Below are 57,671 nucleotides of genomic sequence, written 5' to 3' on the forward strand. Positions count from 1 at the left end.
GAAAAGTTTAAGCTAGTCGCCAATGGTGGCTAGCTTTTTTTTGCTTGGAACATGGGAAAATAGCAACTTACCAAACGACAGGCAAAAAAATAGCCAACCGCAATAATCGCGATTGGCTCTATATATTTGTGAACAAATCATAAGTTCACTAACAACGTCAGTTGGCTAGGTGACCCTCGGCTTAAGAAGGGTCAATGTTTTTAATGCAGTTAGCGTGCCAACTTTTATTCAACGTTTTATAAGCCCTGCATCGCATAAAAACCATGAATTTTTCATGCGAATTGCAAAGTGCATTTGCATAATGCAACCAAGATGCAATATTGATAAGAGATCAGTTTCATCGCTGCTCTTAATGACAAATTACTAAGTGGTTGTTATCTAAATGTTAGGCAAATATTCACTTCAACTTATTGCCTTACAATTAATAGAGTAATAAAAGCCCTTCCCCAAAAGCATATTCATACTTTTTTTACACTAAAGTTTGTATACTGCACAAAATCATCCTCAACTCTATGAAGCAATGAACTACTTAAGTACTTTTTTCAAAGGCATGGCAATGGGCGCAGCAGACGTTGTTCCTGGCGTGTCGGGCGGAACCATCGCATTCATCACTGGTATCTACGATACGCTACTAGAAAGCATTCGCAGAATTAACCCTAGCGTACTTGGCTTATGGAAACGCGAAGGCTTCAAAGCCGCGTTTAATCACATCAATGGTTTCTTCCTCATTTCACTGTTCGCGGGCGTATTCACAAGCATTGCGACATTCGCAAAATTGATTTCTTGGTTATTAGTCACCCACCCTGTTCCACTGTGGTCTTTCTTCTTCGGCCTGATCTTGGTGTCGGTTTTCCATATTCTTAAGCAAGTAGAGAAACGCGATATGATTCGCTTCGTGTTTTTGCTTCTTGGCGTTGCTTTCGCTTATAGCATTACCGTGCTTAAACCGCTGCAAATGGAACCATCCAGCATCAATGTTCTGATTGCGGGTGCGATTGCTATCTGTGCGATGATTTTGCCGGGTATCTCGGGCAGCTTTATTCTGCTCCTGATTGGCATGTATGGCCCCGTGCTTGGCGCCGTTAAATCATTTCAAGTCGATGTACTTGCGCTATTCCTTGCGGGCTGTGTGATCGGACTGCTGACTTTCTCGCACGTACTCTCTTGGTTACTGCGTTCATTCCGCGACTTCACATTGGTATTCTTAACCGGTTTGATGATCGGTACGCTGCCTAAGATCTGGCCTTGGAAAGAGACCATCAGCTGGCGCACAAACTCAAAAGGTGAACAAGTTCCTCTGATTCAAGAAAACCTATCACCGTTTGATTTTGAAGCGGTAACCTCTCAGCCTTCTCAGTTGGCCATGGCGATTGTGATGATGTTTGCTGCGATTGCATTGGTTTTAGGACTGGAAAAGTTCGCAGAGCGTAACGCTGACTAATCATTCAACGTATTTCTGGAACATGTTCAGAATGGATAGAACTTAGAAATACTAAGCTCACATATCTATTAAACAGACAAAAGCGAAGCCAATGGCTTCGCTTTTTTAGTTCTACCATACGCACAAAATTGCTTTTTGATACAAGCACGTATTGAGGGGTATGATAACATCGCCGCTCTTATAAAATTAGATGAGAACACGACATGCACTCTGCATTAAAGGTTGCTGCTGTTGGGATCGCTCTCGTGGCAGGCTTTTATGGGCCGCAAGCAATTCAGCAGTTTAAATCAGCGATGGAGCACTCAACTGCCGACGTCAACTTGGATGATTACTGCATGCTTTCAACCACATCATGTGAGCAAAAAGCGGTGGCGATGACACTCGATAGTGAGACGGCTCAGCCACTCGTTCCAAGTAAAATCAAAGTAGTTTGGGAAGGCGCAGCCTCTGACACATTAATGCTGTCACTCACTGGCTTAGAGATGGAAATGGGCTCGGCACGTTTTCAATTAAAGAATATTGGCGACAATACCTATGAAGGTGACGTGATTTTACCTGTGTGCACCATGGATAAAATGACTTGGCTTGGCGAACTCACCGATGGTGTTGAAACCGTAAACCCTGCAATAAGGATGGCAAGATGAGTAAGAATTGGTCGTTAGCATTAGTGGTAGCGTTTGTACTTGGCTTTGGTGTCAAAAGCTATCTTGATGGGCAAAACGAAGCTCAAGAGCAACACGCTGCAAAACAAGAGTTCTCTGCAACAACTCTTTTCGGCAAAGATAACCAGCCAACCGAAATCTTTGACCAAACCGATGACAGAATTCGTATCGTTTACTTCGGTTTCACACGCTGCCCAGATGTGTGCCCCACTTCTCTAGCGATGTTAGCCGGAGCACTTAACCAGGTTTCTGATGAAGCAAAAGCCAAGATTCGCCCGATGTTTGTCTCTCTTGACCCTGAGCGTGATGCAGCAGAAGCCTCATACGAATACGCACAATACTTCCACCCAATGATGGAAGGACTAAGTGGTCCGTTAGATGTGACAACCACGCTTGCACATAACTACGGTGTTATTTTCAGAAAGACCGAGCTGGAAGGTTCAGAGTTGGAATACACCCTTGACCACAGCTCATATTTCTATTTTTTAAAGCCCGACGGCACCTTGATTACTAAAGTGCCGCATACGTTAACGCCAGCGCCGATTGTTGAGGCCATCAACCAATTGACGCAGTAAAACGTAACAATAAAGAACTTAACCAATAAAGTTCGAACAAAAAAGTCAGGTCCCAGACCAAAACATAAAAATTAAGGACAACAACATGAAGTTAAAAGCACTTGCTCTAGCAGGCTTATTGCTCACTCCCCTTGCTCACGCCAATAGCGATATTATGGTTCATGACGCGTATGCTCGTGCAACACCGCCTTCAGCAGTGAACAGCGCGGTATTCACGACTCTGATGAACCACAGCGATAAAGATCGCGCTATTGTTTCTGCGACAACGCCAGCAGCAGGAAAGGTAGAACTTCATGATGTTATCGTTGACGGCGACGTAATGAAGATGCGCCAAGTTCAAGAGATCACAATCCCAGCGAATGGTGAAGCGGTACTTAAACCTGGCAGCCTACACATCATGCTGTTCGACCTAAAAAGCAGCCTAAAAGAGGGTGAGCAAATTGAGATGACGCTGACCTTCGCCAACGGTGAAACGCAGACCTTCGACGCACCAGTGAAGAAAGTAATGAGTGGCATGAAAAAGATGAACCACGACCATCATTAATCGTATTCACAATTGATAAAATAATTTAAGCCACGATGACTTCTCGCCATCGTGGCTTTTTGTTAAACTGAGCTCGCTTTTTATTCAAAGCCTGACACATTAATAAACCAAGGAGAATAGAAGATGATTGTAATGAACACACTAAAACTGGCAGTAAAAGTAACGCGTTAATTTGTTTGGTTAATCAAACTTAAACACCGATCTACCAACTTATCGTCACTCTTTGACGACCGCACACTTTTACCCGGTTTACTGTTGATCGTAAGTGATCAATATCTGCATGCCTGTAAAGCATGACTCAATCCGGGGTCCTATCTATTTTGAATTCGACCCAAGCTCAAACATTTTTGACGTCTCGACGCTTTTTGATCTGACTAACGCTTTTCGATCTCATCAACAATCTGGGGTCTTAACAAGAGGTTAATGCTCTCATAAGAAAAGAAAGCTCGCACGTCTGGGTAAATAGACATGAATTCACAAAACGCATTTTCTCATCCAATGTCACTTCAACAACTTGGATGGCAACCTGTATTCCAACAACAACTGACACTCGAAGACTATGACCATTCCGTCATTGCTCGTATCGTCGCACATCATCGTAGTGGCTATACCTTAGCGTCAGAGCAAGGTGAAATTGTTCTACCCATCCACCAAAACCAACCGGCAATGACCGTTGGCGACTGGGTGATTTTGAACTCTGATCTGCAATTCGACCGTTTACTAGACCGTCAATCGCTCTTCCGCCGTAAAGCAGCAGGCAGTCGCGTAGCTGAACAATATATTTCAGCCAATATCGACACGGTTTTTATCGTGGTTTCGTTAAATAACGACTTTAATCTAAGCCGCATCGAGCGTTATCTCGCTCTCGCTAATGAAGCGCAAGTTGAAGCCATTATCGTACTGACCAAGAAAGACTTGTGTGACGACTACCAAGACAAAGTACAACAAGTGCAAAGCCTAGATCCAATGCTGATGATCGAAGCCGTTAATAGCCTAGACCAAGACTCGACTCAAGTATTGTCACCTTGGTGTAAAACGGGCAAAACGGTGGCTTTAATGGGGTCGTCTGGTGTTGGGAAATCTACACTGGTCAACTCGCTGCTTGGGGAGGCTCAGCAAGCCACGGGTGGCATTCGTGAAGACGACAGCAAAGGCCGACATACAACCACGTCGCGCTCACTGCATTTACTGACATCGGGCGGCTTATTGCTTGATACGCCAGGAATGCGAGAGTTGCAACTTGCAGACTGCGCCGAAGGGGTAAGCGAAACCTTTTCTGATGTCGAAGAGTTAGCTATGCACTGTCGTTTCTCTGATTGCCATCATGAATCAGAACCTGGATGCAAAATACGCAAAGCCATTGAGAGTGGAGAGTTGTCTGAAAGACGATTTAATAACTATCAAAAGCTATTGCGAGAGCAAGCCAGAAATGGTGCCTCATTGGCAGAGCAACGTGCTAACAGTAAGCAGCTTTCGAAGATGTACAAAACCGTTCAATCAGAAAGTCGAAATCTTAAAAAAGCTTCTGACTAAACCTTTAAGTTAACGACTATAAGCTATATTTGAGACAAGCTTAGCCCCATAGTGTTAAACACGTGGGGCTTTTTGTTTCAATTTGGTCTTAGTGTGACTATTTATGCACACAATGTTCTTACCAATAGCCGTTTACATTTTCAAATTTACAGTATATTGAGTCTATTAAATGTCATTCTGCAGATTTATAGCTCAATCAAAACACATTTGATTAACATTTAGCTCTAAAAACACCACGTAGCGCAAACAATCACCCTAAAAGTAAACTATTCCTAGACACCCTCTTAGATCCCGCTAATATGACCGCCCATTCCACTAGTGTATAGTCGGATTTGGTACAACTTTATAAAAAGATACATCACTATAATAAATTAACAATTGCAGGTATTTTATGCAAAATCACAACATGCTCGCCCGCATCGCTCGTGGAAATCTCGTTCTACAGATCCTTGCTGGTATTGTTTTCGGTGTCGTTCTCGCCATGGTTTCTCCTTCAGCAGCTCAAGATGCAGGCCTACTAGGTAGTCTGTTTGTTGGTGCTCTGAAAGCTGTTGCCCCAATTTTAGTATTCATTCTTGTTGCAGCTTCTATCGCAAACCAAAAGAAAGGTCAGCATACTCATATGCGTCCAATCATTGTGCTTTACCTGATTGGTACGTTCTCTGCTGCACTGACTGCTGTAGTACTGAGCTTCATGTTCCCAACCACTTTGACACTGGTTGCTGGCGCTGAAGGTGCTAACCCTCCTCAAGGTATCGCGGAAGTTCTTCATACCCTTCTATTCAAGCTTGTAGATAACCCAGTTAGTGCGCTAATGAACGCGAACTACATCGGTATTCTTGCTTGGGCAATCGGTCTTGGTCTTGCACTGCACCACGCATCTGCAACAACCAAAGCGGTTTTCGAAGACCTTAGCCACAGTGTTTCACACATTGTTCGCTTCATTATCCGTCTTGCGCCATTTGGTATCTTCGGTCTTGTTTCGACAACATTCGCAACAACGGGCTTCGATGCACTAGCAAGCTACGGTCAACTGCTAGCGGTTCTACTAAGCTCAATGCTGATCATTGCACTTGTGGTTAACCCACTGCTTGTATTTGCAAAAACAAAACAGAACCCATACCCACTTGTACTGCAATGTATTCGTGAATCTGGTGTAACGGCATTCTTCACTCGTTCAAGTGCTGCAAACATCCCTGTGAACATGAACCTTTGTAAGAAGCTAAACCTAGACGAAGATACTTACTCTGTATCTATCCCACTAGGTGCAACGATCAACATGGCGGGTGCTGCAATCACTATCACTGTGTTAACACTTGCTGCTGTCCACACAATGGGTATTGAGATTGATATCTTCACTGCGATTCTATTAAGCCTTGTTGCTGCAATTTCAGCATGTGGCGCATCGGGTGTTGCTGGCGGTTCACTACTGCTTATCCCACTAGCGTGTGGTCTATTCGGTATTTCTAACGATGTAGCGATGCAGGTTGTAGCGGTTGGTTTCATTATCGGTGTGATTCAAGATTCAGCTGAAACAGCGCTTAACAGTTCAACAGACGTCGTGTTCACTGCGGCTGTATGTAAAGCTGAGCAAAACAAAGCTTAATAAGCTCTTAGGTATTCGGCTTTCGCTCTAAGCTCTAAGCTCTAAGCTCTAAGCTCTAAAAGCAAATAGCACATAAATAAAAAGGGAAGCGTCAGCTTCCCTTTTTGTTGTCTTGAGTTTCTCGATTAGAGCTAAACGACCTATCAACCGTACACAACCAATGGGTGCAACTTACTGGTTTCTGTTCCAGTTAGACTCAACAGCGGACTGACTGAAATCTAGAGGGTTACTATTTGGGGTCGCTTGTCCCTCTGTTGATGCTTGTTCGCTGTTAGGTTGCTGGCTGTAATCAACATTCGTATCTTGAGCACTCGCCGATTGAGTATCTAAATGGCTCGCATCTACATTTAGCGCCTCACCTTCTTCATCAGACGCTTCTTTCACTTTCTTCGGAATCGGTATATTACGCTTGTAGAGCTTGTTGAGCGCTTTAATGATTGAGTGCTTCGTGATTGCTTCTTGGGTCAGCTTAGTCATTATCGGCTTAGTCAGAGCTTGTAAGCCCACGACTGCATCCACACCAAGCTCTCCACCTACTTTATCTCTCAAATGTTTGGCTTCTGAGTAACCAAAATGAGCTGATAGGAATAACCAGATATAAGCGATAGCGTTGCCGTGTTCACCATGGTCGATCCAAGCTTCGCCTGCTCTAAACATCGCTTCTGCACTGTTCTTTTCCGCAGCCGTCTCAAACCAGTAAACAGCCTCACCATGGTTAGGCTCAACACCCACACCGTTCAAGTAACTCATACCGAGTTTGATCTTGCCGTCTAGGTTGTTTTTTTCAGCGGCCTTTTGGTACCACTCGACAGAACTCTCAGCTGAGTAGTCTGGGTTTTCTTTATCGAGACACCAGTCACCGATAAACAGCATCGCTTCGGTATTACCACCAGCCGCTGACTCTTCAATATAGGTATAGCCCTTAGGGATGTTCTTATCGGTTCCGCGACCAAAGACGAGCGCTTTGCCCATCTCGAATTTCGCCGATACGTCATTGTCTAAAGCAGAGATTGCTAGCTGCCAAAAGTTGGCTTTCTCTCTTAAGATGAGGTCTTCTTTGCGCTTCATGCTTAGGCGTACAATGCCGTACATGCCATTGACATTATCGAGTTGCGCCGCTTTGTCGTACCAATACAGAGCTTCCTTAATATTGTTACGTTCCGCTTCTTTTGCCAAATACAGAATCGACGGTACATGACCGGTTTCGGCTTTGAAGTGACGCTCTTTTTGCTCTTGTATGCGCGCTTTTTCAATCGCTTTTCGGTAAGCGACAGCACGAGCCTTGCGTTCTTGTTCCAAGCGCTGCTTTCTTAGCGATAAAGAGATCAACCACACGGCGACAAGTATTAACGAAAGAGCCGTCGCACCAATTGCGATTCCCATTGTACTCATAAAATATTTTAACCTAACTCGGCTGATATCAGCCTCGGTGTCGAGGAGTTATCAACCTATAGTGAATGTTTCGAATTACAGGGAAAAGCGCCGTTATTAAAACGTTCCGCCCTAAAATGAACTCAGTTCAGTATCTCAGGAATACATAACGATAAAAAGTCTACTTAGACCTATCCGTACGCACTCCATAAATGATGTGATCTTGCTTCAATATCGTTTACTTATGAAGACCACCTTTCATTAGGAAATCACTAGGGCGTGTTGACCTTTCGTGGTTAAATTTTGTTCGAGATAAAAGCGTTTTAATCGCGGCGAGGGGGAAGTAGCCTAGTCACTCTAAGCAAATCTCCCTCAACAAAGAGTAAAACGCTTTTAGCCGAACCCTTCGGGCAGCGTTTGCTAGTCATTTCTACTACGTTATCGGCTTCTCATGTAGTCTAGCTACACATCAAAGCCTCTGCCTTGTATAAATACCCAGCAACTCGCTGCAAAAACCAGCTCGAAAGATCAACACGCCCTAGTAAAGGGAATGATTTTCCACTCTCTATCTCTTACATTTATGGTTAGGTAAGCTGCCCATAAATGTATGCCAACTCAGCGACCGTTTTCGCAGAAAACTTCTTCATCAAACTCGCTCGGTGTACTTCCACAGTTCTCATTGCAATGCACAATTCATCGGCTATTTTCTGGTTACGCTTACCGTCGATAATTTGTTTGAGGATGTCTATCTCACGCTCGGTTAACGACGCGTACGCTTGGCGATACACGTTCATGTGTAAGTGCTTTTCAGAAGCGTCCAAACCTTGTTTGATCGCCTCAGCTAACTCATTACCTTTAACAGGCTTTTGAAAGAAATTCACCGCGCCGGCTTGTAAGGCTTCAACCGCCATTGGCACATCACCGTGACCCGTCAGATAAATCACCGACAGTGGGCTCTGCGCTTTCACCATCAACTCATGAACTTGCTGCCCTCTCATCTCTGGCATTCGGCTGTCTAAAACCACACAACCCGGCGCACTCAAATCCACTGAGTCCAAAAAACTCGGGCCATCTTCAAAAGCTGACACAGTGAAATCATGCTCTTCTAATAGGAACACCAACGAGTCGCGCATCGACTCATCGTCATCAACCACATAGACAGGAAGCCTTTGATGAAGTTCAGACATAACAAGATTCCTTATGAATCATTTGAAAGAGAGAAAGGCAGTGTCACCGCAACATGGCATCCATGTGGGGTGAGTGACGTGATCGTCATTTGACCACTGTGATCTTCAATAACATCTTGGCAAATCGCGAGCCCAAGCCCCAAGCCATTTTCTTTGTTACTCACAAAGGCTTGAGTCACTTCTTGTTCAGTGAAATCTAAGCCCGTTCCGTTATCGATAATCGACAACATCATTTTATCCGGTTGATACTCGGTAATCACTTTAATTGTCGCCGGCTCACTATTTTTGTTATCAATATCAGACGCAGCGCTTTGTTCGCGATGCTGTTGTGCATTACACGCGTCCGTTGCATTGTTGATCAGGTTTACAATCACCTGTTGCAAACCCACAGAGTCAACATTTAGTTTGATAGGCTTACCTACGGCATAGCGTTCAATGGTTATCTTGTGCTTGTGTAATCGGAATTGCAGTAACTCAATGGTGTCTGTAAGCAGCTGCTCGATATCGGTCTGAGACTTCTCTGATGAGCGTTTTTTGATCATGTTTCTCAAGCGCTGGATGATGGCGTCAGCACGATCCACTTGCGACTGAATCTTCTCAAATACAGGCTCTATATCTGTCAGCGGTTTGTTCTTCGAAATCCGCAGTAAACCACCTTCGCTATAGTTACGAATCGCCGCCAAAGGCTGATTGATCTCGTGTGCTAAGCTGCTTCCAAGTTCACCAACCACAGCTATGCGCTGTGAATGTTCTAGCTGTTCACTCTTGCTTTTCAGCTTGTGCAACGTGGCTTCTAACTGTTTTTTGCTGCGGCTGAATTTGTATTCCAACCAAAAGTGGTAAGCATTCAATAGCACCACCAGAATAAAGAACGCCCATGCCCACTGCTGATTGTACTTGAGCCAGATTAACGCCTCTTTCCACCAAGGTTGTTGCAGTGGGTGCATGTCGAGTTGTTGATAAAGCTTGTCTATCGAGAGCAAACTTGTCGGTGACGTCCACCCCGATGCATTCGCTGCAATGGCCGGTGCACTACTCTTAGGCATCGCAAATAACACCTGACTCATCTGTTTAGCCAGTGCCGAAGAAGCCCGCTCTGTCTTGGCGAACGACCAGTTGGGGTACAACGGCGTAGACACTTGGCATCGGAACCCTTCTGGCGCTTGATTCTCGATAATTCGATATTGCCCCGCCACCAGCAAACCTTCACTGATCATGTTCTCAACTAAACAGCTTGGTACGACAGCCGCTTCAATGTGCCCTTCACGCAGTTGATACAAGCTGGCGTCGATCGGGAAACCTAAAAATTGGGTGTTAGAGAAAAAGTGGTTGGGATTAAGCCCTTGCTGCATCACTTGATAACGCATTGTTAGATAGCCACCGAATGCATTTTCAGATACTGCCGCAATCGGCTTACCGCTCAATTGTTCTAGAGAGATATAAGGTGACATTCTTCTCACCACCAAGGCAGAGCCAATACTTCGGGTATTGCTGATGCTTCGATCTTCGAAGTTATGGCTGGTCATAGTCGCCATCCAAGAGAGGTCATATTGACGCCCTAATCGAACCGCCTGACCCGGGTTGGTGATGACAAAGTCGACCTCAACACCTTTTACCGCATCAGCCATCTCTTCCAAGTTGAAAGGCTTGAGAACAAAGTGTTTGCCGGGAATGCGCTCCGACAACCAATCCATCGTCGGCTGCCAGCGCTGCTGCGCGGAAAGCTTGCCTCGGATAGCCAGCACACCGACCTCAATAACCTGCTCCGACTCAACAGTGCTTGTCGCTGTAATCTCTTGCTCCGTTTGAGCGGCTAAACACATTCCTGCAGTTAGGCTCAACCAACAAAGGCTAACGATTGATATTAGGTTTCGGATTGTCACTAAAATCTCTTTCTCCACACTGACGGCATGTTCACACTCAACTAACGCATCGAAGACACGTTAAATAGAGCTTTTAAACAAAGCATAACAGCTAGATTGGTAAAACCACATTTGTTCTAGATCAACTTTGATCTGGGTATGTGGAAATCCACAATACCCCGCGTACGCCCAAAATCTGACAATGAGCCCAACAGATAGAATAGTCATTTATAGGTACCAACATGGACTCATTGAAAAGACGGTTTCTCAGCCAATTCGGCAAGGTTTCCGCTGGTGCTGCGCTCATTCCCATCACCGGAATCAACACCGCAGTCGCAAGCACAGCCATTCGCAATAACAACCAACCTGACCGCAAAGGCGAAGTAGGTAAACGCTACGCCATGGCGGTTGATTTACGTAAATGCGTTGGCTGTCAGGCGTGCACCGTTGGCTGTAGCGTTGAAAACCAAGCGCCAATTGGCCAGTTCAGAACCACCGTAAAACAGTATGAAGTCTCCCTTGATGATGGTTCGACGGCTCAACAAGACGTGAAGTCATTCATGTTGCCTCGTCTGTGTAACCACTGCGACGATGCTCCGTGCATCAAGGTTTGTCCTGTTCAAGCGACCTTCCAACGTGAAGATGGCATTGTAATGGTCGACAACGAACGCTGCGTAGCTTGTGCTTACTGTGTTCAAGCCTGCCCTTACGACGCTCGTTTCATCAATAACGACACCCTTACTGCAGACAAATGTACCTTCTGTGCACACCGCCTTGAAGATGGCTTGCTGCCCGCTTGTGTCGAAACCTGTGTTGGTGGTGCGCGCGTTATTGGTGACCTCAAAGATCCAAACAGCGAGATCAACCGCCTGCTTAATGAAAACCAAAACGACATCAAGGTGCTCAAGCCAGAGCAAAATACCAACCCACATGTTTTCTATATCGGCATGAACGAACGTTTCGTTAGTCATATCGAAGGTCAGCCTGCGATTTATGATCCAGCCGCCATTGATAACTCATCCTCTAGCGAACAAGCATTGGCAATCGCGACACAAGGCAAACAAGGAGAGACAGCATGAATATCACTGAAGTGTTAGTTCCCGCTCAAGATATCGCTTGGCTACCGTGGGCAGTTCAGTATTTCTTCTACATAGGTTCGGCTTACGCGGCGGCGATTCTGTTTTTGATTGCCCTGATATTTAAAAATTCAACCAGTCATCAATTTCGTGCAGCCCTTGTGCTTGTGATGGCAATCGGCGCGATTGTTGGGCCATTAGCGCTTACTGGTGACTTGCATCAACCCGGACGTGCGTGGCATTTCTATGCTCACATCACACCTTGGTCATGGATGTCATTGGGCTCTCTGTTTCTACCTTTGTTTTCTGGTCTGGCTGTTACGACTGCTTGGGTTTACCTGCGTGATGACATCGCACAGCTCAAAGAGAGTGAAAATCCGCTTTTAAAACGCTTGTCTTGGTTAACACTGGGGCAATGGCAGGTATCGACAAAAGTGATGATTGCGTTAGCCGCTGCAACTGCATTATCAGGTCTAAGCATCGCGCTTTATACAGGTGCAGAGATTGCGATTTTGGCGAGCCGACCGCTTTGGCATCAACCGGCTTCTCCGTTGCTTTGGTTCACAACGGCATTCTTTGCTGCAACCGGTTTAACCCTATTAATTTGGGCTCTACTGCCTTCAAGCAAGCCAAGCTTAAAACCAACAGATCTCGCTCTAGTACAAAGAACCATTACCTTAACGGGTGGCCTTGCCATCATTCTTACGTCGATTTGGGCATCTAACCATGGTCATTTCAACCTGTATGAGAACGACGCTTGGGGTATCAACCTAGGCATCATGACTACTAGTATTTTACTTTGCATGATCTTGGTTCTTCCGCTGCAGCGTCTATCGCAAAGCAAACTAGGAATTATCTGTGTAGCGCTTGCGACCATCGTTTCAGCATGGGCAGTACGTTGGGTCACCATGATGGAAGTTCAAACCATTCCACGCTTTGATGTGGGCGCATTCCCTTATGAATTGCCAATGGGTAGCTCAGGTTTACTTGGCATTGTTGGTATGTGTGGCCTGTGGCTAGCACTTGCGTTGTTCGCCTCTGAGATCGTGTCAACTCGATCTACACCTAAGACAATATTGAAGCCAAACCACAATACATCATCGTCACCACTTAACCGCTCACATAGCTTGTAGTCTGAGGAATCATCATGGATAACAAACGTCGTCAATTTTTGAAAACAGGCCTTGCTGCCGGTGGTGTTGGAGCTTTTTCTGCAGGTTATGCGACAACCACAAAGCACATGGTTCACGGTGCTATCGATGGCACCGCGGGTAAGAAAACCAACCACATCCACCACGGTAATTCGTTAGAGACGGAATACAGTGTCGACGAGCAGGGTAAGATCTCGCCAAATCCAAACCAACGCGTGGCACCATCAATGTGTTTTGGTTGCTGGACATTGTGTGGCTTGCGTGTACGTATCGATAACCGCAATGACGAGATCTTACGTATCTCAGGCAACCCGTACCACCCGCTATCAAGTGATCAGCAAATCCCTTTCAAAACACCAGTAAAAGACGCCTACATTGGCTTGTCTGGTGAATCTGGTATCAATAACCGCTCGACTGCCTGCGCCCGTGGTAATGGTATGTTAGAGATTCAAAACAGCCCTTACCGAATCACTCAACCGCTCAAACGTGTCGGTAAGCGTGGTGAAGGCAAGTGGGAACCGATCAGCTACGAACAACTTATCTCTGAGATCACCGAAGGTGGTGACTTGTTCGGTGAAGGCGAAGTAGAAGGCTTACGTTCGATTCGTGATATCGAAACCCCACTCGATCCGAACAACCCTGAATACGGACCAAAAGCGAACCAGTTATTGGTGACTAATGCCGGAAATGAAGGCCGTGACGACATCTTGAAGCGCTTTGCATTTAACAGCTACGGCACACGCAACTTTGGTCACCACGGCTCTTACTGTGGTTACGCATTCCGTGCAGGTTCAGGCGCGATCATGAACGATCTAGACAAGTTCTCGCACTTAAAGCCCGACTTCAACAACGCAGAGTTCATTCTTTTCATCGGTATGTCTCCGGCTCAAGCGGGTAACCCATTTAAGCGTCAAGCAAGACAGCTGGCTGAGGCTCGTACCAACGGAAAACTCAGCTACACCATTGTCACTCCAAGCCTTCCAGCAGGATCGTCAAGCCTTGCAGCGGGCGATCGCAACAACTGGCTGCCGATCAAACCGGGCACTGACTCAGCATTAGTTCTGGGTATGATCCAGTGGATCATCGAAAACCAGCGCTACAATCACAACTTCTTGTCTCGCCCAAGTGCGCAAGCGATGAAGAAAGCAGGCACCACACACTGGTGTAACGCATCTCACCTCGTGATCAGTGACGAATCGCACCCACAAAATGGGCGTATGCTTCGTGCATCGGATATGGGGTTGCTCGAAGCTGGCGAACCGATGTCTGACGATGACGGATTTATTGCACTAGATGTGACAACGTCACTGCCATCATCACATATTCAGGTGAATGAAGCGGCTCTGTTCGTCGATCAAGATGTAGAAATCGATGGTCAGACTGTTCGCGTTAAATCTTCTCTACAAAGATTGAAAGAAGAAGCCTTCAAATATGACCTTGCTTACTACAGCGAGCAGTGTGAAATCCCACAAGACCAGATTATTGCGCTAGCGAAACGCTTTACCAGCTACGGTACAAAAGCAGTCGTGGATACTCACGGTGGCAACATGCACACCAACGGCTTCTACAACTCGTTCTCTATTCTGATGCTGAACGCGCTGATCGGTAACATCAACGCGAAAGGCGGTGCGATGGCGAAAGCGGGTGGCTACCCGACTTCGGTTGCAGGTCCTCGTTACGACTTTACTAAGTTTAAAGATAAGACTAAGCCTCAAGGTGTATTCTTGTCCCGCAGCAAGTTCCCGTACCAAAAAACCAGCGAATACAAACGTCGCGTTGCCGCAGGCGAGTCACCTTACCCGACACGCGCGCCGTGGTACCCAATCTCAGCACCGCTTTTAACTGAGCACTTATCAGCTGCGATTGATGGCTACCCTTACCGAGCAAAGGCATGGATCAACCACATGGCGAACCCACTTTATGGTGTTCCGGGTTTAGACAACTTGCTGGGTGAAAAGCTTAAGGATCCAAAACAGCTTGGTTTGATCGTGTCTATCGATGCCTTCATCAATGAGACCACAGCATTATCGGATTACCTCGTGCCAGACACAGTGACCTACGAAAGCTGGGGCATGGCAACACCTTGGCATGGCGTCGCGACTAAAGCGATCACCGCTCGTTGGCCGATTGTCGAACCTAAAACCTCACGCACTCAAGACGGACGTGCCATCAACCTAGAGAACTTCTTTATTGATCTAGCGAAAACGCTTGGCCTAGGTGGCTTCGGCGACAACGTAATCAAAGACAATCAAGGTAACTGGCACGGTATTCATAGCGCTGAAGACTTCTACCTGCGCTCGGCTGCTAACTTAGCGTTCGTAAAAGGTGGCGTGCCGAATGTCGATGCGGAAGATATTGTTTGGTCTGGTCTAGAACGCCTAGTGCCTGTGATGAACAAAACGCTCAAGCCTGAAGAGATGCTCAAAGTAGCGTATATCTTTGCTCGTGGCGGCCGTTTTGAAGATGCCACCAATGCCTACACCAATGAAACCATGAAGTACAAATGGACCAAACCACTGGCTATTTGGAATGAAAAGCTCGGTACTTCTCGCAACACCATCAGTGGTGAGCAGTACATGGGTTGCCCGACATGGTATCCACAAAAACTTGCAGACGGCACACCTTTGGCAGAGCAGTTCCCAGCAAAAGAATGGCCATTTACGCTAACCAACTTTAAGTCCAATATTCACAGTGCGGTCTCTAACTTGTCACCACGATTAGAATCCATTAAGGGAGTAAATCCAGTTTACATCCACCCGCAAGACGCCTCTTCTGCGGGTATCAAAACCGGTGACGTGTTTGCTATTGAAACACCGAGCTCAACCACACATGCGTTGGCGATGGTGATTGATGGCATCAAACCGGGAACATTAGGCTTTGAACACGGCTTTGGTCATAAAGAACTCGGTGAGCGTGCCCACTGGATCGATGACACACAACAACCTGTGAAGATGAAGTCGAACGATGGCGTTAACATCAATGATATAGGCTTGATCGACCCGACCAGAGAAGGCAAAGGCGTGATGTTGGATTGGGTTGTAGGCGCAGCAGCAAGACAAGCGCTTCCGGCTAAAATCCACAAAGTCTAGACGTTCAAACCTCCCCTATTTCAGTCAAATCAAGACTGAGCACAGTAGAGCAACTTCGTCATTCGAGGTTGCTCTTCTTTTTCTAACCTATTCAACGCCAAAGCATCAATTCTTCACATCACTTCCCTGCAAGTTTCTCACCTAGCCCCATCAAGCGTCTATGTTTATACAATCGGTGCCATAAAGAGCCTTAACAAGCAGTTACACCGAGGCGAACATGGCAGTTCCCTTGCACTTAGTTAACGGCAGTTGGATTCGCCTATTGAAATCCACATCAATACCATCATGGTGACTGAGGTTATTAATGTGAGACTTACCTCAAGTTCCAAGTGAATTAATGTGGAAATCCACAATAGCGCGAACAACCAATTATATCGAAAATGCGTGCATTACAACCAATAGCGACGCCTCATGATTAAGCTGAACATAAAAACTCAAACTCTAACGCTTTGCATCGCTGCTCTGGGAAGCCTTTCTTTATCCGGTTTTGCACAAGCAGCACCTAATCCAATGCCAGAAGCCGCAGAAACCTGCAGTGGCTGCCACCAAGCCGACGGGAAAGGTATGCCCAACATCGCCCCTATGCTTGCAGGGCTCAATGCTGACTATCTAGAGCATCAACTGGTTCTGTTCTCAAGTGGTGAGCGTCAAAGCGCGATTATGAAAGGGATGGCGGATGGTGTGTCTGATCCTGCGATTCGTCGGGAAGTTGCTGAATACTTCGCTTCACTGCCTTCATACGAATTTACCGATTTAGAGCAGCGCGGCTCACAGGCTGATATCGATAACCCCTATCGTAAACTTGTATTTCAAGGTGATTGGGATCGAAACATTCCAGCTTGTGCAACCTGTCATGGGCCAAGTGGTATGGGTGTCGACAAATTCCCTCGCCTAGCGAGTCAGCACGCCGACTACATTCAGACTCAGCTCAACGCTTGGAAAAACGGCACTCGTAAGGGTGATGATTTAAACATGATGGGTAATATCGCCGGCAAGTTGACCGACGATGAGATCAAAAATCTCTCTTACTACTTCGCATCTTTCCGATACTAAAGGGCTCGCATGAAAACATTACTTCTAATTACCGCAACCCTTGCCTCTGGAATCGCTTATGCCGAAGCTGAGTTGCCCGATCGCCAAACCGAACTACCCGCCGTTGAAAAACCACAAGATAATAAATATCTGGTGCCACGCGACTTGGTTGATATTCCTGATGGGGAATTTGGCGACAAAGTAAAACTGGGCTATTCCCTGTTTGTCGATTCACAACAGATGCGTGGTACGTTCGTCGGCAACGAGCAAAACTGTGTAAATTGCCACATGCAAGCGGGCATGAAGCCTAACGCTGCCCCTCTTTGGGGTGCGTACATGGCCTACCCTGCGTATCGTTCTAAAAACGACAAGGTAAACAGCTACGCAGAGCGTATCCAAGGTTGCTTCACCTACTCAATGAATGGTCTGCCACCGGCTGAGGGGTCAAAAGAGATGGTCGCACTGACGGCGTATTCATACTGGCTGGCGATGGGCGGAATCTTAGATAAGAACGGCATGCAAGACACGCCTGTTCCTGAGATCAGCGATGCTGACTTACAAGTAGGTGGTAAAGCTGAAAGCTTCCCTCTTCCTGAAGAGCTGTTAAGCAAATACCCAATCGATGACCGCAGTAAACTGGCCGGCCGTGGTTACCCTAAGATTGATAACCCTGAACAAGAGCCATCAATAGCGCGTGGTGAAAAGGTTTACCAAACCAGCTGCCAAACCTGTCATGGTCAAAATGGTGAGGGTATTAAAGGATCAGACGGCCGTTCATACTTCCCACCACTGTGGGGCGAAAACGCCTATAACTGGGGTGCGGGTATGCACCGCGTGAACACCGCTGCCTACTTTATCTATGAAAACATGCCGCTTGGAAAGAGCCAGCAGCTTTCGATTCAAGATGCTTGGGATGTGGCTGCATTTGTGAATAGTCATGAACGCCCACAAGACCCTAGATACAAGGGTGATGTTGCTGGCAATGCTAAGCGTTACCACAACCACCAAGGCTACTATGGCAAAGAAGTTGATGGTCATGTATTAGGTACCAAAGCTTATCCGAGTGGTAAAGAAGTGATTCATGAGCATTGATGGGGATTAGTGCGCATGAGCCGCTCGCGCCAGCTATAGCTAAGCTTTACATTGTAAATTAGCTATAGCCGGAGGAATAAAAAGGAGCCAGATCGTTCGACGATCTGGCTCCTTTTTTATGTTTGAACGATTAGAAATCCAGCTAACCTTGCTGCATCTTCTCCCAAATCGTCGGAGAGCCAATATAGTCTTGAACCGTAGTAATGAACTCTTTAACTAGTTTGGTCTGCTTACGGTGCGGATACACAGCGTAGATTGCGGTATCAATCGTCGAAATCGGGTAATCAGGAAGTAAAGTGACTAAGCCGAGCTCTTTCATTGAGGCATACAGGTTTGATTGATCAAGGAAGCCATATCCTAAGCCATCTTTCACACAAGAGACCATGGTGCGAACATCACTCACTTTATAGTTGCCACGAATAGTCAGGCTCTGGAAAGTGTCGCCATGCGGCTCTTCACTGATACGGAGATGATCAACCGTCATATCGCCATTGGTATAAATCACAGCAGGTAGCGCGAGTAAATCTTGTGGCGTTTTCGGTTCACCGTGCTCCTTCACAAAATCGTTCGATGCGACCAACATGAAGTTACTGTCGGCAATCTTCTTCGCAATCAAATTCGATTCAACAAGCTTACTGAAGCGAAACGCGATATCAAACTGCCCTGCAATGATGTTGGCGATCTTATCGTCTAGTGAGAGTACAATCTGAACATCCGGGTACTTTCTCATGAACTGAGTGATGATAGGTTGCAGATATTGCTGACCAAAATAGATCGGTGAGGTAATTCGTAGCACACCTTTTGGCTCTGACTGGTATGAATCTGCAATGCCTTGGATCTGATTGATGGTGTCTTTCAGCACATAGGTTTGTGCGAGAATATCTTCTCCTGCCGACGTCAACGAAAACGAGCGTGTAGAACGGTTAAGCAGCTGAACACCTAAATCTTGCTCGAGCTTTTTGATCTGTTTAGAGAGCGATGAGTTGTCCATATCGTGCAAGGTTGCCGCTTTGGTAAACGACCCTTGTTGAACCACATCTAAGAACAATAACAACTGATTGGTATTTGGCACTGCGCCTCTCCTCAAATAAAACTCGACTAGCGTTCGTCTTTAGGGGTATCCATCACAACCATAGTCGTAATAGATTGCACCTGAGCACATTCCCCAAGCACATCGGCATGAAACTTCTTATAGCCCGGTAGGTCTTTGGTTTCTACCCTTAGCAAGTACTCGTTGGCTCCAGTAATGTTGTGGCACTCCACCACCTCTTTTTCCATACTGACGTGTTGTTCAAACTCCAGTTGAGCCGCTTTGCTATGGCTTGATAAACCAATCGAAACATAAGCAATAAAACCGACCCCCATCAGCCCATTATCCAGAACCGCGCGGTAACCTTGAATGATGCCTTTACGCTCAAGATCTTGTACTCGCCTTAAGGTCGCAGAAGCCGACAAGCCAATCCGTTCTGAAAGCTCAATATTGGAGATTCTGCCGTCCAATTTAAGCTCTTGCAATATCCTTTCGTCAAATCTATCCATAAGTACTTATTATTGTGCATTAAGTGATAATAGAGGAAATAAAAGCACATAATTGCCTCACTTTCCACCTACTATGCTTCTCAACACGTGAAAGTCATGACCGGTCAGTCACTTCGTTCATTTTTTTGCTGGAGAACCATAATGCCTTTAGAACAACTTAGCGCACTTGCCTTGTTTGCGTTCGTCTCGACCTTCACGCCAGGTCCAAATAACATCATGCTCATGACTTCTGGTGCGAATGTTGGCTTTGCGCGTACCATTCCGCACATGCTCGGCATAGCTCTAGGGTTTGCAGCCATGCTGCTATTAGTTGGCTTCGGTTTAATGGGTATTTTCAACGCTTATCCGGTTACGCACCAAATATTGAAATACCTAAGCCTTGCTTACCTCGTATACCTTGCAATTAAGATAGCATTGAGCGGCAAAGCCAAAAGCTCCGAGGCTTATAAGCCAATGACCTTCATCGGTGCGGCAAGTTTTCAGTGGGTGAACCCTAAAGGTTGGTCGATGGCGCTGACGGCGATTTCAGTCTACAGCAGCGGCAGTTCATGGTGGGAGCTTGCGATCATCGCAGGTATCTTCACGCTAGCGAACTTACCTTCAGTGACATTCTGGACAGCTGCAGGCAAGCAACTGCAACACTGGTTAACCACACCCGTTCGCATCAAAAGCTTCAACTACGGTATGGCGGGCTTACTGCTCGCATCGACAATTCCGATGTTGTAACCAGATAGCTTCCGTAAGATGGTTAGTAAGTGATTACTAGCCATCAATTTCATTACAAGTATCCAATAACCTCGCTAAGCCAACGCCCAAACGTCGCCTGCCCGCTCGGGGTCAGCGTCCACACAAACGCCGCAACATTCATTGCCACTGTCAGCCAATAAATAGATCTGAACGGCTGCTTTTGCGTTTTATGACGCAACTTATCTTGAGCGATCAACGCCCCTAGCCAGCCACCAGCAACAGAAAAGATGTGCAGGGTTTTCTCTGGCACGCGCCAATTACCATTAATCGCGGCTCGCTTGTCCTTCGCGTACACAAAAAACGTTACTACCCCGATAGTCAAATACCACACCAACAGTGCTTTAGAGCTTTCTACAATCAACACAGACACCGCCACCAGAACCAAATAGGTGATAGCGATTTGAATAGATGAAGACAACATCAACTCCTTTTGGGTAACAGCTCACATACTGTGGCAGTTACGCCCTGTAAATTTTGATAAGGATGAGTAAGGCGTATTGCAATTCGGTTAGCCTGCAAAAAATAAACAAGCCCTTTCATCCCTACATAACATGATGGAAGTTAAAGGAATTATAAATATGTACAACCAAAAGTACGCCATCTACCAAGTTTTTACGCGTTTATTTGGCAATAAAAACACCCAACATGTTCCATGGGGCACAATCGAGCAAAATGGCGTCGGTAAGTTCAGTGATTTTACCGACAAAGCGCTGTCTGAAATTCGCAAACTTGGAATGACTCACATTTGGTATACCGGCGTTCCCCACCACGCGTTAATCAATGATTACAAGCACCTTGGTATTTCAGACGATCACCCGAGCGTGGTAAAAGGCCGTGCTGGCTCACCTTATGCAGTTAAAGATTACTACTCGGTAAATCCTGACCTCGCTGAGAATCCTGATCGCCGTTTGGAAGAGTTCGAGGCACTAATCAAAAGAAGTCATGACAATGGTTTAAAGGTGATCATCGATATCGTACCGAATCACGTTGCGCGTCATTATAAAGGCTTAAATAACCCGCAAGGCGTCAGTGACTTCGGCGCTCAAGATGACACAACGCTGGAATACCACAGAGACAATAACTTCTACTATATCCTCAACAGCACCTTTGAATTGCCAGACATAGAGCCCGCCTTTACGCCGCTAGGTGGTGAACAGCACCCTAGCCTAAGCTCCCCGTTTATCGAAACGCCAGCCAAATGGACGGGCAATGGATCACGCTTAGCTAAACCTAATTTCGACGATTGGTATGAAACCGTGAAGATCAATTACGGTGTGCGCCCTGACGGTTCAAAAGATTTCCCTGTGCTCCCCAAAGACTATGCCCAACGCGATTACCGAGAGCATCACCAATTCTGGGAATCGGTCGCTGTACCTAGCTCTTGGATTAAATTCAGAGATATCGCTTTGTTCTGGTTAGACAAAGGTGTTAATGGATTTCGCTACGACATGGTTGAAATGGTGCCTGTTGAGTTTTGGAGCTACCTAAACTCATCAATAAAGATGAAAAACCAAGATGCCTTTCTGATGGCAGAGGTGTATCAGCCGGACTTGTACCGCGAATACATTCACTTAGGCAAAATGGACTATCTATACGACAAAGTTGACCTATACGATGGTCTCAAAGCCATCATGCAAGGCAAGGCTTCAACGGCAATCATCCCTGAAATCCAACATCAAATGATGGATATTGAACATCACATGCTGCACTTCTTGGACAATCACGATGAGCAACGCATCGCTTCTCCCGAGTTCGTTGGCAATCCACATGTCGCAAAGCCTGCGATGCTAGTCAGCGCGTTATTGAGTAGTTCTCCAACCATGATCTACTTTGGGCAAGAAGTCGGAGAACCCGGTGCAGAGAATGCAGGCTTTGGACAGCCCTCACGAACTTCCATATTTGACTACATTGGCGTCCCACAACACCAAAAGTGGATGAATAATGGTGCGTTCGATGGTGAGTTACTAACCAATAAAGAAAAGCAACTGCGTCACTTCTATCAAAAGGTAATGAACTTTTCGCTAGAGCACTCGTCGATGACAGGTGATTACCAAGACTTACACCAGTGCAGTAACTTGAGTGATTCAGTCTACGCATTTCTGCGCTATGACCACCAAGAGCTAACCATTGTTGCTGCTAATTTCAGCCAACATACCACCGAAAGTATTCACCTAGAGATTTCACATGACGTCATTCAAAAACTCAAATTAGTTGATGGTCGTTACATACTCAATGAACATATTGAAGGCATAGCACAACAAGTGCTCGACATTGAGAACAGTGTTGGCAACTTTAATATTGAATTGAAACCGCTAGCGTCTTTGGTTTGGGTGTTATCCTTTAATGGATAATATATCTATCAATATTAATTACCGAACAACTCCCTTTAAATTAATTGATAAATAACTTAATTCCCATATAAAATTAACACTCTCTCAATTCGATATATTACTCACATTAATAAGGATGAGCTCTCATCCTTATTAACTACGCCTAGCTTCTACGCCCTACATTATTGATATTAAACAAATGAGTCATTGATCCAATTAATTTAACAACAACCAAATACAAAGCGTGATATTGACGCTAGGTTTCCTATATTTACGAATTAAAAATAACTTTATACATTGCCATCACAAATAGTTGACCTTGGTTAAAGCTAGGATGTTTATCTTCATAAAAAGTGAAATATGGATATCAAAACGTGAACAACATAAATATTAATAAAATTATCTCTCTACGAAATACCTTCAATGTGACCAAAAAGAGAAGCTTCAAGCGCTCGACTTTGGCCAAAGCGATTTTACCGCTATTCACCGCTACTTTGATCGCAGGTTGTGGCAGTGATAGCGACAATGACATCGACGCAGGCAATGATGGCTTATACAAAGCAGGCGAAAACGAAGTTGTTGTTTATTACAAACGTGATGTTGCAGCCGCAAGCACTTCAGGCTCTACTTACGACGGTTGGGGACTTCACCTGTGGAATGGCGAAGGCTGTACTAGCACAGACTTAGTCGGCATGGGGTTGAGTGAAACCGGAACCGATTGGAACAGCCCTTACGAGTACGATGGTATCAGCGATACTTACGGTGCCTACTATGTGTTGAAAGTCGATCCTGATGCTTCTGACCCACATAAATGCATGAACTTCATCTTACATAATGGTGACGAAAAAGCGTTTGGCAGTGCCAATTCTAAAATCGAGCTAACTAAGCTTGGCGATTCACAAGGTGTATTCGGGTTCCATGGCAGCAGCGAGTTATATTACGACCCAATTTCAGAGCGCCCAGTCAATATTGATGGTCAAAAAGCACATTGGTTAGATGCGACCACCATTGCTTGGGAAGCCGCTAGCAATGCCGACTCTGTGAAACTGTTCTACGCACTCGATAACAGTATCACGATGAACGACGACAAAGAGATTGTCGGTGGCACTGCAATTGAACTGAGCAAAGATGGAGAGCTTTCTACTGAATTGAAAGAGCGTTTCCGCCACCTTGCAAGCTTACCTGCCCTAGCTATCGATGTTGACGACAGCACACTTCGCACTATCTTAAAATCTCAGATAATTTTTGTTGCCTACAATACTAATGGCGATGTTATCTCTTCAACTGAGGTTCAAAAACCTGGTGTACTTGATGCGGTATTTGCTAGCGAAGATGCTGGTAATGCGATGAGTGAAGAACTAGGCGCGATTGTTGAAGGCAGCGCAGCGACCTTCAAGCTTTGGGCACCAACAGCGCAAGATGTAGAACTCGTGCTTTACAGCGAAGATCTTCAAAGTTCACAAGTGTTCCCAATGACGGAAAACACTGAGACAGGTATTTGGGCGACTGACGCGGTGTCTAATGCAGTCAACAGTTACTATCGTTACCAAGTGAAGGTCTACCACCCAACCACAGGCAACATCGAAACTCGCCTTGTAACGGACCCTTACTCACTCAGTTTGTCGAAGAACTCCGCGTACTCTCAAGTGATTGACCTGAATGATTCAACCTTGAAACCAGCGAACTGGGACAACTACCAACGACCAACCGTAGAGAAAGACGAAGACCATGTACTTTACGAATCACACCTACGTGACTTTAGTTTCAGCGATAAGCTAGGCACAGCTAACCTAAATGGAAAATACCTCGCTCTCACAGAAGCAGATCGTGAGTCGGTCAAACACCTACAAGCTCTGCAAGAAGCAGGTTTAACTACGCTGCATATCTTACCAGCATTTGATATCGCTACCGTTGATGAAGATGAAGCGAGCCGTGTCGATATTACTGACACCGTTGGTAAGCTATGTGATGTAAAACCGACTGCTGCCTTATGTGGAAGCGAAGACGAAAACAAAGTCATCGAAGATGTACTCGATGGTTATGACCCTTCAACGGGTGACGCACAAGCATTAATGAATGACCTTCGTATGCTTGATAGCTTCAACTGGGGCTACGACCCATTCCATTACACGGTGCCAGAGGGAAGTTACGCGACCAATCCTAACGGTTCTCAGCGTATTCTCGAATTCCGTCAGATGGTCAAAGCTACGCACGACATGGATCTTAAGCTGATCATGGACGTGGTATACAACCACACCAATGCGTCTGGTGTGAATGATAAGTCGGTACTGGATAAGATTGTCCCTGGGTACTACCACCGTCTTAACGTCAACACTGGTGGCGTCGAAAACTCGACTTGTTGTGACAACACTGCGACTGAAAACCTAATGATGGGTAAATTAATGGTCGACTCACTTAAGGTGTGGGCTGACGATTATAAAGTGGATGGTTTCCGTTTTGACTTAATGGGCCACCAGCCGAAAGACGTAATGGTAGAAGCTCTTGCTGAAGTACGTAAAATCGATGCAAACACCCTATTCTACGGCGAAGGTTGGGACTTTGGCGAAGTAGCGGATAACGCACGCTTCGATCAAGCAAACCAAATCAACATGGCGGGCACAGAAATCGGGACCTTCTCAGACCGTTTACGTGACGCAGTTCGTGGCGGTAGCCCGTTCGACGGTGGTGTCGACTCAGAAGGGAATCACCCGCTTCGCTTTAACCAAGGCTTTGGTAATGCTGCGATTGCCAATGAAGAAACCAAGACAGATCAAGATTCGATCAATGGTCGTTTACATAACCAAGACCTTGTTCGTTTAGGTATGGCAGGTAACCTCGCAGAATACGTACTGATTGATTACAAAGGTGATACCAAACTGGGTAAAAATGTTGATTACAACGGTGCGCCCGCTGGTTACACCAAGATGCCTTCAGAGAACATATCTTACGTGTCGAAACATGATAACCAAACGCTTTGGGATAACAACGCTTACAAGATCGCCACTGGTACTAGCTCTGCAGAGCGTGCGCGTATGCAGTCTGTATCGCTTTCTACCGTGATGCTAGGCCAAGGCATACCATTCATCCATATGGGTTCTGAACTGCTACGATCTAAGTCTATGCAGCGCGATTCTTACGATTCTGGTGACTGGTACAACCGCGTAATGTTTGATGGTACGGATAACAACTGGAACGTCGGCTTACCTCGTGAAGACAAAGATGGTGCGAACTGGGATCTGATCAAAACCATCATTGCTGACCCAACGGCGAAACCAGACGAAGAAGACATTAATCTGACTAAGCAGCAATTCCTAGAGCTATTAAAAATCCGTAGCTCAAGCGAACTGTTCCGCTTAGACACAGCAGACGAAGTCATGAAGCGTGTCGACTTCCGCAATGTTGGTGAAGATCAAATCGAAGGCCTGATTGTCATGTCTATCGATGATGGTGTGTCTGCGGGCGACGATCTTGACCCTGCAAATGATGCGATTGTGGCAGTTGTAAACTCAACTAATGAATCTCAATCGTTCAAAATCACAGGAGCGACAGGCTTTACACTTCATGACGTTCAACAAAACTCGGCTGACGATACAGTGAAAAGTTCAAGCTTTGCCGCTGAAACCTTCACAGTACCTGCATTAACCACCGCTGTATTTGTACAAGTTCAAGGTGATTCACAAGGTGCCGGCCTGCCGGTTGATAACACAGACAAGGATGTATCTAGCATTCCGCCATACGGCCAAACAACAGTTTACGTTAAAGGTGACATGAATGGATGGGGCGCAACGGATGATTGGGCAATGAGCTTTGTCGCTAATGGTGTTTATTCTGTGACAGGCAACTTGGAAGCGGGTAACTATGGCTTCAAGTTTGCTGATGCTGATTGGGTATCACCTAACTTTGGTTGTGATTCCGTTGAACTTGCTGATGGATCAATCGACCTAGGTACTGATGGTAACTGCCAACTAAGCGTAACAGAAGCTGGTAGCTATACATTCACTCTGAATGCGATTCACGAGCTGGATGACGACGTAGATGGCCCAGTTGTATCAGTAACCAAGAACTAAGTCTTAAAGCTTGGAATTCTAATAAAAAGATAATAAAACCAGCGAAAGCTAGCCTTTGGGAGACGTCAGTCTCCCTTTTTTTATCCTCAATAAACTCCAATCCCCATGCACCACACCATTGCTTTGCTTCCATCGATAAATACTCACTATTAAGTGACAGATGAACCAGTTAACCCTTAGTCCTTAGTCCTTAGTCCTTAGTCCTTAGTCCTTAGTCCTTAGTCCTTAGTAGAAAGGATAACAACCTCAAGTGAACTGTTAGTTTAATCGAGAGGAGATATCATGAATATAATTTAGAAGCAGTTAATGGAGCAGCAGGTAATCTATAGGATTCATATCTAGTTACTCGAGAACAATAAGAGGGGGGAGCGTATTTTATGTCAAAACCTAGTCATTCAAAGCTATAAATAGCCGGAAACTTCCACTTATATTGGTTATTTATAATTATGCGTAAGTCAGTGGTCACTTTAATTTCAACAATTAGGTGAATATATACTTTTTCATTTATCTCAAACAAAAAAAAGGCTCCCAACTAGGAGCCCTTATCTTTATATCAATCAGTATTTACGAACTATTCGACTACTTTTTATTGACGGCTTTTACAAAGACTTCTTGTGCGCCTTCAATACCCAATGCTTTTGCTTCATCTAATAAGCTAAGTGCTTTAGGAATATTGTCTTCACTTACTGCTGTTTGAATTGCATTATGGTAATAAGTTTGTGTTTCTGGTTGAATTGTCTCAACCTTAGCTGCTGCCGCTGGTTTAGCGTTAGATTCACTGTTTGATGAACCAATTGAGAAGAAGCTCGCTTTATCGATTGTAACTTCTATTTTACCAACGTTAGCATTTGGAAGCGGAATATCTTTCACTTCAGGTAAATAATTACCGCGGCCTTCCGCATCTAAACGTGCAGGGTGAATGACATCAGTAAAACCACCAAGATCTTCTTGATCTGTATAGATAACTAAATAAACTGATTTTGCTGTTGTCGGTGGGTAAAAATCGTTCTCAGCAACGAGACGGTTCCCCAAGTGTAGTCTTGGTTTAGCGTACTCGAAACTCTCTTTACCGTAACGCTCTAGCTCACTACCGTTTTCGTCATAGATAACCGCATTAGGAACAAACGCAGTATCGCCGATAATGCTCGTGATATTAATCGAGTACTCACCGCGATCTGCAGGCAGTTCAATCGCTACTACAGGGCTGTTTATTCCTTGATAGTTTAATACTTGGCTATTTGGTGTCACATCAAAAATTGTCGAGCTTGGAAGCTTCATCGGGGCAAATTGAAGACCAGCAATAGAATTAACTTGTTCAGCCTGTGCCACTTGCACTTGCTCGACTACTTGTGCAGATTGGCAACCGGCCAATGCAACACAGCCACTCAACATCAGAGCTTTAAAATACATAACCCTTCCTTCTTGTTATTTTTTTAAGAAATTTACTAACTTTAATTACCACAAAGAGAACTATTCACCTAGGGAACGATCAACTTAATCGTACATTCCTTAAAAAAATAGCCGACGCAAGCCGGCTATGAATTAGGACAGTTTAGGATTTTAAGCTAAGTGGCTTACCACCAAGCTTCAACTTGGATACCAACAACGAAGTCGTTGTCTGCGCCTTGACCAGTAACAACACCGTTTTCATCTTTAACTTCACCGAATGAATCCTTTTCTAGATCCATCAAGTAGCTACCGTATACTCGGATTTCAGGACGAGCCCAGAAGCTGTCACCCATTGCCCATGCTTGAGCAACAGTAAATTTAGCGCCACCGAAGTCAACGTTGTCTACTTCACCAGCGTTGTAGCCTGCTTCGAAGATAGTACGCATTGTGTCGTTCCACTTATACATTGGACGAGCCACGATAGAGTATTGGCTTGAATCATGCTTATCAACACCTAGGTCTGAACCTGCTAGGTATGCAAGTTGGTGACCCATTTCCCATGATTCGCCTAGGTTCATTACACCCCAGTTAAGGATACGGTAGCCAAAACCATCATTTTGATCACCAGAGCGATCATAGTATGCACCAGAACCCCAGAAGTTAGCCATTTGAACGCCGTAACCAGCAGTACCTAGCTGAACAACTGTTTGGTTAAAACCATTGCTCATATTTTGGTGGATAATACCTGTAGCAAGTAGGCCGTCATCACCATCGTATTTGCCATTCTTATTTTCAGTACCGAAGTTGTAAACAACGCCAAGCTCTAAACTAGCATCTTCCCATAGACCGATATTCGCTAGGCGAGCATCAGCCATGTAACCAGCGCCGTTCTCATCTTCGCCATCTTGAATAATTGCTAAAGAAAGCTTTTGGTTACCAACTGAAATGTTTTCGATACCACCACCAGTACCCGATGTATTTAGGAAGTAGAAGTCAGTAATGTGGATGTCTTTACGTTGGTAATATGTTTTACCAGCCCAAAGAGTCGCTTCTTCATCGAAAGATAGAACGCCTTTTGCTTTAACAGCGAACTGAGCAACGTTAAAGTCACCGTCTTCCCAACCATTCGCGCCATCAACACCAGAAGCAATCATTGACTCTAAACGCCAAGTTTGCTCACCAGTTTTTAGTTCTTCAGCCAAGCCAAACTCAGAGTAGTTGTCGTTTTCATTACCTAGACGGCCAATACCATTCTTCATGAATGAAACGTCACCACCATCATTTCCGCTAATACCAGTACCAGCACGCATGTAGCCATTAAAATCTACAGCGAACGCAGAGCCAGCAGCTAATGTAGTTGCCACTGCAGCAGCAATCAAACTTACTTTTTTCATTCTTAACTCCATTAAGGACGATTTATTTTAGGTTTTTATATTTTTGCTCTCTTGCGGCAACCAAAGGCAGTAATGGTAGTCGTAAGATAGAGAGGTTTAGGGTTTCCCCTGATTCGTTTCAACGGGGTCAATATTAAGAGGGGATGACAAGTTTGACTTCCTCCACCCCTAACTAAATTAAGGGGGACTAGAGGGGAGTAGAAAATATACAGAACGGTATTTTAAAGAGGTAGATCACTTAATCTAGGAGGAGTAGACAGCACACAGATCTAATTATTCACCTTAAGTGAGATCTACTTCAAATATATAATTTGAACCTAATCGGTAAATTATTTTTTTAACAATAATTATTCTGTGAAGTTGCTTGACCTTACTGTGACAAAGCTTTTTACTTATAGTTCACTGATGTCGATAAACGAACAAGAAATCAAGCAATGACTAGAACGCTCGCTCGCCCTTATCCACTAGGCGCAACGCTAGGTAACACTGGCTGTAACTTTTCAATTTATTCTCCTGACTGTAAATCACTCTCTCTCGCTCTTTTTGACGAGAACGACGAATTCACCACTTATAAATTAGAAAATGAATACGCTGATATCAGATATGTCTTTGTTGACGGTATTAAAGCGGGACAAAAATACGGTTTCATTGCAGAAACGGACAATGGCCCTATCCTACTTTCAGACCCGTATGCCAAAGCAATAAGCGAACCGCTCGATTACGTCACGCCATATACCAATGAAAAAAGCTTTGCGATGGCGAAATGTGTCGTTGTTGATGACACCTTCGATTGGCAAGACGTAGAGAAGCCACGCATTAGTCGCGAAGATACCGTTCTTTTTGAAACGCATGTAAAAGGTCTATCTCAACTGCACCCAGAAGTGGCAGCCAATACTAAAGGTCGTTACTTAGGGTTAGTGAGCCCTGAAATGCTTACGTTCTACAAACAGCAAAACATCAACTCTCTACAACTTTTACCCATTGCGGCATGTATGCACGAACCTCATCTATTGGATATGGGGAAAGTGAACTATTGGGGATATAACCCATACTTGTTCATGGTGCCAGACCCTCGCTACGCAGAAAAAGACGCGGTTAATGAACTCAAAACCGCCATTCGTGAACTTCACCGCAATGGCATCGAAGTTATTCTAGACGTGGTATACAACCACACGGCAGAAGGTGGAGAAGGTGGTACAACCTTCAACCTCAAAGCGCTAGATAGCCGCTACTACATCAAACATGGCTGTCATTACGCGAATTTTACGGGTTGTGGTAACACCGTTGATCTCACCCACCAACCTGCACTCAACTTAGTGATGGATACACTTCGGTACTGGGTGAGTGAATTCCAAGTCGACGGCTTCCGTTTTGATTTGGCAGCAACACTAGGCCGCGAAGGTGACAACTACAACCCTGAGGCCGCTTTCTTTAAAGCCGTTGCTCAAGATCCTGTACTCAAAGAAACCAAGCTAATCGCAGAACCGTGGGATATCGGTCCGAACGGTTATCAGGTTGGTAATTTCCCACTAGGTTGGAATGAGTGTAACGACAAACTACGAGACATCACTCGTAGCTTCTGGCGTGGTGATCAAGGCTACCTAAAAGAGTTTGCAACCCGTTTGATGGGGTCACGTGACATCTACAGTGCAGCGCACTGGCCTTACAAATTAACCGTCAACTACATCACTTACCATGATGGCTTCACCATGCAGGATCTTGTGTCTTACAAGCATAAGCACAACGAAGAGAATGGTGAGAACAACCGCGATGGACACGGCGACAACCGCTCTGAAAACTACGGTGTTGAAGGTGAAACCGAAAACCTGTTAGTGATCGCGACACGTGAAAAGCAGAAACGCAACTTCATGGCGAGCCTGCTGTTTGCTTTTGGTATTCCGCATATCCTGACAGCAGACGTGTTATCCCATACTCAAAAAGGTAACAACAACGCTTACTGCCAAGATGGCGTGACCAGCTGGCTTAACTGGGAAGATTCAGAGCGCAAGACTTACTTCAAGACTTGGTTATCTGAAATGATCTCTGCTCGTCAGCAATACATGGTGCCGTTTATTAAGGCATTCAGTGGCGAAAAGCGTAACTCTAACCGCATCTTCTGGAGCCGCGTCGATGGCACACTGATGGAGCATGATGATTGGAACCGTTTAAGCTCGGTGGCACTGCACTTGGGAATTGGTAAAGACGGTGACGAGTTGATTTACTTAATCAACCAAACCAATGCACCTGCTCGTTTTACGTTACCAAGTGATCGTGATCAAAACTGGGTGACCATTTGTGATACCAATCTGAGAAATGTAAAACCAGGTCATGCAGAAGGTGAAATGTTGTTGTCGCCAACTTCGATGGCCATTTTGCACTATTCGCCAGATCAGGCTGATTTGATTGAAGTGAAAGCTTACTCAGCTTAATAAAACACCGAAAATCATAGAAGCCAGTTATATTTATAGCTGGCTTTTTTGTTAGCTGAATATCACAAAAATCATTCATCCATATGGAATCATTTGCATTGATGTGATTAATGAAACTGTTTAGTATTGCCGTACTATAAAAATGAATCTATAACGTCTTTGGATATCATGGCTTTACCTAAAACATTAATTCGGCTTTTTAAACCATGCATTATGTTATTAACTGGAGGGATGCTCTATCTTGCGGTGGCTCAGCTTGAAAAAGTAGAAACAGCAGCAACAGAACAATCATCATCAAACATTCGTATCGCAAGCTCTACCATTCGTTCCAACATCGAAGCGACATTCGGCAAGCTCTATTTTTTAGAAACCAGTCTAGGCTTACCGAAAACGGCTCCAATCGGTGATAAAAAATTCAGAGAATTGAGCGATAATATTCTAAAAAGAACGCCAAACTTCTCCGATATCGTTCGATACCAACCACAATCCCAACAATATATATCAAGTCGTGGATTACCTCTTTCCCATGAACAAATCGACTCCATAAAATGGAACTCAATAGACAGTGTGGTTGAGGATTTCTACATCTCTTCGATTTACCAAAAAGCAGATGGTCGTTGGGTGTTCGCAGTTAAACATACAGCGGAAAGATTGAATGAGGAAATATGGATTGAGTTTGACCTTCTACACACCACACAAGGATTAAGAGACTTAAAAACGCTTAATCATGGCTATGTGTTTGTCGTAGACCGAGCAACCGAACGACTGGTCTTCCACCCAGACCCAAAACGTATCGGATCTAAATCAGTCAGCTATCACGCAGGTATCAGCCATCAACTCTCACAAGGTGAAACCGTTGGTAAGCACGAGTACTACTATCAAGATAACTTCAAAATATCGGTGTTTGACGCTGACAACAGCTTGAACTGGGTATTCATCGCAGGCACTGATCGCCACGATATCTTAACCAGCTCACACCAGTTTACGCTAACTGGCTTGGTACTTGGTTCACTGCTTCTATTGTGGATTGGCGCAAACTATTTGGCTTATCGTTTGAACGTGTCCTTGTCACAACTGAATAAAGTCGATGACGTCGTAAGCTTTAAGCGAGAGTTAAAATCCATACTGGACAGCTTCACCTACCAAAAAGGCATTCAATTCTGTCTCTATCAGCCTGAGAACCACTCATTCAGTACCATCGACTATCACGGAAACAAGTCAACGGTACATTGTGACAAAGCCCTTGCAGAGCGATTTACACCGGACACCATGGCTTACCGAAGTGGTCAGTACGCCGATCCACTGGCGTGTAAACTCAAAATACACCAACGTCATTACTGTATTCCTTTGCACTCTCGTCAGCAGTTGATCGCAGTACTATACGTAAACGCAAACTTACCGATCAGCCAAAGTATTCTGCGAATGATCCGAGATTACACTGAGGTCTCTTTGTCTAACTTACTACTTCAACATCAATTGAGTAGCAAAGACCTGGTGACACAGTTAGACAATAAGAGCAGTTTCAGTATCGCCATCGACACCTACGCGAGCGAGCCCGACACCTATGTCGCACTGCTTGATATCGATAACTTCGACCACGTAAACCGTGCCTACGGTGAAGCTGTGGGTGACAAAATGATCAAGCTGACTGCAGAATCGATACGTTATTACTTCCCTAAACCAAAAGGCCTTTGCTTGGCGCGTGTTGGAGGAAAGGAGTTCGCGGTATTGTTCAAAGCCAATGATGTGAAAGATGCCAAATTCCAGCTAGACCAGTGCAGAGTCGGAATCGCGGAGAAAACCATCGTCACTCCAGATATCACCTTATCACTAGGGGTTAGCGTGGGATACTCGCAAATAGAAGGCGAAACAGACACGGCTTTAGCGCTGGCGGAACAGGCAAAGCTTATCGCACAACAGCTTGGTAAGAACCGAGTGGAAGGCCATATCAGAGCCGTTGCCAAAGCATCGTAAACCTATACTTACATTTCTGTAGCCACTACAAAGCACCTAGGATTCACACCCTAGGTGCTTTTGTTTTTCTAGAAAGTCATTACAATGCGCCTTCGATAAGACAACATCCCTTTTCTAACGACGCGAACCTTATGAAGCTAAGTAACCGACTGCAAACTCTCCACGCCCTTGTCAGCAATGACTACCAACATATTTGGGACTGTTGTTGTGATCATGGCTTTTTGGGTGTTCAACTGTTGTCGGATAATAAAGCGCCTCAGATTCACTTTGTCGATATTGTCCCGTCTTTGATGAGTGAGCTTGAAGGAAAGCTAGCGCGCTACTTTCCACAAAGTAATAAAGCCGAACAAACGGTTACCAGCCAATGGCAAGTCTACTGTATGGATGTCGCCGCTATCCCGCTTGAGAAACATACTGGCAAACACCTGGTGATTATTGCGGGCGTCGGTGGCGATCTCACTCAAAAGCTCGTCGATGATATTCACCGTCAACACCCAGACAAAGCGATCGATTTCTTGCTTTGCCCTGTGCATCAGCAATTCGAGCTAAGAACCCATTTAAAGGCGCTCAATTTTGGTCTTATTGATGAAGTGTTGATTGAAGAGAACCGTCGTTATTACGAGATTTTATTGGTGAGTAATAACCAAAGTGATGCTAAAAAGAACCAAACCATTAGCGAGATATCAAACGTCGGTGACAAGATCTGGGTACCAAGCTGTGATGAAAAAATGAAAGTATCACAGCAGTACAAAGCCAAAACATTGCAGCACTACTTGCGTATCCATCAAGGACAAGAGAAGCAAGGTAAGCCAAGTGAAGTGAAGCACATTATTGATGCATACCAAGCCATTTGACGGTAGTAAGCACTAACTTTATCGCTTACCTCTGACACCGCCGATTCTATAAAAAAGCCGACAGTTCAAATGAACTATCGGCTTTTTTGATGCTATCTGTTTGATTTGAGCTTACTGCTCTTGTTTCTTATGAACCGTATCAAGCCCATCAATCGTTTCAGTCTCAGAGGGCGTATCAACCCCATAAACCGTATCGAGATAGGCGTCTTTCTCTTTCCACGTGTTGTTCAACCAACTGTGGAAACGGCGCTTAAACGCTTTATCTTCAAAGTAATTACCGTTTACGTTCTCATCCATCGGATGCAGTTTAATACGCACTACGACCTTGGTCATTTTGCCTTTTAGCATATCCTCAAACGGAGAAGTCTGATTTTCCGGATAAGCCAGAGTGACATCAACAATGCCATCTAATATTGGCCCCATTGCCGATAGTGCAAATGCCACACCGCCGGTTTTAGGCTTGAGTAGATGTCGATAAGGTGTTTTCGCGGTCGCCAGTTTCTCATGATTGGCACGCGTCCCTTCAACGAAGTTAACCAAGGTTGTCGGCGCTAGCTTGAACTTAGTACACGCTTTGTTGATTGCATCGAAATCATCATTACGACGTTCTGGGTTACGCAGCAAAAACTCACGCGAGTGACGTCTCATGAAGGGCATATCTAGCCCCCAACATGCCAACCCAACAAAAGGGACATACAGCAGTTCATGCTTAAGGAAGAACTTAGTCATCGGCATCTTATCTTTCAAGGTAGAAGACAGAATAACAATATCTGCCCAGCTCAGATGGTTCGACATCATCAAATACCACTGTTTAGTCGAGATATCTTCCCCGCCTTCGACTTGCCACTCGATGTCATTGTTCACGTTCAACATCCAAAGGTTGAGCGAAGCCCAGCACCAAAATGTGAAGTTAGCTAAACGAGTACACGACTTCTGCACAACAGAGATTGGCAGAATCAGTTTGATGAGGCCAAAGAAGCTCACGGTAAACGCAGTCATTGCGGTATTGATGGTCACGAACAATACGTTCAAGGCCATACGAAGATTATCAAGCATAAAACACGGCTATATTGAGATCGAAAGCCGCCATTATACTCATCTGCAAAATATTCTCTTCAGTAATTGATTGAATACCCTAGGGGTCAAACCACTGTACTAATTTTGCTCGTATCCAAAGACTAATTCATCGTTCTTAATCAACAAAATCAGCATCAAAAAACACCAGCAGTGTCATTAAGACTCAAAGATAAATAAGTCCATTTGACACAATTTCAAATTATTTCCACCACAAAGCCAGTATTGATAAGCATTCTCATCATTGGCATGGTACATGCAACTCCAAAATGTAAATAGTTGAGTATCCTTAATGAGATAACTTCTCTACGTAAAGGTGATGATATGACAGATATTCCTCATGGTTTGGTAACCGGCAAAGTCTTAAACAAGACGGAATGGACAGAACAACTGTTCTCACTTCAAGTCAGTGCTCCTGTCTCTCCCTATCAGGCGGGTCAGTTCACGAAACTTGGCTTGCCTAACAGTGAGGATGAGTTCGTAAGGCGTGCCTATTCCATGGTAAACGCACCAGAGCACGAACAAGGTCATCAACATCTGGAGTTTTTGATTATTAAGGATCAGAACGGTCAGCTTTCACCTCAACTTCATGAGTTGAAGGTGGGCGATGACATCTTTGTCGGCAAAGACCCAAGTGGCTTTATGACCTTGGATGAGATCCCAGAGATCGCCGACGATCTATGGATGCTTTCGACCGGAACCGCGGTTGGGCCTTTTATCTCAATGCTCGAAAGCATGCAGATACAGCAGCAAAACGGCTCTGAATCTGAAAAAGTCGCCTCGTTCAAAAACCTTGTACTGGTTCATGCCGTAAGAACAGAACAAGACCTGACTTATCGAGACCGTATCACTCAGCTCGTTCATCACTTCCAAGGGAAACTACAATATGTGCCAATTATTTCTAGAGAATCAGTCACCGGAACTTTGCGCGGACGAATCCCAAGCTTGTTACTTGGAGGCGACCTTGAGCAAACCGCGTCTGTCGCTTTCAATCAAACCCGCAGTTTTTTCTACCTTTGCGGCAATCCGCAAATGGTTCGCGACACAAGCGAAGCACTAACCAGCTTGGGTTTCGAGAAGCACTTACGCCGAAAACCCGGCCAATTCAGCAGCGAGAACTACTGGTAAATAATAACCGCCACTCGTTAGACAGAAGCACAACTTTCAAAGAACAGTTAGAGAAGAGGTTTTATATGAGTCATTTACGTATTCCGTCACACTGGAAAATTCAACGTTCCACACCATTTTTCACTAAAGACAACATACCAGCGGCGCTTCTCAATCATCACAACACTGCTGAGGGTGTATTCGGCCAGATCTGCGTAATGGAAGGCACGGTCACCTTCTACGGTTTTGCCGATGCAGAAGCGACAGAACCAGAAAGTGTTATCACAATCGAAGCTGGGCAATTTGCCACAAGCCCGCCTCAATATTGGCATCGAGTAGAGCTTAGCGACGACGCACAATTCAACATTAACTTCTGGTCAGAGAAAGAGACCAAGAAGATGTTCAACACCCGAAAGTAAGATCCATTCAATATTGATGAACTTATAAGCAAGCTGCCTCGTACTGTGATTTTTTAATGTTCAAGAAGTGAAGAAAAAGACCAAATAACCATAGTAATTACAATGACTAATGGTGATAGACAAGAGAAAAAAACTCTAGCACACTGAACAGAGTTATTAGTTTTAACCCCTTATCAAATAAACATAATTGGGGTTTTCATTTTTTAGGTAAGAGAGGAAGCCATGCTCAACATTGCTTTTTTTAGCTCAAAATCATACGACGAAAAATCATTCAACCTAGCGAAAGGCAAACTCAACGCTGAGTTTCATTTCCATGATTTTCGCCTCACTACAACAACAGCAAAAATGGCGCACGACAACGAAGTCGTTTGTGCGTTTGTAAACGATGACCTATCGCGAGATGTGCTAGAGATTCTAGCAAAAGGCGGCACTAAGCTGATTGCGATGCGCTGCGCTGGCTTTGATAAAGTCGACTTAGACGCAGCCAAAGAGTTTGGTCTGCAAGTGGTTCGCGTTCCTGCTTATTCACCAGAATCGGTAGCAGAACACACGGTCGGCATGATGATGTGTTTGAACCGAAAACTGCACAAAGCATACCAACGCACTCGTGATGCGAACTTCTCTCTTGAGGGGTTAGTTGGCTTTAACTTCCACGGAAAAACAGTCGGTGTGATTGGCTCGGGTAAGATTGGCCTAGCGACCATGCGAATTCTGAAAGGTTTAGGCATGAACATCCTATGCTACGACCCATACCCAAACCCGTTAGCTGTTGAGTTAGGCGCTAAATACGTTGAACTCGACGAGCTTTACCAAGAGTCTGACGTGATTTCTCTGCACTGCCCAATGAGTAAAGAGAACTACCACCTGTTGGATGCAACGGCATTTGAGAAAATGAAAGATGGCGTGATGATCGTCAACACCAGCCGTGGTGAACTGCTTGATTCAACCGCAGCGATTGAAGCACTCAAACAAAGTAAAATCGGCGCGCTTGGCCTTGATGTTTACGACAACGAGAAAGAGTTGTTCTTCCAAGACAAATCTAACGATGTGATTGTCGATGACGTATTCCGTCGCCTATCCGCTTGTCACAACGTGCTGTTCACAGGTCACCAAGCTTTCTTGACCAAAGATGCGCTGTTCAACATCGCCAATACAACGCTCACCAGTGTCGATGCTTTCTTTGCTGACAACACCAGCGGCAACGAACTCGTTTAATAGCAGATTGAGTTAAAAACAAACTAGCTCTACAAATACAAAGCCACGCTATTCTGAAGTGAACAGCGTGGCTTTATCGTTTATTCAGTATTCTAAAACCGTTCCTAGACGCAGAAATGACAATCTTCGGTATCTAAACCATACACGCCTTTTCGAATCGCAAGGTGCTCTTCACCGGCTTTTACGCCCATCTCGTAACCTGCATTAAGAGTACTTTCATCCATAGTTAAACGCTTAACCGCGAAGGCTTCTGGCGGCGCTATCACTTTAATGGTCGCATCTTTGGGTGGGTTACGAATGAACTCCAGAGACTGATTATAGTTGTCGGCACGCACCGCCATCGATTCTGCAATGTTAGGGAATTTCTTTAATAGTTTCTTTAGCATCCATTGGTGCTTTTGAGGCTTCATTCGATAACTTAAAGGATGAGAAAGAATCACCGTAATGTTTCGTGCACCACGACGGTATGCTTCGCGAACCGGAATTGAATCCGCGACACCACCATCGGTATAACAGCCACCTGAAAAGCACGGTGTTTCGCGGTAAGCAATAGGTAACGCGGTGGTCGCTTCCACCACATTAGAAAGGTTTTCTGGCTTAATATGGTAGTAGTCTGCACTGCCCGTATCGACATTTGTGACAGCAGCGATGAGTGGGATACTTGAAAAAAGCTCACCACAATCAAGTGGATAACGTTGATTGGATTCGTTCCATAACCATTTCACGTCCACTAAGTTACCGCCTTTGGCAAAACGAGCAGGATTAAAGAAGGTCTTATCCGTCGCCATCGTGGTGATCACATCATAACTGCGTTTTGGTGCATGAGATAAGTAGCCAACCAGATTCGACACACCTGCAGATACGCCGATGGCAAAGTCATAAGGACGGAAATCGTCTTGCATAAAGGCGTCTAAAACTCCGGCAGCAAAAATGCCTCTCATTGCTCCACCTTCAACGATTAATGCGCTCTTATTCATCTCAAACTCTTCAACTTTATAAACTGATAGCTACAGAATAATCCGATCGCTCTTACAAAGATAATGGGATAGATTTATCAATTCGATAGGTAAAAACTATCAATGTGGATTGTTATATTTTTCAATAATTTAGGGTTGCTTAATAAACAGCGAGATCAAAAAAGGCCATCGAGTAATTCACTCAACGGCCTTTCAATTAACGAATCAAGATAATTGATTACGACTTAAATTCGCTCACGTCGATTTCAAGCAGTTTACCAATGCCTTCACCGTATGCAGGGTCGGCTTTGTAACAGTGTCTTAGGTGACGCAGTTGAATCTCTTTTGGTACGCCGCCTAGGTTACGAGCAGTGTTATCAAACAGAATCGCTTGCTTCTCTGGCGTCATTAGGCGGAACAAGTCACCCGGTTGCGAGAAGTAATCTTCATCTTCGCGGTGATCCCAGTGTGCTGCTGCGCCATCTAGGTTCAATGCTGGTTCAGCGAAATCTGGCTGCTCAGCCCATTGACCTTCGTTGTTTGGCTCATAACCTAATGTGCCACCGAAGTTACCATCGACACGCATCGCGCCATCACGGTGGTAGCTGTGTACTGGGCAACGAGGAGCGTTCACTGGAATATGCTGATGGTTAACACCCAAACGGTAACGTTGTGCATCACCGTAAGCAAACAGACGACCTTGTAGCATCTTGTCTGGCGAGAAGCTGATACCTGGAACCACATTCGCCGGGTTGAATGCCGACTGCTCAACTTCAGCGAAGAAGTTTTGTGGGTTACGGTTTAGCTCGAATTCACCCACTTCAATCAACGGGTAATCTGCATGAGGCCAGATCTTAGTCAAATCGAACGGGTTGTATGGAACCTTCGCTGCATCCGCTTCTGGCATCACTTGAACTTTCAACGTCCATTTCGGGAAGTCTTGATTATCGATACTGTCTAGCAAGTCACGTTGGTGGCTTTCGCGATCGTCACCGATCACTTGTGCCGCTTCTGCATCAGAAAGGTTCTTAATACCTTGCTGAGATTTGAAGTGGAATTTAACCCAGAAACGTTCGTTATCAGCGTTGATGAAGCTGAACGTGTGGCTACCAAAGCCGTGCATGTGACGGTAAGTCGCAGGGATACCACGGTCACTCATTACGATAGTAATTTGGTGCAGAGCTTCCGGAAGAGAAGTCCAGAAATCCCAGTTGTTTTTCGCGCTACGCATGTTAGTGCGTGGATCACGTTTCACCGCGTGGTTTAAGTCAGGGAACTTAAGAGGATCACGAAGGAAGAATACTGGCGTGTTGTTACCCACCATATCCCAGTTGCCTTCTTCAGTATAAAACTTCAATGCAAAGCCACGGATATCACGCTCAGCATCGGCAGCACCACGCTCACCCGCAACTGTTGTGAAACGTGCAAACAAGTCGGTTTTTTTACCTACTTCAGAGAACAATTTTGCCTTGGTGTATTTTGTGATGTCGTGTGTAACGGTAAATGTGCCGTAAGCACCTGAGCCTTTCGCGTGCATACGACGCTCTGGAATCACTTCACGATCAAAATGGGCCAATTTCTCCAAAAACCAAACGTCTTGAAGAAGTTGTGGACCACGTTTGCCCGCAGTTTGAACATTCTGGTTATGAGCAACAGGACAACCCGCAGCTGTAGTTAGTTTTTTACTCATCATCAATTCCTTATTACCTTTTAGGTGCAGCATCTTTGTTGCACCGCCACTTCTGTATGGTAGTTATTCATCACACAAAACCACGCAGTAACTAAGGATATAGAATAAGCTTGAATCAAAGTAAAATATAATCGTTTGTAATTATCGTTATCATGGACAAAACCTATCAATTTAATGATCTAAATCATAATCATTCAATATTGATAGTAATATTTACAACATAATAATCAACAAGTTACATGGCATTACAAGTTAATCCCACGATTGTTCGAGTCTTATCAAAACTCGCTATTTTTGCGATATTTTGTGACCTAACCGTAAAGTCGCTGCAATATTTCTTGCCGTTCTCGTCAAGTTGATATCAGCCTCTTGTAGTACTTTTTCTAAAGTTTGAGGTGATCTTACCGTCCCGAACAAGCTGCTCATTTCACCATACAAGGCTTCGACTTCTGTACCTAAAGAACCTGTAATCCCTATGGTCGGAATACCCTGTAAGCTCGCACGTTTAGCAATGCCGTAAGGTGTTTTTCCTTGCAGAGTTTGATTATCCATTTGCCCTTCACCGGTAATTACAAGATCTGCACCTTTCAATACTTCATCGGCTTGCAAAACATCAAGCACCATCTCAATACCCGGTTTAATCTGCATGTTAAACAACAATCCAAGCCCCATTGGAGCACCACCAGCCGCACCATAACCCGTGCGCTTGTGAACAGGGTCACCACCATGAGTACAACCTTGAGATTCAGCAACTTGAGCAAAATTCTCAAGCGCCTTATCAAGCAGTAAGACTTGTTCCGGTGTCGCCCCTTTTTGTGGGCCGAATATATGGCTGGCACCGTTATCACCACACAGCGGATTATCGACATCGCACGCCACAATTAACTCGATATCAGCACAGCGTAAATCTAGACCTGTAAGGTCAATAGATGCTAACTCCGCTAGCGCAGCACCACCTCGGTTAAGCTCTTGCTCTTTTTGATCTAGCAAACGACCACCTAAAGCTTGAACAATACCCGCACCACCATCATTAGTCGCACTGCCACCCAATCCAAGAATAATCGTTTGAGCCCCCTGCTCTATCGCTTCCAAAATCAATTGCCCAGTACCAAATGAAGAGGCAAGCAAAGGCTCTCGTTGCTCTGGTGTCAGTAAATCCAAACCAGATGCCGCAGCAATTTCAACCAGTGCCGTTTTGTTCGGGTTACTATCGGATGGCTCAAGCATCGCCCATTCAGCATTAACCAATGCGCCCAACGGCCCTTCCACTTGATGTGTTCGCTTCTGCCCCGCTAATCCTTGCAGTAACACATCCACAGTCCCTTCGCCGCCATCGGCCAAAGGCAAGGTCACGTATTCAGCGTCAGGGAAGATTTCACGAAAGCCCTTTTCAATGCACGCCGCCACCGATACAGCCGATAAAGATTCTTTAAACGAGTCTGGTGCAATAACAATTTTCATAGAAGTAAGCTCCAATACTTAACGAATATCGACCAAGAAATAATTCCAAAACAACAAAACCACTATATAGAAGACTGCTCAACGGTACGGATTTCCCTCTCTAAATTTGCCCCCTCGCTCAGATTTCAACGCCACTATTTTATATTCAGTAAAGTTACTGTTTGCTCGAATTCCATAATTTGACAAGTTTATTCCGCCAAAATTATCGAATTTCATTCGATTTAGTCTTAGAAACCAGATCCTGAACACGCTTTTTGTTTCGCATTACGGAATCATGAAATCTTTTTGTTTCACTTTTTAACCAGTTAACAGTTATTAGAGAAAAACTTAATAAGGAAATATTTCGCAACTTTGCTCACAGAATATTTTCGGAATAACAACAATAATTGATTCCGCATTATGGAATTTAACTTATCGGAGAGCACTGATGCCTTTAGTATCTACAGAGAAACTACAACAAGAATATGAACGAATCCTTTTGGCTAGAGACATGAAACCAGAGATGGCAAGCAAGCTTGCTGCAGGTTTTGTTGAAATGGCAAACGAAGGCACTTACTCACATGGCATCAACCGTTTTCCGGTATTCATTGACCAAGTAGATAAAGGTCAAATCAAATTAAATGCCGAGCCAGAATGCGTTAACAGCATGGGTGCATTAGAGCAGTGGGATTGCAACTACGGACCTGGCGTACTTAATGGTCTTATCTGTGCAGAACGAGCAATGGAATTAGCGCGTGACTACGGTATTGGCATGGTCGGCATGCGTAATTCGAACCACTGGATGCGCGGCGGAGCTTACGTATTAAAAATGGCTCGTGAAGGTTTCGCGGGGATTGCATCAACAAACTCAATCGCAGTAATGCCAGCATGGGGTGGTAAAGATCACCGTGTTGGTTCAAACCCTCTAATCATGGCAGTAGCTGGCGATCCACCTGTTGTTGTTGATTGCTCAATGACTCAATTCTCTTACGGCCAACTTCAAAATTTCGTCCTTGCTGACAAAGAACTGCCAGTCGTAGGTGGCTTCGATGACAACGGTGAACTAACCAAAGACCCACATGTACTTTGGGAAAATAAACGTCTACTTCCAATGGGCTTTTGGAAAGGTTCATCAATGGCAATCGTGCTAGACATGATGCTAACAGCCATTACTGGCGGCCACTCAGTACCCGCACTAACTGAAGATATGGGTGGTGAGTTTGGTGTGTCTCAATTCCTTATCGCTATCGATTTAAGCAAAACAATGGACCAAAGCACTTACGCACAAGAGATGAAGCGCATTCGTGACTACGTACTTGAATCAGAGCCAGCAGAAAGTGGCTCAGTAATGATTGCTGGTTCTGAAATTGAAAACTTCATCAAGAAACACGAAGCAGCTGGCGGCATTGAAATCAACGATGGGATTTGGGAACAAATTACGTCTCTGTAATTAGCCAAAGGTAGGGAAAGCGTTATGCAAAGTGTATTTAAGAGTATTTGGAAAAGTATCGATATCATCATGGCGGTCATTCTGACCTGTATGGTTGCGCTCGTGTTTACTAACGTAGTTTTACGTTATGGCTTTTCTTCTGGTCTTCGTCCCTCTGTAGAACTATCTCGCCTTGGTCTTGTATGGGTTGTCATGCTCGGTGCCGCCGTTGTGCTGCGCCGAGGTGAACACCTCGCTGTTGCGGAGTTTTCTGAACGACTCTTCCCAAAAGCAGTACCCGTATTAAGACGTATCTGCTGGGTAATAGTACTGATTTCTGTCGGCATGCTTTACGTCGGTTCATACCGTCAAATGATGTCTAACTGGTCAGATATTTCTCAGCTTACAGGGCTTCCTTCAGCATTATTTTACTTAGCCGGTGTGGTGTCAGGTTTGTTAATGGGCGTGATTGCCTTTATGCGAATCTTCAAGCCCGACTGGCAGCTAGATAGCTTAGATGAGGAGAAAGAATAATGACGTTAGCCATTTTCTTATCGGTATTGATTGTCTCAATCTTACTTGGTCTTCCTGTTGCGTTTGCACTGTTATTGTCTTCAATGGCGCTGATGCTTCACATGGACTTCTTTAGTGCAGACATTCTTGCGCAGTCTTTAATTAATGGTGTCGACAGCTTCACTCTGCTTGCCATTCCATTCTTCCTCATTGCGGGTGAAGTAATGGCATCAGGCGGTTTGTCGCAGCGTATTGTTCGCCTAGCAACCACTTACGTGGGACACCGTCAAGGTGGCTTAGGTTACGTTGCTATCATGACTTCGGTACTGCTTGCTGGCCTTTCTGGTTCAGCTGTAGCAGATGCAGCAGCCTTGGTCAGTATTCTTTACCCAATGATGAAAGCAGCGAAATACCCAGAAGCACCTTCAATGGGCTTACTTGCTTCAGGCGGTATCATCGCACCCGTTATTCCACCTTCGATCCCTCTGATCCTTGTAGGTGTTGCTGGCGGTATCTCGATCAAAAACCTATTCCTAGGCGGCATCGTTCCTGGCCTGTTAATGGGTATGACATTGATGTTTGTGTGGCGCTGGACAGTTCGCAAAGAAAACCTAGCGACATCAGAAAAAGCGACAAAAGCAGAAAAACGCGCAGCACTTAAAGATGGTGTATGGGCCTTGATGCTGCCGGTCATCATCATTGTTGGTATTCGCTTCGGCATCTTTACACCAACAGAAGCCGCGGTAGTAGCCGCAACTTACGCAATCTTCATCTCTACGTTTGTGTACAAAGAGCTCTCGATTAAGAAGTTCTACCACATCGTACTGAACGCTGGTCGTTCTACCGCAATGGTTATGTTCTTGGTGGGTTGTGCAATGGTTGCTGCGTGGCTAATTACAGTTGCTCAGCTTCCTCAACAACTCGCAGAAATGTTAGGTCCACTGGTGGATAGCCCACGCCTATTAATGGCAGTAATTATGTTGCTCGTACTTTGTGTCGGCATGGTTATGGACTTGAGCCCAACGATTCTAATCCTTGTACCCCTTTTAATGCCTGTCATCAAGATGGCTGGAATTGACCCAACGTACTTCGGCCTACTGTTCGTTATTAACTGTTCAATTGGCTTGATTACGCCTCCTGTAGGCACCGTACTAAACGTAGTGTGTGGTGTAGCGAGAGTACCAATGTCGACCGCAGTGAAAGGTGTATTGCCCTTCATCGCTGCTTACATGGCTCTGCTCACACTGTTTGTCATCTTCCCAAGCATTATCACTGTGCCAATGTCGTTTGTCATTGGTTAATCCTCGACGGAGAAAATAATAATGAAAACCCTACTAAAACTTACTCTACTCGCTTCGACTATCGCAATGAGCTCTAGCGCTTTTGCCGCTACGACTCTAAAACTGGCGCACGCTGCACCAGAGTCGGATTTACAACAAGACCTATCTTTGTTCTTTAAGAAAGAAGTTGAAGCTCGTTCAAATGGCGAAATCAAAGTAAACATCTACCCACAAGGTCAGTTGGGCAGTGATAAGCAGATGATCGATGGCTCACGTGCTGGCATCGTTGATTTAGCGATGGTTGGCTTGAACAACTACAACGGCCTAATGCCTGAATCAGCGGCCTTCACTCTGCCGTTCATGTTCCCAGATCGTCAAACAGCCTACAAAGTACTGGACGGCGAACCGGGTAAAGAAGTGTTAGCTAACTTTGAAAAATTCGGTCTTAAAGGTCTTGGGTTCCCTGAAAATGGTTACCGCAACATGACTAACAACGAAAAACCTATTCGTATTCCTTCTGATGTTGAAGGCCTACAAATGCGTGTGAATGGTTCTAAAGCTCTAAACGACATGTTCAACGAGCTAGGTGCTAACCCGCAACAACTTCCAGTATCAGAACTTTATACTGCACTTGAAACAGGCGTTGTTGACTCTCAAGACCACCCAATTTCTGTAACGCTGTCTTTCAAGTTTGATGAAGTACAAAAGTACCTAAGCCTTACACAACACGCTTACTCGCCACTGGTTCTTACTATGAACCTACGTAAGTTCGACAAGCTAACTGAGGAAGAGCAAAAAATCATCGAAGAGGTTTCTGCTGAAGCCGTGGCAATGCAGCGAGAGCTAAGCATCCAGAAAGAAGACAAGATGATTGCTCAGCTAGAAGCGAACGGTATGCAAGTAAACCGTGATGTTGATGGTGCAGCTTTCCAACAAGCAATTCAGCCTGTTTGGAGCGCATACATCGAGAAAAATGGCGATGTGATGATCAACAAGATCAAGCTAGCAGCTAAGTAACGCGATTGAGTGCGATTGCCTAGTCCTCTTTTTAGCTAAGGAATTTAGCTAGGCAATCCGCTCGTCATTCACTCAATACAACATGGGCAAACACAATGTCTCAAGAACAAAAAATATACCAAGAATTAAAAGAACGCGTGTTCGCAGCAAACTTGCAACTTCCTAAATATGGCTTAGTGACTTTCACTTGGGGCAATGTCTCTGAAATCGACCGCGAACGTGGCGTGATTGCAATCAAACCGTCAGGTGTTGAATACGATGTAATGACAGCAGATGACATCGTTGTTCTCGATTTAGAAGGCAACCGCATTGAAGGCAAGCTGAACCCATCAAGCGACACGGCTACGCACATTGAGCTTTACAAAGCCTTCCCAACCATTGGCGGCATCGTTCACACACACTCTCGTAACGCAACAATTTGGGCACAAGCCGGCCGAGACATTCCAGCGCTGGGCACAACACACGCCGATTACTTCTACGGTGATGTACCTTGTACTCGCCTGCTAACAAAAGCTGAGATTGAGTCGGATTATGAGAAAAACACAGGCTTAGTGATCATCGAAGAATTCAACCAACGAGACATCGACCCACAAGCAATGCCAGGCGTGATCATCGCGGGCCATGCGCCATTCACATGGGGCAAAGATGGTTCAGACGCAGTGCACAACGCGGTAGTAATGGAAGAGATTGCAGCCATGGCAACCGCTACTCGTGCTATTAGTCCAGAAGTAGCCATTCAGCCAGAGCTACTAGACAAGCACTACAACCGTAAGCACGGTAAGAACTCATACTACGGACAGAAGTAAGGCCTCGCACATGCATAAGTCATCACCGCATAAGTCCTATAAACATAAATTGGATAAGCACAAGCTATTGGCATTAGATCTCGATGGTACCGTTCTCAACTCACAGCACACTATTAGCCAAGAGTTAATCGAGACGATCAAACAGGTCGCTCAGCACACTCATGTCGTTATCGTTACGGGGCGTCATCATGTCGCGGCTAAACCTTATTACGATCAGCTTGGTTTATCGACTCCAATAATTTGTTGCAACGGCACTTACATCTTTGATTACGAGAACGATACGGTCATTCAAGAAAACGCCATCGACAAAGAAATTGCTGCTGAGTTTATCACCCTATCTCAAGCTCATGATCTGAAGATGGTGATGTATGTGCGTGATGCCATGCTCTATTCAAGAGCTCGTCCAATTGAATACATGGAAGCCCTGTTGACGTGGTCTCAAACCTTTCCGGAAAGCCAACGCCCCAATATTCAAAAAGTCGACGATTTCCAGCATGAGGCTCAAAGCTCTGACTATGTGTGGAAATTTGTTGTGGAAGGCGAAGTAAACACGTTTGCCGAGGTTCCTTTCGTAAAAGAGAACTTCAATGGCGAACGGTCTTGGATTGACCGGGTCGATTTCGCCGCAACGGGAAACAGCAAAGGTAATGCGTTGACTCGCTACATCGAACCTCTAGGGATCAATCTAGATGAGTGCATCGCCGTAGGAGACAACCATAACGATATCTCAATGCTTAAGGTCGTTGGGCTCGGCGTCGCGATGCAAAATGCCGACGACACGGTAAAGGGTACTGCGAACCTGATCACACAAAAAAATAACGATGATGAGACAGGGCTCGCTGAACTCTTACACCGCTTATTTACCTAACCCTGCTCGTTTCTTGATAGCCGTTTATTTTATAAGAGAATTTTATGTTAGTCGGAAATACTCAACTTACTCAAATCAGTAAATCGTATCCTGTCGTTATTCAAAACGTGCTTGAGTACTTGAACAGCATCGACAAAGAACAACTCGCTCTAGGTCGCCATGAACTGCCAGGTTTTGATTCAAAACAGGCATGGTTTGTTGTACTGGAATATGACAAAGAGCCGCTAGGTAACTTCCAACCTGAAGTCCATAAATACCATTCTGACCTGCAGATCATTCTGGAAGGTTCTGAGGTGATGGCTTGGGCAATCGATACAGGCGAACACAGCAACGCACAGCCTTATAACCAAGAACGTGATCTTCAATTCTACGAATATCCGGGAATTGAACTGAGCTTCATCCATGCAAAACGCAATCAATTTTATTTGTTCACGCCAAATATCGTGCACATCACCAATATTGAAAATGATGACAACCAACCAGTAAGAAAACTGGTGGTGAAGATTCACAACGATTTACTGGAAGCCAAATAATGAATTACTACATTGGAATTGATTCTGGCGGCACTTTTATGAAAGCCGCGTTGTTTAACGCAAAAGGTGAGCAACAAGGCCTTGCCCGCGTATCGGCGAGCGTCATTAACGAGAAGCAAGGCTGGGTAGAACGCGATCTTGATGCCTTATGGGAAAACGCGGTCGACGTCATTAAACAGCTTCTAGATACCACAAAAGTCGATCCATTAGACATCAAAGGCTTAAGTATTTCAGCCCAAGGCAAAGGCGTTTATCTGCTTGATAAAACGGGACAAAACCTTGGTCATGGTATTATGTCTTCAGACTCGCGTTCGCTACCTATTGTTAAAGCGTGGCTCGAACAAGGCAAAGCACAAGAGATCTACCCAACCACACTGCAAACACTTTGGACAGGTCACCCGGTTTCTATCATTCGTTGGATCAAAGACAACGATGCAGAACGCTATAACAACATTGGCGCAGTGATGATGTCTCACGACTATCTTCGCTATCGTCTAACGGGCGAAGTGGCCGCGGAACTGACGAATATTTCAGAAAGTAACTTTTTCAACTCGATCACTGGTGAGTATGACAAAGCCCTTCTAAAAACATTTGCTATCGAAGAAATTTGGGATGCGCTCCCTCCAGTAGTGAAACCTCAGCAACAAGCAGGGAAAATCACAGCGGCAGTCGCGAAAGAGACAGGTCTTGCACTTGGAACACCAGTATTTGGCGGGTTGTTTGATGTGGTATCAACCGCGATCTGTTCTGGAATCAACTCTTCTGAAGACACTCTGAATTACGTAATGGGTACTTGGGCGGTCACGTCTGGCATCTCAAAGCAAGTAACTCAAGAAGCGCACAACTTTGTCTATGGCCATTACGCTGTCGACGGTGAATACATCATTCATGAAGCGAGCCCTACCTCTGCGGGCAATTACGAATGGTTCGCCGATTACCTTGGTGACAATGGTCAACTTGACCACCAGCAAAACCAAGCATTAGTTGAAGCATTAGACACGGCATCAAGCAGCCTCTATTTCGTGCCATTTCTTTACGGTTCTAACCAAGGTCTCGGCTTGAAGTCAGGCTTCTACGGGCTGCAATCGCACCATACAAAAGGTCACCTGATTCAAGCGATTTGGGAAGGTATTTTGTTCTGTCACAACATACATCTTGAACGTATGCGCCAGCGTTTTCCGAAAGCAAACGTATTGAAAGTGACCGGCGGACCTGCGTCTAGTCCTGTATGGATGCAAATGCTGGCTGACCTAACCGGTATGACGGTTGAAATATCAGACGTTGATGAAACGGGCTCATTAGGCGCAGCCATGATGGCGATGGTGGGAGCAGGCGAATTCACATCACTAGAAGAATGCACGCAAGCCATTACCAATTCTACATCACGTGTTGAACCAAATCCTGAACATTACGACCTATACCAAACAAAATATAAGCACTATCAAAGACTGGTGCAGTTGTTCAAACAATTTGAGGATGAAATGAATGTCTAAGCCCTTATTACAAATGGCACTTGATGCCACTGATATCGACACTGCATTAGCCTCAATAGAGCATGTTGCAGATAAGTTAGATGTGATTGAAATCGGGACGATTTTAGCCTTCGCTCATGGCGTAGACAGCGTAAGAATCCTACGAGAAAAATACCCAAATCACATCATTGTCTGTGACATGAAAATCACCGATGCCAGCGCCATTTTAACGCGTCTGGCGATGGATGCCGGCGCTAACTGGGTAACAGTAAGTGCAGCAGCACACATCGAAACTATTCGTTCAGCGAAGAAAGTAACGGATGAATTCGACGGCGAAGTGCAAATTGAGCTGTATGGACACTGGACAATGGAAGATGCGCAAGCTTGGGTCGACATGGGCATTAAACAAGCAATTTATCACCGTTCTCGTGATGCGGAACTTGCTGGTGTGAGCTGGACCGAAGAAGATTTGATAAAAATGCAGAAATTATCGGATATTGGAATTGAACTATCCATTACTGGTGGTATTGTTCCTGACGATCTGCATTTGTTTAAGAATCTGTCTGCAAAATCGTTTATTGCTGGCCGAGCGTTAGCTGGTAGCAATGGACGTGACATCGCAGAAAACTTCCATACTGAAATAGGTAAACACTGGTAGCACATATATGAGTGAGCAAATTAAATCGTTGTCTAAAGCACTGACCGTATTGGAATTCCTTGGGAATTATCCTAATGGCGTTTCGCTACAAAAAGTGTCTGAAGGGACTGGCTTCAACAAGTCATCTGTCCACCGTATTTTAGCAACGTTTGAAGCCTCTGGTTATGTTGCTCAAATGTGTTCAGGTAAAGAATATCGCTTAACAATGAAGTTGGTTCAGCTTGGACACGCTGCTATCAACTCTGATGTCACCGGCACCGTTAAGCCATACCTATCTGAGCTACTCGACGATGTGAATGAAACGGTTAACTTCCTCTCTTTTGATGCTGACAACATCATTTTTAAAGACAAGTTTGAACCCGTTAATTCTTCCTTTAGAACTCGAACCTACGTAGGGCTGCATTCTCCAATGTACTGCTCAGCGGCAGGAAAATGTTACTTAGCATTTAGCTCTGACAGCGTTCGAGAAACCTATTGGAAACGCAATGTCAGCACAATGAAGCCGTTAACTGAAAACACGATTCTCGACAAGTCTCAGTTTTTTGGTGTTCTCGATAAAATTAAGAGCCGTGGTTATGCGCTCGATGATGAAGAGAACGAAGCGGGTATTTCTTGTGTTGCTGTCCCTATTTTTGACAAGAACAATTCTCCTGTATACGCGGTTAGCGTCTCTTCGCTTACGCCAAAAATGAAAGCTCTCGGCTACGAAGAAATTGCTAGCAGAATTCAAGACATAACAACGCGTATAGAACAACAACTCTTTTAAGGAAAAAGAATGTTTGATTCTAAAAACAAATTCAGATTAGGTATTTACGAAAAAGCGATGCCAACCACCCTTTCATGGGAAGAGCGTTTGATTCACGCCAAAGAAGCTGGCTTCGACTTTGTAGAAATTTCAGTGGATGAAACCGATGAGCGCCGCGCTCGTTTAGATTGGTCAGACGAAGAAATTTATGAGCTTCGTCGTCTATGTGAAAAGCACCAAATGCCTTTCCAATCCATGTGCCTAAGCGCACACCGTAAGTTTCCGTTTGGCTCAATGGATGATGCTATTCGCACTGAATCGCTGATTATCATGGAAAAAGCGATTTCATTGGCTTACAAGCTTGGTATTCGCTGTATTCAAATGGCGGGCTACGATGTGTATTACGAGCCGCAATCGGCTGAAACTCACGCTCGCTTCATTGAAGGCATGCAACAAGCCACCAAAATGGCAGAACGTGCAGGCATCATGTTAGGTGTGGAGATCATGGATACCCCGTACCTTAACTCTCTGAGCAAGTTTGAAGTACTTAAGCGTGAAATCCCATCACCTTACTTCATGGCTTACCCAGACGTAGGCAATATTTCTGGTTGGAACTACGACGTGTGTACCGAGCTAAAATTGAGCCGCGATCACCTAGTACAAGTCCACCTTAAAGACACGTTACGAGTTTCAGAGACCTGTAAAGGTCAGTTCAGAGATCTGGTGATTGGTGAAGGCCAAGTCGACTTCCCTGCTATTTTCAAAACACTCGCTGAAATTGATTACAGCGCGCCATTAGTGATTGAAATGTGGGCTCAAAATGACAACTGGTTCGAAGATATCAAACAAGCGAAAGCAACATTGAAATCTATCGCAAACCAAGCTGGCTTTGAACTGTAAGGAAACGACCATGACAATTTTTCGCACCGCTTTTTTTGAAGCCGATTTAACTGAAGAACAAAAGCAAGACTTCTACCAATACATGGAAAACGAAGTCGCGCCTATTATTCGCACATTTCCGAATAACCAAGGGCTAACGCTGAACAAGCCTGAAGCGATTGAAGCTGAGAGCCATAAAAACCTACTGCTGATGATGCAGCACAGCTACGAGAACGAGTCAGCAATGGCTGCTGCTTTAGATTCTGAGCAACGAATCAAAAGTATGCATGCGACCAAAGTGATTATTGAGAAGTACAACATTCATGTTCATCACATCAATTTTGTTCGTGATTAACAGCTTAATAGGCAATACACCGTAAAGTCTCAATCGAAAAGCAGAAGATCATCTTCTGCTTTTTTTATCGCTATCAATAAGGAATCACGATGAGAGTATTCCCGTTAAAAGATGCCCCACTGGTCTTACTGTCTCTGATCTTTTTTATCTGGGGTTTAATTACCGTTTCAAGTAACTCGCTAATTCCACATTACAAAGAAGCTTTCTCTCTCGATTATAAAATGGCGATGCTATTTCCCATGGCCTTTTTTATAACGCGAATAACAGTGTCGCTTCCAACGTCATTTGTCATGGCAAAAATTGGCTATAGAACTACGCTAAAGTTCTGCTTGATATGGTGCCTTCTGGGCTGTCTAGCCATGGCATATTTAGTACGAGGAGAAGAGCTTGTTCCAACACTCATTGGGATCTTATTGATGGCCTCAGGTGTGTCGGCAATTCAAGTAGTGAGTTCACCTTACGTATCACTTCTCTCGACACCCGATAAGAGTGTTATACGTCAAAGTGTGGCAACGGCATCGAACTCTGTTGGCACTGTGCTTGGCCCGCTAGTGCTTACCGCAGTCATTCTTGTGGCAGCAAGTTTTAACGTCGACAACACCGCCCATCAAGTTTCATTTCTGTTCTTACTCATCGCCCTGTTCTTTTCCGGCTTACTGGTATTTTTTAGCAAAATGACGCTTCCAGATATCAAACCAAAACAGATGACTGGCTTTTGGCGAGGGTTAAGGCTTCTAATTAAAAATCAGCAGTTTATGAAGTTAGCGTTGGTACTGTTGCTGTACATCGGTGTAGAGGTCAGTTTTGGTACTTTTACTATTGCGTATCTTGCCGACCAGCAATATGGCGACCTTGGTTTGGTACTCGCAACACAGATCATCGCTCTTTATTGGGTATTAATGTTTGTTGGAAGAGTGTTATTCGCCAAGTTTGGAAGCACTATAAACAAGCACTATCTCTTCTCACTGTCTTGCGTTATTGCCGCTTTGATTAGTGCCGTTGCGGTCTATCAAAGTTATGTTTGGATTGGCTATTTGATGCTTGTCGTAGGATTATGTAATTCTGCGCTCTACCCTATCATTTACGCACAAGCTCTACATGCATCTGGTAAGCAAAACTCACAAGGGGCAGCAATTCTCATTATGTGTTCAATTGGAGGGGTTGTTTTACCATTCGTACAGGCGAGTTTGATTGATGAGCTTTCGCTGAGTACGAGTTATATTGCACCCGCATTAGCGTATGTATTAATGATAGTTTTGTACTGGTCTAGTCTAAAGCATCGTGTTTAAACCGTTGGTTTAGATAAGTCACTTGATTAAGTAAGTAATTCAATGACTAAAAGTTTGGCGTGACTGACCTAGAAGGTAGAGAAAGAGGAGTGGGAGAAATAAAGATAAGGAAATTAATTTGATGCTTCTGGCATTAGTTTGAATCAGTGAGTGGCTAATCACCACCACTGATCACACTTAATACGGGTTATTAAAAAATTAAACCCAAGCAGAAGCAACAAGTAGGATAATTGCACCCATGATAACGGTAGACTTAGCAAAAAATAGAACTTCATTCATTAATGAAGGTTTTGCTAGTGATACGTTGTTTTCATTCGTGATTACTGTAGCGTTCATACTGTGTTCTCATCGTTATGTGATCTGAGGTCAATTTTGCGCCGTTATGTGACCAAAGTCAACAATAACTGTAGTTTTATTACACAATGAAAAAGCTATAACTGAAGAGAACTCCAACAACGCAACCTCCCTTATTCCATGTTTTTATTCATTAAATCAACATCTATTAGATACAAAAAAAGCTCGAAGCCTGATCTACAGAATACTTCGAGCCTTTATACAGCAGTCGATACACTACTTAATTCAATTGAGCCAGCTCCGCTCGCATTGAATCGATAGCTTGCTGATAATCTTCACTATCAAAAATAGCAGAGCCCGCAACGAACATATCGGCACCCGCTTCAGCAATCTCTTTTATGTTGTTAACTTTCACACCACCGTCGACTTCTAAACGAATATTTCGGCCTGATTCATTAATGCGCGATCTGATTGACCGCAGCTTATCGAGCGTGGCAGGGATAAAAGATTGACCACCGAAACCTGGGTTAACCGACATAACCAATATCAGGTCAACTTTATCCATGATGTAGTCAAGGTAACTCAATGGCGTTGCAGGGTTTAGTACCACACCAGCTTGGCAACCGTGCTCTTTGATTAGCTGCAAAGTACGATCGATGTGCTCTGATGCTTCGACATGAAAAGTAATCATAGTCGCACCCGCTTCAGCAAATTGAGGCACCAGTTGATCAACAGGCTTTGCCATTAAGTGCACGTCAATCGGCGCTGTAATTCCAAAATCTCGTAGTGCTTTTAATACTGGCGCACCAAAAGTCAGGTTGGGTACATAGTGGTTATCCATAACATCAAAATGAATAACATCAGACCCAGCCGCGAGAACGCGTTCTACGTCCTCACCAAGGCGAGCCAAATCAGCAGAAAGAATCGAAGGTGCGATAAGATATTGTTTCATTGTTTTCCTAGTTATTTTTGTATCGTTAAATTCTGTTTAGCTAGCTGGAACAAACTGGGTTATGCGCCCATCCTCGACCATATAACAATCCATACCTGCAGCCGTTGCAGCGTGTTGCCCAATGATCGTATCTTCAAATACCACACAATCCGTCGGATCAAGTTCTAGCTGCCTTGCGACTTTCAAGAAAGTATCTGGGTTAGGTTTATGATTTTCTACGTCATCCGAAGTCACTATTGTGCGTATCATTGAAGGGATGTCCGTCGTCTTGAGAATCGCCCTCGCATGCTTTGCCTGCGCACCAGTGCCAATTCCAATTTTTTTCAATTGATACTGTTGCTGCAAGAGCGCATAAGTTTCAGGGATAACATCGCCTTTGTGCTCAATGGCTTCGAAGTTGGCGATTTTATCCGAGGTGATTTCCTGGGCATCCAATGTTAGGTCGTAACGCTTTAGGATCTCTTGCGTGACTTTTCTCGATGGCATTCCACCAAGTTGATCTAACCATTCTTTGTCGTAGGGAATGCCGAACTTCTCACAAGTTTGTTGCCATGCATGAGCGTGTGCCACCATAGAATTGACCAGAGTCCCATCGAGATCAAAAATAATTCCTTTATATTTATCTAACTTTGGCATCGTCAATCTCTCATATTGTTTTGAGACTCATACTACTAATCACCATACATAAAACCTATTCATGATCGTCTTAATATGATCTTATTCAACAATCCGACAATTAGACGAATTGATGCAATAAAAGCCGTTGTTTTACTATTGAAATCATATTTTGAGCACATCTCACCCATTTTTACTTAAACCAAGTAGAGTTGCATAAATTGAAGATGATATAGTCCACGAAAATCAAAAACCTTGGACACGACCATGCATTCTAGCGACATCATCAAATTGGCAAATTTAGGCGTTAATATCGAAATTTCAAAAGACTCTTCATTGCATCCTTCTGATGCGTTGGAAGTGGTAAAGATTGTTGCTGAAATCGGTAGCCAAATCGTCATCAAGAAAAAATACCACACGGACTACCTGATTCAGATGGCTGAAGTGGGCCGTGATCATGTGACTATCGCAGTTTAAGAACCGCCACTATTTCGAAATTGACATAACCTCAGCTTCAACAGTTTAGAGCGACATGTTGATATAAAAATGCAGCATATTGGGGGCAATATGCTGCATTTTCTCTTTTCGTTAGGAGCATGAAGAACGCAAAGAGAAACTGGTTAATCATTCTAGGTAGAGTTAGTGGTCAAACAATCTCGGAACACCCGTTTGCACACAAACATCATTCAAACGTTTTTGTGCCGTGAGAATGTTCTCTTTCCAGCGTTCATCTTGAGCCCACATCTCGATCACGAGTGGTACAACGCACTCAGTCTCTTTCAACGTTTCAAAAATAGCATTGAAGTCAACTTCGCCATCACCAATCACTAAGTCTCGGAATTGCCCTTTGTACTCGTCAGTCACTTTATAAGTGTCTTTGAGGTGGATCTGAGTGATATGAGGCTTACTCAGTTTTAGCTCAGTCACTATGTCGTAATTCCAACCAGAGATATTGCCCACATCCGGATACGCCGTGAAATACGGTGAATTGATTTCGCGACTCAGCACTTCGAACTTACTCAAAGAGTTCAAGTAATCGGTATCCATGATTTCCACAGCGAGCATTACCCCTGATCTTTCCGCCAACTGCGCCGAAAGCTTCATGCCTTCAATGAACCTCT

Annotated in this window: 50 protein-coding genes (1 of these 50 only partly in view); 34 read left to right on the forward strand and 16 right to left on the reverse strand. The window is 44.7% G+C overall.

The annotated features are described in order from the left end of the window. The first annotated feature begins 520 nt into the window (after positions 1-520). The 6 genes from MSG38_RS14975 to sstT all read left to right on the forward strand — a co-directional run bounded on the left by MSG38_RS14975 (position 521) and on the right by sstT (position 6,361). Positions 521-1,441 (forward strand): DUF368 domain-containing protein, encoded by a 921-nt coding sequence (locus MSG38_RS14975; protein ID WP_248402102.1) that lies wholly within the window; start codon positions 521-523, stop codon positions 1,439-1,441. Positions 1,442-1,644: 203 nt separating this feature from the next. Beyond that, positions 1,645-2,085 carry a hypothetical protein gene (locus tag MSG38_RS14980; RefSeq protein ID WP_059017560.1) on the forward strand — a complete coding sequence of 147 codons (441 nt, stop codon included), beginning with the start codon at positions 1,645-1,647 and terminating at the stop codon, positions 2,083-2,085. Continuing rightward, positions 2,082-2,678, forward strand: a complete 597-nt coding sequence (locus MSG38_RS14985; RefSeq protein ID WP_050620424.1) for an SCO family protein — start codon at positions 2,082-2,084, stop codon at positions 2,676-2,678. Before MSG38_RS14980 ends, MSG38_RS14985 begins: the two co-directional genes overlap by 4 nt. Positions 2,679-2,763: 85 nt before the next feature. Beyond that, the gene (locus MSG38_RS14990) at positions 2,764-3,222 is read left to right on the forward strand and encodes a copper chaperone PCu(A)C (RefSeq protein WP_048609827.1); all 459 of its coding nucleotides are present in this window, start codon (positions 2,764-2,766) and stop codon (positions 3,220-3,222) included. 468 nt (positions 3,223-3,690) lie between these two features. After that, the gene (gene rsgA, locus MSG38_RS14995; protein ID WP_059017563.1) at positions 3,691-4,755 is read left to right on the forward strand and encodes a ribosome small subunit-dependent GTPase A; all 1,065 of its coding nucleotides are present in this window, start codon (positions 3,691-3,693) and stop codon (positions 4,753-4,755) included. 391 nt (positions 4,756-5,146) lie between these two features. After that, positions 5,147-6,361, forward strand: coding sequence for a serine/threonine transporter SstT (sstT, locus tag MSG38_RS15000; RefSeq protein WP_048609829.1), 1,215 nt, complete (start codon positions 5,147-5,149; stop codon positions 6,359-6,361). 171 nt (positions 6,362-6,532) lie between these two features. Here sstT and MSG38_RS15005 read toward each other — a convergent pair whose 3' ends face one another. The 3 genes from MSG38_RS15005 to MSG38_RS15015 all read right to left on the reverse strand — a co-directional run bounded on the left by MSG38_RS15005 (position 6,533) and on the right by MSG38_RS15015 (position 10,802). Continuing rightward, positions 6,533-7,753 (reverse strand): tetratricopeptide repeat protein, encoded by a 1,221-nt coding sequence (locus MSG38_RS15005; RefSeq protein ID WP_081322163.1) that lies wholly within the window; start codon positions 7,751-7,753, stop codon positions 6,533-6,535. A 563-nt stretch (positions 7,754-8,316) separates the two neighbouring features. Then, entirely contained in the window at positions 8,317-8,919 is a 603-nt protein-coding gene (locus MSG38_RS15010; RefSeq protein ID WP_048609831.1) for a response regulator, read from the reverse strand. 11 nt (positions 8,920-8,930) lie between these two features. Continuing rightward, entirely contained in the window at positions 8,931-10,802 is a 1,872-nt protein-coding gene (locus MSG38_RS15015) for a sensor histidine kinase (protein WP_248402103.1), read from the reverse strand. A gap of 221 nt (positions 10,803-11,023) precedes the next feature. Between MSG38_RS15015 and dsrO the strand changes: the two genes are divergently transcribed. From dsrO to MSG38_RS15040, 5 genes are all read left to right on the forward strand, one after another. Beyond that, entirely contained in the window at positions 11,024-11,860 is an 837-nt protein-coding gene (gene dsrO, locus MSG38_RS15020) for a sulfate reduction electron transfer complex DsrMKJOP subunit DsrO (protein WP_059017569.1), read from the forward strand. Beyond that, positions 11,857-12,990 carry an NrfD/PsrC family molybdoenzyme membrane anchor subunit gene (gene nrfD / locus MSG38_RS15025; RefSeq protein WP_059017571.1) on the forward strand — a complete coding sequence of 378 codons (1,134 nt, stop codon included), beginning with the start codon at positions 11,857-11,859 and terminating at the stop codon, positions 12,988-12,990. Before dsrO ends, nrfD begins: the two co-directional genes overlap by 4 nt. A gap of 14 nt (positions 12,991-13,004) precedes the next feature. Then, positions 13,005-16,097, forward strand: a complete 3,093-nt coding sequence (locus tag MSG38_RS15030; RefSeq protein ID WP_059017573.1) for a tetrathionate reductase subunit A — start codon at positions 13,005-13,007, stop codon at positions 16,095-16,097. Between the two features lie 411 nt (positions 16,098-16,508). Continuing rightward, positions 16,509-17,150 (forward strand): c-type cytochrome, encoded by a 642-nt coding sequence (locus tag MSG38_RS15035; protein ID WP_059017575.1) that lies wholly within the window; start codon positions 16,509-16,511, stop codon positions 17,148-17,150. A 9-nt stretch (positions 17,151-17,159) separates the two neighbouring features. Then, on the forward strand, positions 17,160-18,221 hold the full coding sequence (locus MSG38_RS15040) for a c-type cytochrome (protein WP_048609837.1): 1,062 nt from the start codon (positions 17,160-17,162) through the stop codon (positions 18,219-18,221). A gap of 142 nt (positions 18,222-18,363) precedes the next feature. On the opposite strand, the gene MSG38_RS15045 is transcribed toward MSG38_RS15040, so the two are convergent. Further along, entirely contained in the window at positions 18,364-19,293 is a 930-nt protein-coding gene (locus MSG38_RS15045) for a LysR family transcriptional regulator (RefSeq protein WP_059017577.1), read from the reverse strand. Positions 19,294-19,319: 26 nt separating this feature from the next. Then, complete coding sequence (locus tag MSG38_RS15050) at positions 19,320-19,760, reverse strand: Lrp/AsnC family transcriptional regulator (protein WP_009845852.1); 441 nt, start codon at positions 19,758-19,760, stop codon at positions 19,320-19,322. Positions 19,761-19,901: 141 nt separating this feature from the next. Between MSG38_RS15050 and MSG38_RS15055 the strand changes: the two genes are divergently transcribed. Continuing rightward, positions 19,902-20,486 (forward strand): LysE family translocator, encoded by a 585-nt coding sequence (locus tag MSG38_RS15055; RefSeq protein ID WP_059017579.1) that lies wholly within the window; start codon positions 19,902-19,904, stop codon positions 20,484-20,486. 52 nt (positions 20,487-20,538) lie between these two features. Here MSG38_RS15055 and MSG38_RS15060 read toward each other — a convergent pair whose 3' ends face one another. Continuing rightward, positions 20,539-20,928 carry a DUF1294 domain-containing protein gene (locus MSG38_RS15060; RefSeq protein WP_059017582.1) on the reverse strand — a complete coding sequence of 130 codons (390 nt, stop codon included), beginning with the start codon at positions 20,926-20,928 and terminating at the stop codon, positions 20,539-20,541. 157 nt (positions 20,929-21,085) lie between these two features. Here MSG38_RS15060 and MSG38_RS15065 point away from each other — a divergent pair, with 157 nt between their 5' ends. Together MSG38_RS15065 and pulA are read left to right on the forward strand one after the other, a co-directional pair. Beyond that, a complete protein-coding gene (locus MSG38_RS15065; RefSeq protein ID WP_059017584.1) occupies positions 21,086-22,858 on the forward strand; it encodes an alpha-amylase family protein in 1,773 nt (590 codons plus the stop codon). Positions 22,859-23,262: 404 nt separating this feature from the next. After that, a complete protein-coding gene (gene pulA / locus MSG38_RS15070; protein WP_248402203.1) occupies positions 23,263-26,904 on the forward strand; it encodes a pullulanase-type alpha-1,6-glucosidase in 3,642 nt (1,213 codons plus the stop codon). A 579-nt stretch (positions 26,905-27,483) separates the two neighbouring features. On the opposite strand, the gene MSG38_RS15075 is transcribed toward pulA, so the two are convergent. Continuing rightward, positions 27,484-28,314, reverse strand: a complete 831-nt coding sequence (locus MSG38_RS15075) for a MalM family protein (RefSeq protein WP_248402104.1) — start codon at positions 28,312-28,314, stop codon at positions 27,484-27,486. 164 nt (positions 28,315-28,478) lie between these two features. Beyond that, positions 28,479-29,687, reverse strand: coding sequence for a maltoporin LamB (gene lamB, locus MSG38_RS15080; RefSeq protein WP_248402105.1), 1,209 nt, complete (start codon positions 29,685-29,687; stop codon positions 28,479-28,481). Between the two features lie 434 nt (positions 29,688-30,121). On the opposite strand from lamB, the gene glgX reads away from it, so the two are divergent. From glgX to MSG38_RS15095, 3 genes are all read left to right on the forward strand, one after another. After that, positions 30,122-32,116: a glycogen debranching protein GlgX gene (glgX, locus tag MSG38_RS15085; RefSeq protein WP_248402106.1), complete on the forward strand. Its 1,995-nt coding sequence runs from the start codon at positions 30,122-30,124 to the stop codon at positions 32,114-32,116. Positions 32,117-32,347: 231 nt separating this feature from the next. After that, positions 32,348-34,090, forward strand: coding sequence for a diguanylate cyclase (locus tag MSG38_RS15090; RefSeq protein ID WP_248402204.1), 1,743 nt, complete (start codon positions 32,348-32,350; stop codon positions 34,088-34,090). A gap of 131 nt (positions 34,091-34,221) precedes the next feature. After that, entirely contained in the window at positions 34,222-34,944 is a 723-nt protein-coding gene (locus tag MSG38_RS15095; protein ID WP_248402107.1) for a tRNA (adenine(22)-N(1))-methyltransferase TrmK, read from the forward strand. 111 nt (positions 34,945-35,055) lie between these two features. Here MSG38_RS15095 and MSG38_RS15100 read toward each other — a convergent pair whose 3' ends face one another. After that, positions 35,056-36,000 carry an acyltransferase gene (locus MSG38_RS15100; protein WP_248402108.1) on the reverse strand — a complete coding sequence of 315 codons (945 nt, stop codon included), beginning with the start codon at positions 35,998-36,000 and terminating at the stop codon, positions 35,056-35,058. Positions 36,001-36,342: 342 nt separating this feature from the next. Here MSG38_RS15100 and MSG38_RS15105 point away from each other — a divergent pair, with 342 nt between their 5' ends. The 3 genes from MSG38_RS15105 to MSG38_RS15115 all read left to right on the forward strand — a co-directional run bounded on the left by MSG38_RS15105 (position 36,343) and on the right by MSG38_RS15115 (position 38,759). Then, the gene (locus tag MSG38_RS15105; protein ID WP_248402109.1) at positions 36,343-37,146 is read left to right on the forward strand and encodes a ferredoxin--NADP reductase; all 804 of its coding nucleotides are present in this window, start codon (positions 36,343-36,345) and stop codon (positions 37,144-37,146) included. Between the two features lie 65 nt (positions 37,147-37,211). Beyond that, on the forward strand, positions 37,212-37,544 hold the full coding sequence (locus tag MSG38_RS15110) for a DUF1971 domain-containing protein (protein ID WP_009845875.1): 333 nt from the start codon (positions 37,212-37,214) through the stop codon (positions 37,542-37,544). 222 nt (positions 37,545-37,766) lie between these two features. After that, positions 37,767-38,759 carry a 2-hydroxyacid dehydrogenase gene (locus tag MSG38_RS15115; protein WP_248402110.1) on the forward strand — a complete coding sequence of 331 codons (993 nt, stop codon included), beginning with the start codon at positions 37,767-37,769 and terminating at the stop codon, positions 38,757-38,759. 104 nt (positions 38,760-38,863) lie between these two features. Here the strand turns inward: MSG38_RS15115 and MSG38_RS15120 are convergent, their stop codons facing one another. The 3 genes from MSG38_RS15120 to MSG38_RS15130 all read right to left on the reverse strand — a co-directional run bounded on the left by MSG38_RS15120 (position 38,864) and on the right by MSG38_RS15130 (position 42,866). Continuing rightward, positions 38,864-39,736, reverse strand: coding sequence for a patatin family protein (locus MSG38_RS15120; RefSeq protein WP_248402111.1), 873 nt, complete (start codon positions 39,734-39,736; stop codon positions 38,864-38,866). 217 nt (positions 39,737-39,953) lie between these two features. Further along, positions 39,954-41,405 carry a catalase gene (locus MSG38_RS15125; RefSeq protein ID WP_048609850.1) on the reverse strand — a complete coding sequence of 484 codons (1,452 nt, stop codon included), beginning with the start codon at positions 41,403-41,405 and terminating at the stop codon, positions 39,954-39,956. 288 nt (positions 41,406-41,693) lie between these two features. Further along, positions 41,694-42,866: a glycerate kinase gene (locus tag MSG38_RS15130; protein WP_248402112.1), complete on the reverse strand. Its 1,173-nt coding sequence runs from the start codon at positions 42,864-42,866 to the stop codon at positions 41,694-41,696. 427 nt (positions 42,867-43,293) lie between these two features. Here MSG38_RS15130 and yiaK point away from each other — a divergent pair, with 427 nt between their 5' ends. The 13 genes from yiaK to MSG38_RS15195 all read left to right on the forward strand — a co-directional run bounded on the left by yiaK (position 43,294) and on the right by MSG38_RS15195 (position 54,689). Beyond that, entirely contained in the window at positions 43,294-44,295 is a 1,002-nt protein-coding gene (gene yiaK / locus MSG38_RS15135) for a 3-dehydro-L-gulonate 2-dehydrogenase (protein WP_248402113.1), read from the forward strand. A 24-nt stretch (positions 44,296-44,319) separates the two neighbouring features. Continuing rightward, the gene (locus tag MSG38_RS15140; RefSeq protein WP_050651017.1) at positions 44,320-44,808 is read left to right on the forward strand and encodes a TRAP transporter small permease; all 489 of its coding nucleotides are present in this window, start codon (positions 44,320-44,322) and stop codon (positions 44,806-44,808) included. After that, complete coding sequence (locus MSG38_RS15145) at positions 44,808-46,088, forward strand: TRAP transporter large permease subunit (RefSeq protein WP_017108910.1); 1,281 nt, start codon at positions 44,808-44,810, stop codon at positions 46,086-46,088. The genes MSG38_RS15140 and MSG38_RS15145 overlap by 1 nt, the downstream gene beginning before the upstream one ends. Positions 46,089-46,109: 21 nt before the next feature. Beyond that, positions 46,110-47,084, forward strand: coding sequence for a DctP family TRAP transporter solute-binding subunit (locus tag MSG38_RS15150; protein ID WP_052879199.1), 975 nt, complete (start codon positions 46,110-46,112; stop codon positions 47,082-47,084). A 113-nt stretch (positions 47,085-47,197) separates the two neighbouring features. Further along, positions 47,198-47,890: an L-ribulose-5-phosphate 4-epimerase gene (locus MSG38_RS15155; protein WP_048610353.1), complete on the forward strand. Its 693-nt coding sequence runs from the start codon at positions 47,198-47,200 to the stop codon at positions 47,888-47,890. A gap of 10 nt (positions 47,891-47,900) precedes the next feature. Next, positions 47,901-48,758 carry a Cof-type HAD-IIB family hydrolase gene (locus MSG38_RS15160; RefSeq protein WP_248402114.1) on the forward strand — a complete coding sequence of 286 codons (858 nt, stop codon included), beginning with the start codon at positions 47,901-47,903 and terminating at the stop codon, positions 48,756-48,758. Positions 48,759-48,802: 44 nt separating this feature from the next. Beyond that, positions 48,803-49,291, forward strand: a complete 489-nt coding sequence (locus MSG38_RS15165; protein WP_052879201.1) for a YhcH/YjgK/YiaL family protein — start codon at positions 48,803-48,805, stop codon at positions 49,289-49,291. Further along, on the forward strand, positions 49,291-50,784 hold the full coding sequence (locus MSG38_RS15170; protein WP_052879202.1) for an FGGY-family carbohydrate kinase: 1,494 nt from the start codon (positions 49,291-49,293) through the stop codon (positions 50,782-50,784). The genes MSG38_RS15165 and MSG38_RS15170 overlap by 1 nt, the downstream gene beginning before the upstream one ends. After that, positions 50,777-51,421 (forward strand): 3-keto-L-gulonate-6-phosphate decarboxylase UlaD, encoded by a 645-nt coding sequence (locus MSG38_RS15175; RefSeq protein WP_052879203.1) that lies wholly within the window; start codon positions 50,777-50,779, stop codon positions 51,419-51,421. The genes MSG38_RS15170 and MSG38_RS15175 overlap by 8 nt, the downstream gene beginning before the upstream one ends. A 7-nt stretch (positions 51,422-51,428) precedes the next feature. After that, positions 51,429-52,187, forward strand: a complete 759-nt coding sequence (locus MSG38_RS15180; RefSeq protein WP_017065667.1) for an IclR family transcriptional regulator — start codon at positions 51,429-51,431, stop codon at positions 52,185-52,187. 9 nt (positions 52,188-52,196) lie between these two features. Then, positions 52,197-53,066, forward strand: coding sequence for an L-ribulose-5-phosphate 3-epimerase (locus MSG38_RS15185; protein ID WP_248402115.1), 870 nt, complete (start codon positions 52,197-52,199; stop codon positions 53,064-53,066). 10 nt (positions 53,067-53,076) lie between these two features. Next, positions 53,077-53,400: a hypothetical protein gene (locus MSG38_RS15190; RefSeq protein ID WP_009845890.1), complete on the forward strand. Its 324-nt coding sequence runs from the start codon at positions 53,077-53,079 to the stop codon at positions 53,398-53,400. An 89-nt stretch (positions 53,401-53,489) separates the two neighbouring features. After that, positions 53,490-54,689, forward strand: coding sequence for an MFS transporter (locus MSG38_RS15195; RefSeq protein ID WP_248402116.1), 1,200 nt, complete (start codon positions 53,490-53,492; stop codon positions 54,687-54,689). A 198-nt stretch (positions 54,690-54,887) separates the two neighbouring features. On the opposite strand, the gene MSG38_RS15200 is transcribed toward MSG38_RS15195, so the two are convergent. From MSG38_RS15200 to MSG38_RS15210, 3 genes are all read right to left on the reverse strand, one after another. Next, the gene (locus MSG38_RS15200) at positions 54,888-55,025 is read right to left on the reverse strand and encodes a hypothetical protein (RefSeq protein WP_248402117.1); all 138 of its coding nucleotides are present in this window, start codon (positions 55,023-55,025) and stop codon (positions 54,888-54,890) included. Positions 55,026-55,263: 238 nt separating this feature from the next. Next, positions 55,264-55,935 carry a ribulose-phosphate 3-epimerase gene (gene rpe, locus MSG38_RS15205; RefSeq protein WP_248402118.1) on the reverse strand — a complete coding sequence of 224 codons (672 nt, stop codon included), beginning with the start codon at positions 55,933-55,935 and terminating at the stop codon, positions 55,264-55,266. A 36-nt stretch (positions 55,936-55,971) separates the two neighbouring features. Then, positions 55,972-56,571 (reverse strand): beta-phosphoglucomutase family hydrolase, encoded by a 600-nt coding sequence (locus tag MSG38_RS15210; RefSeq protein WP_248402119.1) that lies wholly within the window; start codon positions 56,569-56,571, stop codon positions 55,972-55,974. Positions 56,572-56,817: 246 nt separating this feature from the next. Here MSG38_RS15210 and MSG38_RS15215 point away from each other — a divergent pair, with 246 nt between their 5' ends. Beyond that, positions 56,818-57,027 carry a hypothetical protein gene (locus MSG38_RS15215; protein WP_009845895.1) on the forward strand — a complete coding sequence of 70 codons (210 nt, stop codon included), beginning with the start codon at positions 56,818-56,820 and terminating at the stop codon, positions 57,025-57,027. Between the two features lie 162 nt (positions 57,028-57,189). Here the strand turns inward: MSG38_RS15215 and MSG38_RS15220 are convergent, their stop codons facing one another. Next, positions 57,190-57,671: the 3' portion of an L-ribulose-5-phosphate 3-epimerase gene (locus MSG38_RS15220; RefSeq protein WP_248402120.1), read on the reverse strand. It continues 400 nt past the right edge of the window; the window shows 482 of its 882 coding nt (coding positions 401-882); its start codon lies off the right edge, out of view — the gene reads right to left on this strand; its stop codon occupies positions 57,190-57,192.

This window comes from Vibrio sp. 1CM24A, from assembly GCF_023161725.1.
Lineage (GTDB): Bacteria > Pseudomonadota > Gammaproteobacteria > Enterobacterales > Vibrionaceae > Vibrio > Vibrio coralliirubri.

Bases quoted from the DNA above. Each gene is read 5' to 3' on its own strand.
- MSG38_RS15215 (WP_009845895.1), top strand. From the start codon at position 56,818: ATGCATTCTAGCGACATCATCAAATTGGCAAATTTAGGCGTTAATATC.
- rpe (WP_248402118.1), bottom strand. From the start codon at position 55,935: ATGAAACAATATCTTATCGCACCTTCGATTCTTTCTGCTGATTTGGCT.
- MSG38_RS15095 (WP_248402107.1), top strand. From the start codon at position 34,222: ATGAAGCTAAGTAACCGACTGCAAACTCTCCACGCCCTTGTCAGCAAT.
- MSG38_RS15075 (WP_248402104.1), bottom strand. From the start codon at position 28,314: ATGTATTTTAAAGCTCTGATGTTGAGTGGCTGTGTTGCATTGGCCGGT.
- MSG38_RS15065 (WP_059017584.1), top strand. From the start codon at position 21,086: ATGTACAACCAAAAGTACGCCATCTACCAAGTTTTTACGCGTTTATTT.
- nrfD (WP_059017571.1), top strand. From the start codon at position 11,857: ATGAATATCACTGAAGTGTTAGTTCCCGCTCAAGATATCGCTTGGCTA.
- MSG38_RS15060 (WP_059017582.1), bottom strand. From the start codon at position 20,928: ATGTTGTCTTCATCTATTCAAATCGCTATCACCTATTTGGTTCTGGTG.
- MSG38_RS15005 (WP_081322163.1), bottom strand. From the start codon at position 7,753: ATGAGTACAATGGGAATCGCAATTGGTGCGACGGCTCTTTCGTTAATA.
- rsgA (WP_059017563.1), top strand. From the start codon at position 3,691: ATGAATTCACAAAACGCATTTTCTCATCCAATGTCACTTCAACAACTT.
- MSG38_RS15150 (WP_052879199.1), top strand. From the start codon at position 46,110: ATGAAAACCCTACTAAAACTTACTCTACTCGCTTCGACTATCGCAATG.
- MSG38_RS15035 (WP_059017575.1), top strand. From the start codon at position 16,509: ATGATTAAGCTGAACATAAAAACTCAAACTCTAACGCTTTGCATCGCT.
- MSG38_RS15120 (WP_248402111.1), bottom strand. From the start codon at position 39,736: ATGAATAAGAGCGCATTAATCGTTGAAGGTGGAGCAATGAGAGGCATT.
- MSG38_RS14985 (WP_050620424.1), top strand. From the start codon at position 2,082: ATGAGTAAGAATTGGTCGTTAGCATTAGTGGTAGCGTTTGTACTTGGC.
- MSG38_RS15010 (WP_048609831.1), bottom strand. From the start codon at position 8,919: ATGTCTGAACTTCATCAAAGGCTTCCTGTCTATGTGGTTGATGACGAT.
- MSG38_RS15165 (WP_052879201.1), top strand. From the start codon at position 48,803: ATGTTAGTCGGAAATACTCAACTTACTCAAATCAGTAAATCGTATCCT.
- MSG38_RS14980 (WP_059017560.1), top strand. From the start codon at position 1,645: ATGCACTCTGCATTAAAGGTTGCTGCTGTTGGGATCGCTCTCGTGGCA.
- MSG38_RS15055 (WP_059017579.1), top strand. From the start codon at position 19,902: ATGCCTTTAGAACAACTTAGCGCACTTGCCTTGTTTGCGTTCGTCTCG.
- MSG38_RS15210 (WP_248402119.1), bottom strand. From the start codon at position 56,571: ATGCCAAAGTTAGATAAATATAAAGGAATTATTTTTGATCTCGATGGG.
- sstT (WP_048609829.1), top strand. From the start codon at position 5,147: ATGCAAAATCACAACATGCTCGCCCGCATCGCTCGTGGAAATCTCGTT.
- dsrO (WP_059017569.1), top strand. From the start codon at position 11,024: ATGGACTCATTGAAAAGACGGTTTCTCAGCCAATTCGGCAAGGTTTCC.
- MSG38_RS15190 (WP_009845890.1), top strand. From the start codon at position 53,077: ATGACAATTTTTCGCACCGCTTTTTTTGAAGCCGATTTAACTGAAGAA.
- MSG38_RS15115 (WP_248402110.1), top strand. From the start codon at position 37,767: ATGCTCAACATTGCTTTTTTTAGCTCAAAATCATACGACGAAAAATCA.
- MSG38_RS15175 (WP_052879203.1), top strand. From the start codon at position 50,777: ATGTCTAAGCCCTTATTACAAATGGCACTTGATGCCACTGATATCGAC.
- MSG38_RS15145 (WP_017108910.1), top strand. From the start codon at position 44,808: ATGACGTTAGCCATTTTCTTATCGGTATTGATTGTCTCAATCTTACTT.
- glgX (WP_248402106.1), top strand. From the start codon at position 30,122: ATGACTAGAACGCTCGCTCGCCCTTATCCACTAGGCGCAACGCTAGGT.
- MSG38_RS15100 (WP_248402108.1), bottom strand. From the start codon at position 36,000: ATGCTTGATAATCTTCGTATGGCCTTGAACGTATTGTTCGTGACCATC.
- MSG38_RS15185 (WP_248402115.1), top strand. From the start codon at position 52,197: ATGTTTGATTCTAAAAACAAATTCAGATTAGGTATTTACGAAAAAGCG.
- MSG38_RS15090 (WP_248402204.1), top strand. From the start codon at position 32,348: ATGCTCTATCTTGCGGTGGCTCAGCTTGAAAAAGTAGAAACAGCAGCA.
- MSG38_RS14975 (WP_248402102.1), top strand. From the start codon at position 521: ATGAACTACTTAAGTACTTTTTTCAAAGGCATGGCAATGGGCGCAGCA.
- MSG38_RS15105 (WP_248402109.1), top strand. From the start codon at position 36,343: ATGACAGATATTCCTCATGGTTTGGTAACCGGCAAAGTCTTAAACAAG.
- MSG38_RS15130 (WP_248402112.1), bottom strand. From the start codon at position 42,866: ATGAAAATTGTTATTGCACCAGACTCGTTTAAAGAATCTTTATCGGCT.
- MSG38_RS15195 (WP_248402116.1), top strand. From the start codon at position 53,490: ATGAGAGTATTCCCGTTAAAAGATGCCCCACTGGTCTTACTGTCTCTG.
- MSG38_RS15140 (WP_050651017.1), top strand. From the start codon at position 44,320: ATGCAAAGTGTATTTAAGAGTATTTGGAAAAGTATCGATATCATCATG.
- MSG38_RS15180 (WP_017065667.1), top strand. From the start codon at position 51,429: ATGAGTGAGCAAATTAAATCGTTGTCTAAAGCACTGACCGTATTGGAA.
- lamB (WP_248402105.1), bottom strand. From the start codon at position 29,687: ATGAAAAAAGTAAGTTTGATTGCTGCTGCAGTGGCAACTACATTAGCT.
- MSG38_RS15200 (WP_248402117.1), bottom strand. From the start codon at position 55,025: ATGAACGCTACAGTAATCACGAATGAAAACAACGTATCACTAGCAAAA.
- MSG38_RS15125 (WP_048609850.1), bottom strand. From the start codon at position 41,405: ATGAGTAAAAAACTAACTACAGCTGCGGGTTGTCCTGTTGCTCATAAC.
- MSG38_RS14990 (WP_048609827.1), top strand. From the start codon at position 2,764: ATGAAGTTAAAAGCACTTGCTCTAGCAGGCTTATTGCTCACTCCCCTT.
- yiaK (WP_248402113.1), top strand. From the start codon at position 43,294: ATGCCTTTAGTATCTACAGAGAAACTACAACAAGAATATGAACGAATC.
- MSG38_RS15040 (WP_048609837.1), top strand. From the start codon at position 17,160: ATGAAAACATTACTTCTAATTACCGCAACCCTTGCCTCTGGAATCGCT.
- MSG38_RS15110 (WP_009845875.1), top strand. From the start codon at position 37,212: ATGAGTCATTTACGTATTCCGTCACACTGGAAAATTCAACGTTCCACA.
- MSG38_RS15030 (WP_059017573.1), top strand. From the start codon at position 13,005: ATGGATAACAAACGTCGTCAATTTTTGAAAACAGGCCTTGCTGCCGGT.
- MSG38_RS15170 (WP_052879202.1), top strand. From the start codon at position 49,291: ATGAATTACTACATTGGAATTGATTCTGGCGGCACTTTTATGAAAGCC.
- MSG38_RS15050 (WP_009845852.1), bottom strand. From the start codon at position 19,760: ATGGATAGATTTGACGAAAGGATATTGCAAGAGCTTAAATTGGACGGC.
- MSG38_RS15160 (WP_248402114.1), top strand. From the start codon at position 47,901: ATGCATAAGTCATCACCGCATAAGTCCTATAAACATAAATTGGATAAG.